At 41.7% G+C, this 57,671-nt stretch carries 48 protein-coding genes and 2 pseudogenes (1 of these 50 running past the window's edge); 24 read left to right on the plus strand and 26 right to left on the minus strand.

The features are described from left to right. Positions 1 to 184: 184 nt before the first annotated feature. Entirely contained in the window at positions 185 to 559 is a 375-nt protein-coding gene (locus ACW689_RS13880) for a hypothetical protein (protein ID WP_476292348.1), read from the minus strand. 416 nt (positions 560 to 975) lie between these two features. Between ACW689_RS13880 and ACW689_RS13885 the strand changes: the two are divergent. Further along, positions 976 to 1,886 (plus strand): annotated as a pseudogene (locus ACW689_RS13885) (IS5 family transposase). Between the two features lie 33 nt (positions 1,887 to 1,919). Here the strand turns inward: ACW689_RS13885 and ACW689_RS13890 are convergent. The 3 genes from ACW689_RS13890 to ACW689_RS13900 form a co-directional block, all read right to left on the minus strand. Next, entirely contained in the window at positions 1,920 to 2,171 is a 252-nt protein-coding gene (locus ACW689_RS13890; RefSeq protein ID WP_476292350.1) for a hypothetical protein, read from the minus strand. A 349-nt stretch (positions 2,172 to 2,520) separates the two neighbouring features. Next, entirely contained in the window at positions 2,521 to 3,747 is a 1,227-nt protein-coding gene (locus ACW689_RS13895) for a threonine/serine exporter family protein (protein WP_476292352.1), read from the minus strand. A 123-nt stretch (positions 3,748 to 3,870) separates the two neighbouring features. After that, positions 3,871 to 5,106 (minus strand): glycosyltransferase, encoded by a 1,236-nt coding sequence (locus ACW689_RS13900; protein ID WP_476292354.1) that lies wholly within the window; start codon positions 5,104 to 5,106, stop codon positions 3,871 to 3,873. Between the two features lie 271 nt (positions 5,107 to 5,377). Between ACW689_RS13900 and ACW689_RS13905 the strand changes: the two genes are divergently transcribed. Next, positions 5,378 to 7,885 carry an alpha/beta hydrolase family protein gene (locus ACW689_RS13905; protein ID WP_476292576.1) on the plus strand — a complete coding sequence of 836 codons (2,508 nt, stop codon included), beginning with the start codon at positions 5,378 to 5,380 and terminating at the stop codon, positions 7,883 to 7,885. Positions 7,886 to 7,952: 67 nt separating this feature from the next. After that, positions 7,953 to 8,597, plus strand: coding sequence for a hypothetical protein (locus ACW689_RS13910; RefSeq protein ID WP_476292356.1), 645 nt, complete (start codon positions 7,953 to 7,955; stop codon positions 8,595 to 8,597). 8 nt (positions 8,598 to 8,605) lie between these two features. On the opposite strand, the gene ACW689_RS13915 is transcribed toward ACW689_RS13910, so the two are convergent. The 5 genes from ACW689_RS13915 to ACW689_RS13935 form a co-directional block, all read right to left on the minus strand. Then, positions 8,606 to 9,454, minus strand: a complete 849-nt coding sequence (locus tag ACW689_RS13915; protein WP_476292358.1) for an EamA family transporter — start codon at positions 9,452 to 9,454, stop codon at positions 8,606 to 8,608. Between the two features lie 193 nt (positions 9,455 to 9,647). After that, complete coding sequence (locus ACW689_RS13920; RefSeq protein ID WP_476292360.1) at positions 9,648 to 10,448, minus strand: Rossmann-like fold-containing protein; 801 nt, start codon at positions 10,446 to 10,448, stop codon at positions 9,648 to 9,650. A 58-nt stretch (positions 10,449 to 10,506) separates the two neighbouring features. Next, complete coding sequence (locus ACW689_RS13925; RefSeq protein WP_476292362.1) at positions 10,507 to 11,598, minus strand: methyl-accepting chemotaxis protein; 1,092 nt, start codon at positions 11,596 to 11,598, stop codon at positions 10,507 to 10,509. 78 nt (positions 11,599 to 11,676) lie between these two features. Then, complete coding sequence (locus tag ACW689_RS13930; RefSeq protein ID WP_476292364.1) at positions 11,677 to 12,498, minus strand: GGDEF domain-containing protein; 822 nt, start codon at positions 12,496 to 12,498, stop codon at positions 11,677 to 11,679. Between the two features lie 49 nt (positions 12,499 to 12,547). Then, positions 12,548 to 12,973, minus strand: a complete 426-nt coding sequence (locus ACW689_RS13935; RefSeq protein WP_476292366.1) for a DUF3429 domain-containing protein — start codon at positions 12,971 to 12,973, stop codon at positions 12,548 to 12,550. A 258-nt stretch (positions 12,974 to 13,231) separates the two neighbouring features. Between ACW689_RS13935 and ahpC the strand changes: the two genes are divergently transcribed. The 6 genes from ahpC to ACW689_RS13965 all read left to right on the plus strand — a co-directional run bounded on the left by ahpC (position 13,232) and on the right by ACW689_RS13965 (position 20,120). Next, positions 13,232 to 13,801 (plus strand): alkyl hydroperoxide reductase subunit C, encoded by a 570-nt coding sequence (gene ahpC / locus ACW689_RS13940; protein WP_476292368.1) that lies wholly within the window; start codon positions 13,232 to 13,234, stop codon positions 13,799 to 13,801. Positions 13,802 to 13,856: 55 nt separating this feature from the next. Further along, positions 13,857 to 15,434: an alkyl hydroperoxide reductase subunit F gene (gene ahpF / locus ACW689_RS13945; RefSeq protein ID WP_476292370.1), complete on the plus strand. Its 1,578-nt coding sequence runs from the start codon at positions 13,857 to 13,859 to the stop codon at positions 15,432 to 15,434. Positions 15,435 to 15,835: 401 nt separating this feature from the next. Next, entirely contained in the window at positions 15,836 to 16,921 is a 1,086-nt protein-coding gene (locus ACW689_RS13950; protein WP_476292372.1) for an SGNH/GDSL hydrolase family protein, read from the plus strand. Between the two features lie 264 nt (positions 16,922 to 17,185). Further along, positions 17,186 to 17,644: a hypothetical protein gene (locus tag ACW689_RS13955; protein ID WP_476292374.1), complete on the plus strand. Its 459-nt coding sequence runs from the start codon at positions 17,186 to 17,188 to the stop codon at positions 17,642 to 17,644. A 1-nt stretch (position 17,645) separates the two neighbouring features. Beyond that, positions 17,646 to 19,436 (plus strand): MAC/perforin domain-containing protein, encoded by a 1,791-nt coding sequence (locus tag ACW689_RS13960; protein ID WP_476292376.1) that lies wholly within the window; start codon positions 17,646 to 17,648, stop codon positions 19,434 to 19,436. Between the two features lie 9 nt (positions 19,437 to 19,445). After that, positions 19,446 to 20,120: a hypothetical protein gene (locus ACW689_RS13965; RefSeq protein WP_476292378.1), complete on the plus strand. Its 675-nt coding sequence runs from the start codon at positions 19,446 to 19,448 to the stop codon at positions 20,118 to 20,120. Between the two features lie 100 nt (positions 20,121 to 20,220). Here the strand turns inward: ACW689_RS13965 and ACW689_RS13970 are convergent, their stop codons facing one another. Together ACW689_RS13970 and ACW689_RS13975 are read right to left on the minus strand one after the other, a co-directional pair. Beyond that, positions 20,221 to 20,679, minus strand: a complete 459-nt coding sequence (locus ACW689_RS13970) for an NfeD family protein (RefSeq protein WP_476292380.1) — start codon at positions 20,677 to 20,679, stop codon at positions 20,221 to 20,223. A 6-nt stretch (positions 20,680 to 20,685) separates the two neighbouring features. Beyond that, positions 20,686 to 21,636, minus strand: coding sequence for an SPFH domain-containing protein (locus ACW689_RS13975; RefSeq protein ID WP_476292382.1), 951 nt, complete (start codon positions 21,634 to 21,636; stop codon positions 20,686 to 20,688). A gap of 349 nt (positions 21,637 to 21,985) precedes the next feature. On the opposite strand from ACW689_RS13975, the gene ACW689_RS13980 reads away from it, so the two are divergent. Further along, on the plus strand, positions 21,986 to 24,049 hold the full coding sequence (locus ACW689_RS13980; RefSeq protein ID WP_476292384.1) for a M13 family metallopeptidase: 2,064 nt from the start codon (positions 21,986 to 21,988) through the stop codon (positions 24,047 to 24,049). A gap of 199 nt (positions 24,050 to 24,248) precedes the next feature. Here ACW689_RS13980 and nudB read toward each other — a convergent pair whose 3' ends face one another. Beyond that, positions 24,249 to 24,686 carry a dihydroneopterin triphosphate diphosphatase gene (gene nudB, locus ACW689_RS13985; RefSeq protein WP_476292386.1) on the minus strand — a complete coding sequence of 146 codons (438 nt, stop codon included), beginning with the start codon at positions 24,684 to 24,686 and terminating at the stop codon, positions 24,249 to 24,251. Between the two features lie 950 nt (positions 24,687 to 25,636). On the opposite strand from nudB, the gene ACW689_RS13990 reads away from it, so the two are divergent. Both ACW689_RS13990 and ACW689_RS13995 read left to right on the plus strand, forming a co-directional pair. Next, positions 25,637 to 26,242: a class I SAM-dependent methyltransferase gene (locus ACW689_RS13990; protein WP_476292387.1), complete on the plus strand. Its 606-nt coding sequence runs from the start codon at positions 25,637 to 25,639 to the stop codon at positions 26,240 to 26,242. 4 nt (positions 26,243 to 26,246) lie between these two features. Then, complete coding sequence (locus ACW689_RS13995) at positions 26,247 to 29,288, plus strand: DEAD/DEAH box helicase family protein (protein ID WP_476292389.1); 3,042 nt, start codon at positions 26,247 to 26,249, stop codon at positions 29,286 to 29,288. Between the two features lie 54 nt (positions 29,289 to 29,342). Here ACW689_RS13995 and dgt read toward each other — a convergent pair whose 3' ends face one another. After that, positions 29,343 to 30,818 carry a dGTPase gene (gene dgt, locus ACW689_RS14000; RefSeq protein WP_476292391.1) on the minus strand — a complete coding sequence of 492 codons (1,476 nt, stop codon included), beginning with the start codon at positions 30,816 to 30,818 and terminating at the stop codon, positions 29,343 to 29,345. 169 nt (positions 30,819 to 30,987) lie between these two features. Here dgt and ACW689_RS14005 point away from each other — a divergent pair, with 169 nt between their 5' ends. After that, a complete protein-coding gene (locus ACW689_RS14005) occupies positions 30,988 to 32,388 on the plus strand; it encodes a hypothetical protein (protein ID WP_476292393.1) in 1,401 nt (466 codons plus the stop codon). 195 nt (positions 32,389 to 32,583) lie between these two features. Continuing rightward, positions 32,584 to 33,564 (plus strand): LNS2 domain-containing protein, encoded by a 981-nt coding sequence (locus ACW689_RS14010; RefSeq protein WP_476292395.1) that lies wholly within the window; start codon positions 32,584 to 32,586, stop codon positions 33,562 to 33,564. Between the two features lie 50 nt (positions 33,565 to 33,614). Here ACW689_RS14010 and ACW689_RS14015 read toward each other — a convergent pair whose 3' ends face one another. Together ACW689_RS14015 and ACW689_RS14020 are read right to left on the minus strand one after the other, a co-directional pair. Further along, positions 33,615 to 35,006: an MATE family efflux transporter gene (locus ACW689_RS14015; RefSeq protein WP_476292397.1), complete on the minus strand. Its 1,392-nt coding sequence runs from the start codon at positions 35,004 to 35,006 to the stop codon at positions 33,615 to 33,617. 44 nt (positions 35,007 to 35,050) lie between these two features. Further along, entirely contained in the window at positions 35,051 to 36,469 is a 1,419-nt protein-coding gene (locus ACW689_RS14020) for an aminotransferase-like domain-containing protein (RefSeq protein ID WP_476292399.1), read from the minus strand. A 98-nt stretch (positions 36,470 to 36,567) separates the two neighbouring features. Here ACW689_RS14020 and ACW689_RS14025 point away from each other — a divergent pair, with 98 nt between their 5' ends. Then, entirely contained in the window at positions 36,568 to 37,941 is a 1,374-nt protein-coding gene (locus ACW689_RS14025; protein WP_476292401.1) for a pyridoxal phosphate-dependent decarboxylase family protein, read from the plus strand. A gap of 74 nt (positions 37,942 to 38,015) precedes the next feature. After that, positions 38,016 to 39,011 (plus strand): hypothetical protein, encoded by a 996-nt coding sequence (locus ACW689_RS14030; RefSeq protein WP_476292403.1) that lies wholly within the window; start codon positions 38,016 to 38,018, stop codon positions 39,009 to 39,011. An 88-nt stretch (positions 39,012 to 39,099) separates the two neighbouring features. Here the strand turns inward: ACW689_RS14030 and ACW689_RS14035 are convergent, their stop codons facing one another. Next, positions 39,100 to 39,408: a hypothetical protein gene (locus tag ACW689_RS14035; protein ID WP_476292405.1), complete on the minus strand. Its 309-nt coding sequence runs from the start codon at positions 39,406 to 39,408 to the stop codon at positions 39,100 to 39,102. 137 nt (positions 39,409 to 39,545) lie between these two features. On the opposite strand from ACW689_RS14035, the gene ACW689_RS14040 reads away from it, so the two are divergent. Continuing rightward, positions 39,546 to 40,406, plus strand: coding sequence for a LysR substrate-binding domain-containing protein (locus tag ACW689_RS14040; protein WP_476292407.1), 861 nt, complete (start codon positions 39,546 to 39,548; stop codon positions 40,404 to 40,406). A 32-nt stretch (positions 40,407 to 40,438) separates the two neighbouring features. On the opposite strand, the gene ACW689_RS14045 is transcribed toward ACW689_RS14040, so the two are convergent. Beyond that, entirely contained in the window at positions 40,439 to 40,906 is a 468-nt protein-coding gene (locus ACW689_RS14045) for a DUF1842 domain-containing protein (RefSeq protein ID WP_476292409.1), read from the minus strand. Positions 40,907 to 41,157: 251 nt separating this feature from the next. Here ACW689_RS14045 and ACW689_RS14050 point away from each other — a divergent pair, with 251 nt between their 5' ends. The 3 genes from ACW689_RS14050 to ACW689_RS14060 are packed head-to-tail and all read left to right on the plus strand — an operon-like array spanning position 41,158 to position 44,457. Continuing rightward, on the plus strand, positions 41,158 to 42,147 hold the full coding sequence (locus ACW689_RS14050) for a WD40 repeat domain-containing protein (protein WP_476292411.1): 990 nt from the start codon (positions 41,158 to 41,160) through the stop codon (positions 42,145 to 42,147). Further along, entirely contained in the window at positions 42,148 to 43,143 is a 996-nt protein-coding gene (locus tag ACW689_RS14055; protein ID WP_476292413.1) for a WD40 repeat domain-containing protein, read from the plus strand. A 60-nt stretch (positions 43,144 to 43,203) separates the two neighbouring features. Further along, on the plus strand, positions 43,204 to 44,457 hold the full coding sequence (locus ACW689_RS14060; RefSeq protein ID WP_476292415.1) for a nuclease-related domain-containing protein: 1,254 nt from the start codon (positions 43,204 to 43,206) through the stop codon (positions 44,455 to 44,457). A gap of 131 nt (positions 44,458 to 44,588) precedes the next feature. Here ACW689_RS14060 and ACW689_RS14065 read toward each other — a convergent pair whose 3' ends face one another. The 4 genes from ACW689_RS14065 to ACW689_RS14080 form a co-directional block, all read right to left on the minus strand. Beyond that, the gene (locus ACW689_RS14065) at positions 44,589 to 45,464 is read right to left on the minus strand and encodes an AraC family transcriptional regulator (RefSeq protein ID WP_476292417.1); all 876 of its coding nucleotides are present in this window, start codon (positions 45,462 to 45,464) and stop codon (positions 44,589 to 44,591) included. Between the two features lie 308 nt (positions 45,465 to 45,772). After that, the gene (locus ACW689_RS14070) at positions 45,773 to 45,997 is read right to left on the minus strand and encodes an Hpt domain-containing protein (protein WP_476292419.1); all 225 of its coding nucleotides are present in this window, start codon (positions 45,995 to 45,997) and stop codon (positions 45,773 to 45,775) included. 112 nt (positions 45,998 to 46,109) lie between these two features. Continuing rightward, a complete protein-coding gene (locus tag ACW689_RS14075; protein ID WP_476292421.1) occupies positions 46,110 to 46,400 on the minus strand; it encodes a response regulator in 291 nt (96 codons plus the stop codon). Then, positions 46,333 to 47,100: an ATP-binding protein gene (locus tag ACW689_RS14080; protein WP_476292579.1), complete on the minus strand. Its 768-nt coding sequence runs from the start codon at positions 47,098 to 47,100 to the stop codon at positions 46,333 to 46,335. Before ACW689_RS14080 ends, ACW689_RS14075 begins: the two co-directional genes overlap by 68 nt. A gap of 62 nt (positions 47,101 to 47,162) precedes the next feature. Between ACW689_RS14080 and ACW689_RS14085 the strand changes: the two genes are divergently transcribed. The 3 genes from ACW689_RS14085 to ACW689_RS14095 all read left to right on the plus strand — a co-directional run bounded on the left by ACW689_RS14085 (position 47,163) and on the right by ACW689_RS14095 (position 51,677). Next, complete coding sequence (locus ACW689_RS14085) at positions 47,163 to 47,645, plus strand: GAF domain-containing protein (protein ID WP_476292423.1); 483 nt, start codon at positions 47,163 to 47,165, stop codon at positions 47,643 to 47,645. 245 nt (positions 47,646 to 47,890) lie between these two features. Beyond that, on the plus strand, positions 47,891 to 48,793 hold the full coding sequence (locus tag ACW689_RS14090) for a cation diffusion facilitator family transporter (protein ID WP_476292425.1): 903 nt from the start codon (positions 47,891 to 47,893) through the stop codon (positions 48,791 to 48,793). Positions 48,794 to 48,887: 94 nt separating this feature from the next. Then, on the plus strand, positions 48,888 to 51,677 hold the full coding sequence (locus ACW689_RS14095; protein WP_476292427.1) for a hybrid sensor histidine kinase/response regulator: 2,790 nt from the start codon (positions 48,888 to 48,890) through the stop codon (positions 51,675 to 51,677). Here the strand turns inward: ACW689_RS14095 and ACW689_RS14100 are convergent. Next, positions 51,678 to 52,190, minus strand: a pseudogene (locus ACW689_RS14100) (integrase core domain-containing protein); the annotation flags it as partial. A 239-nt stretch (positions 52,191 to 52,429) separates the two neighbouring features. Between ACW689_RS14100 and ACW689_RS14105 the strand changes: the two are divergent. Further along, positions 52,430 to 52,624, plus strand: a complete 195-nt coding sequence (locus tag ACW689_RS14105; protein ID WP_476292429.1) for a bacterioferritin-associated ferredoxin — start codon at positions 52,430 to 52,432, stop codon at positions 52,622 to 52,624. A gap of 63 nt (positions 52,625 to 52,687) precedes the next feature. On the opposite strand, the gene bfr (ACW689_RS14110) is transcribed toward ACW689_RS14105, so the two are convergent. The 4 genes from bfr (ACW689_RS14110) to ACW689_RS14125 all read right to left on the minus strand — a co-directional run. Then, positions 52,688 to 53,152: a bacterioferritin gene (gene bfr / locus ACW689_RS14110; protein WP_476292431.1), complete on the minus strand. Its 465-nt coding sequence runs from the start codon at positions 53,150 to 53,152 to the stop codon at positions 52,688 to 52,690. A gap of 8 nt (positions 53,153 to 53,160) precedes the next feature. Next, positions 53,161 to 53,631: a bacterioferritin gene (bfr, locus tag ACW689_RS14115; protein ID WP_476292433.1), complete on the minus strand. Its 471-nt coding sequence runs from the start codon at positions 53,629 to 53,631 to the stop codon at positions 53,161 to 53,163. Between the two features lie 191 nt (positions 53,632 to 53,822). Beyond that, positions 53,823 to 56,942: an efflux RND transporter permease subunit gene (locus ACW689_RS14120; protein WP_476292435.1), complete on the minus strand. Its 3,120-nt coding sequence runs from the start codon at positions 56,940 to 56,942 to the stop codon at positions 53,823 to 53,825. Positions 56,943 to 56,955: 13 nt separating this feature from the next. After that, on the minus strand, positions 56,956 to 57,671 hold the 3' portion of the coding sequence (locus ACW689_RS14125; RefSeq protein ID WP_476292437.1) for an efflux RND transporter periplasmic adaptor subunit. Its footprint extends 427 nt past the window's final position; 716 of the gene's 1,143 nt are visible here — the last part of the coding sequence; the start codon falls outside the window, past its right edge — the gene reads right to left on this strand; it ends in the stop codon at positions 56,956 to 56,958.

The raw sequence follows: 57,671 nt of genomic DNA on the forward strand, positions 1-57,671 counted from the left end.
ATCGGCCTTAAATCGATTTATGATAGAATTCGAAGACCGATTAAAAGATGTTATTTAAAACTGGCAGTTACACAGAATCTGTTACAGGGTCCCTTTATGTGAAAAGCACCACTTAACCGACCATGTACTTGGTAAGCATAACGCCTTAACAGCTAAATACTCTTATCGTTTGCTATATTACAAGTTATCTGCCTAATGCTTTAATTTCAACACTATATTTCCACATTTGTACTTCGGACTCTCCGAGCTCAACACTCGCTTCTCCCCCCTCAGCATTAACAGCCATAGACGGCATTGACATGTGATTCTCCCCCTCTTCATAACGACAGATCATACTCCCATCCAATAAAATCCCCCCTTGAGATAGAGGCCAAATCACCCCTGTATACGTACAACCGCCAGTTTGCGATGTTACTTTTTGGCCAAAGGAATGTACTTCAAAAGAAGGAAAGTGTAATTCAGCGCGTTGTTTAACATAAACAGTCACTTCATAATGCTCTGAAGCCAATGCTGACTGCGAAAAGCTAATAAATAAAAAGGTGATTAATGCGGTTCTCATATCAATAAATTCTACTCTTCAAAGACGCCCCAATACTAATGTAGCACAGGTGATAGGCGATTTTTCAACTCATATAATTCAACAAAACGTGGGGCAGCTCTTTACGGCAGTATAACGCACTAATGGCAATGTCATTGCTATGGAACAGCCAACCATACGAATGCCACAGTTTAAGTAATGTGGTAATTAAGGTTACCATGCGCAAGTTATTTCAGTTGTAATAAATTGTGTTCAGCTGGTTATAGATTAACGTGACGTCATTACAAGCGTTTTATAACCATAATAGTTAGAAATTTTCATGAACTCACAAAACTAAGAAATTCAACGCGTCAGCACTATCACGGCGTTGTTTCCTAAATCATGGAACTTCTCAGGCATAGAGTGCTCTGATCATCAAACCCATCAGCTCAACGGTTATGATGAAAAAGAGAATCAGAAATTGGTCACAATACAATCGTGCCTTAATCCAACGCGGTAACATCAATGTCTGGCTAAGCGATAGCGCTATTTTAAAGTGGCAAAACACCGAAAAACACGGTGGGCGTGGCCGCTCCAATTACTATTCAGACTTGGCAATTGAAACTTGTTTAACGATTAGAGCGGTCTTTAATTTGCCGTTACGTGCTGTGGAGAGCTTTGTTAACTCCTTGCTTAATATTATGAATACGACCTTAGGGTCACCTGGCTATAGCTGTTTATGTAAGCGAAGTAAAACCTTGTCAGTGCTGTATCGGCCCTCTACAAGTAAAGGTTTCACGGACATTGTTGTCGATAGTACCGGCTTGAAAGTGTACGGTAACGGTGAATGGCACACTCGCAAACACCATGCAAGTAAACGTCGGACATGGCGAAAGCTGCATTTAGCAGTCGATGCAGCAAACCATGATATTGTGAGTGCTGAGCTGTCAATGGTACGAGTATCGGATGGTAAAGCACTCTGTGATTTATTGCGACCGTTACGTAGAAATATAGATAGAGTCACAGGAGATGGAGCTTATGATACTCGCAGTTGTTATAACGAAGTGGCTGCAAAGAAAGCGATTTTACGAGCACCTCCAAGAGAAAATGCACAGTATTGGGGCAAGTGTCACCCGAGGGATCATACGGTGTTTATGACGCGTCAAATAGGCTTAAAGCAATGGAAGTTGATTCTGGCTATCACATTCGTTCACTCGCTGAGACAGCGATGTATCGCTTTAAGCAGCTAATGGGCGACAAGCTGAAGAGTCGAAGTTTTAACAATCAGCACACAGAAACGATGGTTAAAGTGAAGGTGATAAACACCATGAACAGGCTAGGTCTGCCTGCATATCAGCCTCATGGGTGAAAACCTGAGTTTGAGGTTTATCTCCTGATTTGATCAACAAGGCCTGTCTTTATTATCACTTAAGTCCTCAAAAGGTAATACTGCAATTGAGTTAATCGCTACACGGTTGTTACTCTCAGGCTCTTGATAAATTCGGTAGCAAACAACGATAAAAATGATGGTAAGTAACAAGAGCGTACTTTTGATAAAGTAAGGGTTAATATGGTTAGTTTGAAGCTTAAGCTTATTTGAAGGCGCATCTAGTGGCGATGTATTCTCAGTGAACGGTTTTACAACTGCAACCAAACAATAGCCAACATTAGGGATCGTTTTAATATAAGTAGGCTGACGAGCATTATCCCCTAGTGCTTTTCTAATTTATTGCGCATTCAGTTATCTTTATAAAGTCACTTTTGTCCATAAGCCAGTTGGATAAATGTCTGTTATTTTGCTTTGTTTTATAGTGTTAATTTGAAGTTGAACGGCTCTTCATAGCCGCCAATGGACTCGCACAAATAAAAAACGTACACACCATGATGCACCGTATGTACGTTTAAAATAAAAGCCACAGCTGAGAGTTGCAAAGCCATGTCATTTACTCGCGATTAGACATGGTTTTTACTACATACTCCAACGTGCGCCCATTTTATATCTATTACAACGCTTTTTTGGGCGGTAAGGCGACGTTTGCGAAAATCAAGCCTGCCACTAATGACATGAATATAAGAAATGTTTGCTGACCGATATGATCTGCATGAATAATGCTTTGACCTTCAATTAGTGAATTTAGACCAATATAGGTTTTAGACCCCGGAACCAACACAATCAAACCTTGCATAGCCACAATTGATGCAGGTGCGTTGACTATTCGGTTGAATAAGTTACTAAATACACCTACCGCAAAAGCACCTAAAAATGCACCGATTGAATAATCAAAGTAAACGGCCGCACTGATACTGACTGCATAGGCAATAAAGCCAGATGCGATAGACCAACTCGCATGCTTTAATTTCGTTCTGAACATCACGATTAAGCTGGAACACAGTAATAAAATAGCGAGCCATGCTGTCCATTTGGGAAGTGGATCGGGTTGTACAAAGTCTTGTATGCCGAACAAATAAAAGCCTAGGCTTATTCCTAAAAATGCGCCGAAATAAAGTTTAAAGAGTAGCATGAGCGAGTCCATCACTCGTGCTGTGCCAGATACTAAATGTCGTGAAGACAATTCAGCAAATGCTATCGCCAAGGCTAAACCCGGAATAAATACAATAATAGCTGAGAGGATCACCAGTCGAATGTTGATACTTGGGTCTAGATAGCTACTCACTGCACATGCACCTACGGCTGCCACGATAGCGACTAAAGGTTCTAGCATATGTGTAACGCGCTTTGAACGCGTTGACCAAAGCACAAATATGAACACTAAAATTGAAAACATGCCAGACCAAAATACATCATTCCAACTGGTGCCCATCAACATTGCAAATGCAGCGCCTGACATAGAAAAGGCAAATCCAGTCGTAAGTCTATTATATGATGGTTTTTGTGTACTTATCTTGTCTAAATTGGCGTCGGCTTCTTCTATACTCAGTTCGCCTTTCAGTACTCTGTTAACAACATCATCGGTATCGGCAAGAGAACCTAAATCATGGTCGCCGGGGTCAACACGCGCGACATGGGTATACTCTTCCTCATGCCCCTCAGTCCAAATAACAAAAGTTACAGAAGTGGGCGACATAACAAATGAAGATTTTAAGCCTAGATGAGTTGCCACTTCCATCAAGTGGGCTTCTAAGCGGTAAGCGGGTGTACCATATTTGTGCAACATTTTACCAAGTTTAACAATAAACTTGCGCTTTTGGGTAAAGGTGGCTGTGTTCAACGGCTCAAGACCTAAAGTTAAAGAAAACCATGCACATAAAGAAAAAACTTGATGGTTTTAACTCAGTGCAGCGATTGGAATTGCTGCGCATTCTAATCGCTTTCATTGCAAAGTCTAGGCTATTTAAAGATTTTTATTGACATTTTTTGCCTCAATCCACTGCGCCATGTATTGGGTGCTCTTCATGGTGTGATGTTTGAGCATTTGACCCGTAAAATTCTTTTGACGATGTGAGGGGAGGTCGTTTTTTATACTGTTGATTTTTAACAATAAGGTATCTTGTAATTTGTTCTTATCGTAAATACTGTGAAGCAAATTAAGCCCTGCGTGTTGTGACTTTTCATATAAATCTGCGTTGTTATATAGCTCAATAGCCGCATCGGCAAAGCTTTGTGGATCGTTGGCGATTATCCCATGCCAAGGTAAGTCTTGATGCATTCCTTCTGAGCCAATGTCTGTGGTAACACAAGGGGTTTGGGTGATCATGGCTTCCAGCAATTTTCCCTTGATACCCGCGCCAAATCGCAGCGGCGCAAGGCACACACGGCTATGTTGCATAGTCTGTAAAGCGTCTTTGGCCCAGCCTTTTATTAAGAAGCCAGTTTTAGGGTTATGCAGCGCAGTCGCTTTTGGTGGCGGGTAGGAACCATAAATATGCAACTCGGCGTTTGGTAAACGTTTACGGATGAGTGGCCATATCTCTTGCAAGTAAAGTACAGCGTCCCAGTTGGGGGCATGACGAAAGTTGCCAATGGTCATGAAGTGTTGCCTTTGCGCATACGTTGGAGTTTGCTGTGGTGTACGGTCTAAATCGACCATAAAAGGTAAGTGGTGCAATAACGCTTTATCAACCTTGTAAATATCATTCAGTAGTGACATTTCATAGTCAGAAATAATCAGGCTCAGGTCGCAACGTAATATGGCAGCAATTTCTCGTTTTGCTAAGTCACTATGTAAGTCGCTTACTGCGAGTTTGCGTTTGGCTTTGTGCGCATCATGGCGAGCATTTCGTAAGCATTGCAAGTCTTCGGTATCTAAGATTTTAAGCGCATTTGGTGCGAATTTATCAATTCGCCAGCCAAATTGCTCTTCCATCATAAAGCGGTCAAACATGACAATGTCGGGTTGTAATGCTTTAACGTAATCATCAAAACTACTGCAATTTAGTGTAATGACTTTGGTGCTGATCCCGTCAAGGTTAAGATCGACCATATGCTCTGTTTGCTGAGCAGGGCTTGCAAACTCTACTTGCCATTGCTGGGCTCTAAAAAAGCGTAACAAAGACATCATATGGCTGCCCGCTGCAGATGAGTTAGGTTCAGGCCAAACATAGCCAATGACTAATACTTTTTTACTCATAAAGGACTCTAAAATGGTGTTCGATATATTGCGTTAGCACGTCGTGTTGGGCGGCTTTTAAGCTTTCAAAGCGAGCCATTTTACTCTTTTTGCTTGTACTGCACCACTGTGATAAATCGTTTCTAGTCAGTTGAACCTGCACACGATGGTTTGACTTTATAGGTTGCAAAATTTAATTAAACGTGTCGAAAATTATCTCATGTGCTGAATTTATTTATTTTTAAGTATATTATTGGCCGTTAAGTAAATTTATCAGGACGAATAAATAATGATGAGAATCATATTTTTGGTAATAGCTTTTAGCTTGTCGATAGGACACGTTGCTCAAGCTAATTCCAATGTAGGATACCAAACCCCTTCTCCAGAATTAGCTGAACTTGTCGATGCTAAACTCATCCCAACGAGCCTCTTAAGTAACGATGGCAAATGGTTGGCATTATTAGATAGAAAACGCATCATCTCTTTGGATGAGTTAAATCAGCAAGAAAAAGCACTTGCCGGTATCAAGTTTAACCCTAAAAATTTCATGCGCATTTCTCGTCGGGTGTATTTATCACTTGAGTTTAAGCATGTTGATACAGGCTCGGTGATCCGTCCGCAAGGAATACCGAATGATGGCGTTTTTCGTTCAGTAAAATGGTCGGCCAATAGTCGCTACTTAAGTTTTATTTTAGAGCAGCAGCAGAAGGCGACTTTGTGGGTTTACGACGTAAAAGAGCGAAAAGCAAAGCAGCTTACTGAATCAACGCTCAATGGTGTAGTAACACAAACCCCTTATCAATGGCTGCCAGATAGTAGTGCTTTGGTTGTTAACTTTGCGGTGAATCATGGACAGCCTCCGTTACAGCAAAAAGCACAACCACTCATCCCTGTTATTCAGCAAAGTAGTGGCCAAAAAGCACCAGCTAGAACCTATCAGAATCTGCTTAAATCGCCTTTTGACGAATCAGAGTTTAAATTTTATGGACAAGGTCAATTGGCGAAAGTGCCACTCAACTCGCCAATAAAAGCGATAGGTAAACCGTTGTTGGTGAAATCTTTCAGTGTATCACCAGACTCAACTAGCTTAATTGTTGGCATGATTGATGAGCCATTTTCATATCAAGTGCCGTATGAACGCTTCGCCACGGTCTGGCAGGTTTGGGGCATGACAGGGTTTCCTTTGTATGAGCTTGCCAAACAGCCTCTTGCTGACAATATTCCGCAAGGCTTTGATAGCGTTCGCACAGGTCCTCGCGATTTTCAATGGCGTGCGGATCGAGGTGCTACCATTGTATGGGCGCACGCACAAGATGACGGTGATATGAAAAAAGAGGTGCCATATCACGACCATTTGTATGCAATTAGCGCGCCTTTTAAACGTGAACCAGAGCTTTTTGCCAAAGTGGAACGTCGTTTTGCAAGTATTGCTTGGGCTGATGATGAAGTGGCGATGTTAACCGAGTGGCGTTTTAGTGATAGGAGCGTACGCACCTCAGTGATAGTGCCTCGTGACCCACAAGCAAAACGTTTGGTGTTTTCAGAGCGCAGTTACAATGATGCCTATAAAAACCCTGGTCGCTTTATCTACACATACAGTGACTTAGGCTCAAAAATTTTGAAACTGGTTGGTGGTCGTTACCTATTTTTAACGGGTGAGGGTGCATCAGCGCAGGGTAATCAGCCATTTTTAGACCGCTATGATGTTAAAACCAATAGCACTGCGCGTATATGGCAATCACAAGCGCCTTACTATGAGCGCGTTAAAGAAGTGCTCGATGATGAAGGAATGCGATTTATAACCGTAAGAGAATCAACAAGTGAGCAACCAAACTACTTTATTCGTGATCTTAACTTTGACACTTTAACCCAGCTGACGCGTTTTGCTCACCCTTATCCGCAATTCAATGGTGTGAAGAAAGAGCAATTGAAGTACACCCGTGATGATGGGGTTGAGTTGACTGGTAATTTATACTTGCCCGCTGGATATGACCCAACGCAAGGACCAATTCCAGTCCTAATGTGGGCTTATCCGTTAGAATACAAAGATAAAAGTGTTGCTTCTCAGGTACGAGAATCTCCATATGAGTTTCCGTACTATGGTTATTGGGGACCTATGCCATACCTAGCTAAGGGGATCGCGATTTTTGATGACCCGAAAATGCCAATTGTCGGTGAGGGTGATAAGTTACCGAACGACAGCTTTAGAAAGCAGCTGGTGGCAAGTGCTAAAGCTGCGGTGGATACCTTATTGGCCAAAGGGGTGGCAGATCCAAACAAAATCGCGATAGCCGGGCATTCATATGGTGCATTTATGGTGGCGAATTTGCTTGCGCATTCAGATCTATTTGTCACGGGCATTGCACGAAGTGGCGCTTACAATCGTAGCTTAACCCCCTTTGGTTTTCAGGGTGAAGAGCGAGACTTTTGGGAAGCACAAAGTGTTTACGCTAATATGTCACCGTTCTTCCATGCAGACAAAATCAACGAGCCAATGTTGATGATCCATGGTCAAAAAGATCCAAACTCTGGCACTTTCCCTATGCAATCAGAGCGTATGTATGCAGCGCTTAAAGGTCTTGGCAAGCAAGCGCGACTTGTTATGTTGCCAAATGAAGGGCATGGTTACAGAGCAAGAGAAAGCATTTTGCACGTGTTATGGGAGCAAGAGCAATGGCTAGAGACTTACCTATTTCCAGAAAAACAGCAAGTAGAACCTAGTGAAGAACCTGTCATTCATGATGCGGATCCTTTGATCAAGCAAGATCAAACGGTTGCTCAAGGTGAACAAGTTCGCTAGGTACTCAGTACCTGTGTAACAAAAAAGCTGCATAGCAAACGTTGTGCAGCTTTTAATGGAGATACTGATGGAGCAGATAAAAAGTCGTATTTTTGCTTTTAAGCTTGTAGAGCAAGCTTTATATGTCACTGATAAAAGAAACAAACACGCCTATCCACCGGTTCATTTGTCGCATCGCTTAGATTGTGCATGCGTACATCCGAGCACACCCATACTTTTTACTATATCGTACAGTCAGTTCGAAATAGACATTTGGGATTTGATAACCTCGCAGCATAGAGGCTCAATCTCCTTGCGAGCAAAACCTTCACAATTTTTGATGAGCCATAGCGGGCGGTTTGCTGTGGTTGTCGCTTCTTCTGACAGCGAAGATGCCATCGTAAGCTTAATGAATCTAGAAAGCTCAATGTCGTTGGATAAATCGCAAAATGCGGTAGAAGTGCCCTTTGATTTTGAAGAGCCAGCTTATCCTAAAGTGTATTTTTCAAATGATGAGCGGTATTTGTACTTAATTTGGGATGATACGGTGGATGGAGAAACGATCAGTGCAAAATATCAGATATCGACCGAGGCTACGCTGAGCGTCAGCAAGCCAAATATCGGCGCTTTAGCGCAGCCTGATTGTGACTGCCACCCACACTACTACCCAGAACATCTGGAGAGTTTTTTAGATAGGCTTGCCATACTAGAATATGGGCAATATTTTGAATAATACGTGGCTTATTTGCCATTTGAGAACGAACTGCCAACAGATGCGACGATAACCATAAGAATAGCGAGCCATTGCCAAACGCTCAGTAATTCGCCGAGAATGAGTAAACCCGCCAACGCCGCAATTGCGGGCTCTAGGCTCATCATGATACTAAAGCCTTGCGCGGGCATGTTACGTAAAGCAACCATTTCTAGGCTATAGGGGAGTGCGCTCGAAAGCACCCCAATCATCATGCCCAGTGGAATAAGCTCCCAACTCAGTAGTGCTGAGCCTTGTGATACCACACCAATTGGCACAACGGCGATTGCCGCAATGGTCATGCCCAGTGCGACAGTCGTGCCGCCCGAGCCTTGTGAGCCTGTTTTTTTACCAAATAAAATGTAGCCAGCCCAGCATGCGCCAGCCACTAAGGCCAAAACTACGCCTATAGGGTCAAGTCCATCAGTGCTGCTCATATCTGGTAGTAACAATATAATGCCTAGTAGTGCGAACAGCACCCAAAGGTAATCTCGTTTTCGCTTTGATGAGAACAAGGCAACAGCAAGCGGGCCTGTAAATTCAAGTGCAACGCCTATCCCCAAAGGGATCCGCTCAATCGCATAGTAAAACGTGATGTTCATGCAGCCAAGGCAAAGGCCATAAATTAAAATTGGTTTTTTATTAGCGGGAATGTACTTCCATGGTTGGAAAACGAGGCAGAGAATTAAAGCTGAAAAGCCTAATCGATAAGCGGTTGTACCCTCAGGTCCGACATGAGGGAAGAGTTGTTTAGCGATAGAGGCTCCAGACTGAATTGTGACCATCGCAATTAATAAACACACTACAGCGAGTAAAAACTCTCTATTAGCTAACTTCATTTATGCCTATTCTCTATGACTGCTATCGTACAAAAGGGCGCCAGTCTAAAGGGCTGGGCAAGAATACTCAAGCTGTTTGTATACAATATTCGACGATTTTACTATTCGCTCGCTCGTTGCTTACAACTGATCACTTTAATGCATCTTTTCTATTACGCTTGTCGTTTATTTAGAGATACAACACACAACTTGATTATGATGTGTGTTGTTCACAAGATGACAAATAACTTAACCACGCTTGTTGATGTTTTTCCATAGCACGGTGCTTTTTGGAGTTAAGATGCGATTGCTGATCGACTTCACTGTGAAATGGTCCTGCGCGACAGAAACTACAGTACTCATCGTTAAGATATTTAGGAATATATAATTGACTTGCTAAATCTGGCAACGTCTTAGCACCAAACACAAAGGTGGTACCGCTAGTATCTTTAACGTGTTTGTCTCTATCCACATTTCTGATCTGATAACCTGGAAATTGTGTGATATTAAAGTCATGCAATCCTAAAAATTGCATATTGGAACCTAAACACAGCGAACTTTCTAAATCCCATTCACAATAGGGCTTTACGTCTTTAGAGGTGATGTAACAAAGCATTGGTCCATTTGGGTCAAGCGCATAGCGGTAGGCATTATCAAGAAACAAACGTAAAAGCCTGCGATTCAAGGTATTCACTGATAAAGTAGATTGCTTAAATTCAGCATGGCTTGAAAATGCAGGGATAAGCGGAAATTGAAAAATAGCCAGATCGTATTGTTGCCCATTCAAGCGTTGCCAGCTGGTTTGCCCAGTGACATCGAATGCGGGTAAGTAATCCATTTGGCTATTCTTAATGAGATCAAGTGCATGATGCTGGTATTTGTCACGAATGGTTTGCTCATCATCATAGGTGCTAGCGGTTAACTTGCTTACTTGGTTAGATGTTTGCAATGCATGTGAAAAACTTAGATCACCGTCGCCTACGGTTAATACTCGCCATGTTTTTTCGAAAATCATACTAAACTACAGAAGTTAAAACAGCGGCGAGTGTATCATTTTTATTGTCAAAAAGCTGCTAGCGGCCTTTTAGCGCAAGTTCATCAAGCAGGTGCATAACCCGTTCGCTGGCTTGCTCCATCTTGCCTAGCTGCGCGATGGCTGCTTTTTTATCTCCTTGGGCGCTGAGTTTCATCGCTTGTACGCCTGCGCTATGTACTTCTTTATGTGGTGCATCAATGGATTTAAAAGCGCTTAAATCACCATACTTTTTCGCACCTTCACCGCCAAGCCACTGACCGAGTCGGCAACTCGTGTGGTCTGAAAAACTATCAATAGATTGACGATCAATGCCAATTAAATGATTATAAACCGCCCCTTTCCAAACAACATGATCCAACTTAACGGTTTGTAAGAAAGTTTGTGTCGTTGCACCCAAAATCGTCTGCTTCATAGAGCTACAATTACTCACAATATCTTTATATTCACCATTGAGGTTGCCAATACTGTGCGACAGCTGTTCGTTCGATTTTTGGATCACTTCAACAGCACTGACCGTTTGTTGCGTTGTATCGATGATTTTTTTAACTAAGTCGGATACTTCATTGGCAGACTCATTGGTATTATTGGCTAGTGCACGCACCTCATCGGCTACAACACTAAACCCACGTCCAGCTTCGCCGGCTCTGGCTGCTTCAATTGCCGCATTTAAGGCAAGCAGGTTAGTTTGATCTGAAATTTTAGAAATGGTGGTAACGAAGGTGTTTATGTTATCTGCCATTTGTGAAAGCCCAGAAATATTGCTCGTCATACTACCCATATTTTTAGATAGGCTTGCCATACCACCAAGAATATCATTCAGTGAACTTTCGGAAATCTCAAAGGACTTATTAATATGTGAGATTGACTGACTTTGATGCTCAATTTCTGTAAAGCTATTAGCCACACTCTCTCGTATGCCATAAATTTGCGCCAAACCGCTTAGCGCACACTGGAGTAATTGGTTGTCGGTATTGTCGTTGAGTTGCTTTTGATATTGGCTTAGCTCATCTTTTAGTTCGTTATTTTGAACCTGAAGAGCTTCATTGTCTGCTTGGCTTTTTGCTAATGCTTGTTGCAAGCTAGCGAGTTCCTGCTCCACTTGTTTGTTTTTGAATAATTGGCTAAACACTGTCTTTCCTTACTAACATTTTGTTAAAGAATAACAACGAAACGTATTACATGCTAGGTACGTTCCAGTAAGTATGTATTATTTATTGCTGCGAGATTTGTCTCGATACATCTTTGCGTCGGCTTGTTGCAAGATTTTATCAGGCTCAAGACGCTTGTTAGTTTTCGCTGCACCTATACTAACGCCGACTTGATATTGCTGTAACTGAGTAGACAAATTGGTACGTAGCGTGTCTCTATCTTCAAGTTCTAAGTTTGTAAAAGCAACAAACTCATCACCTCCAATGCGAAATACCGCCTCGCTTTCCAACTCATTCGTTAACTTTTTGGTAAAGTTACAGAGGATTTCATCACCGATATGGTGACCATACTCGTCGTTGGCATGTTTAAAATTATCTAAATCAAAATAGTAGAGCCACGTATATCGGTCACTCAAAGTATCAAACTCGTTGAAACAGGCTTTTCGATTGCCTATGCCCGTCAATGCATCGTGAAAGGCTTCATAACGTAAACGTTGCTCTAACTGCTCACGGCTAGCAATTTCTAAGTTTAATCGCGTTATCGTGTCTTTTTTTGATGCCAGCAAAACAAGCATGCCGTAGCACACCAAGATAAAACCAATGCTTTTTAATGATGTGTCGAGGATCAAAATAGGGATAATGTCATAAGCGATGAAGTCGTCTATCGCGTCCAGTAGCAACCCTGTACAGTAAAAAAACCAGCCGTAAATAAGTAATCTGCTATTTAATTGAGGCGCGGCAAGTATCACAACGGTGGTTGACAAACAAAACCAAACCACCTCTTCAATCGCATCCAAGAGCACTTTGTCTTGCGAAAAAGTCCAAACTAAAAATATCAGGCCTACAGACCAAATTAAACCAATGGCTATTTTTTGTTTCATGTCCGTGCCAGTGCAGCAAAAAGCGAATTATTTATACAGGTATAGCAGTTTAAACACGACTCAGCTCAACACTTTGAGCAATCATAAATAAATGACAAACGAACACCACAGAAGTGAGAATGTAACGCATCTTGTGATAGTCCTTATGGTGTTCTTGCCAAGGGGCCATACCTCTTTCAAATACCAGCACAAGAATAAAGCTAATCGACAAGTACATAAGAGCACTTGTAGAAGACGTAAATGTGAGTAGTGGGTAGGGGATCACAACCAGTACAGACATGATTGCATGCGTGTATGATTGCTCTCCTGCTCGCCAAAGAGAGCCTGCCATAAAGCCTAAAATACCCATGCTGTAAAAGATAAATGCATCAACAGTTGCTTGCGACGAGCCGAGTAATAACGAAAAGAACACACAGGCTAAAAAGGGCAAGACACCGTAATAGCCAAGCTGTATATGATTAAAATATGGATGCATATTGTCCTCTGAATAGGCAAGTTATAGTTCGTTGCTAGCGAGTATAACGCAGCACACGCGTTACTTATAATTTCTATGTAATTCACAGCCGAGATGATCACTTTTGAGCTGAAAAAAACGGTAATCGTAAAAACGGATTGAAACAATCTAAACAATCAATTTTATTTGTTTTTCATTTCGCCTTATCTTAGTAACCAAGCAAAGCGAACAAGCATAAACAGTTCGCAATCGATATAACGTTAACTAAGAGAGAAAAATATGACTACTTCATTGATCAACACAAAAATCCAACCATTCAATGCAACGGCATACCACAATGGCGACTTCGTTCAAGTGAGTGAGCAAGACTTGCTAGGTAAATGGTCAATTGTGTTCTTCTACCCAGCTGACTTTACTTTTGTTTGTCCAACTGAGCTTGGTGACTTAGCTGACCATTATGCGAAGCTCCAAGAAATGGGTGTAGAAGTGTACTCGGTATCTACAGATACGCACTTTACGCATAAAGCTTGGCACGATGCATCTGACACAATCAAGAAAATCCAATTTCCAATGATTGGTGACCCAACAGGCAAAATCACGCGTAACTTTGGTGTGATGATTGAGGAAGAAGGTTTAGCACTTCGCGGTACATTTGTAATTAACCCAGAGGGCGAAATCAAAGTGGTAGAAACGCACGACTTAGGCATTGGTCGCAGTGCAACAGAGCTTCTTCGTAAGGTGCAAGCGGCTCAATACATCGCAAACCACGATGGTGAAGTGTGCCCAGCATCTTGGCAGCCGGGTGAAGAAACGCTAGCGCCTTCATTAGACCTAGTAGGCAAAATCTAAATTTGTCGGGGTGGATTGCCACCCCAGCCTTTTATTGCTGTGAGGATGACCAATTATGTTAGAGCAAAATATTAAAAACCAATTAAAAAGCCATTTTAGCGCCCTTAAAGAGCCTGTAGAGCTGGTCATTGCACTGGATGACAGCAATAAGGCGAAAGAATTAGAGACACTCAGCAAAGAGCTTGCCTCGTTAAGTGATCTCATTTCTGTTTCAAATAATAGCGAAGAGCAAGTTCGTAAACCGAGTATGTCGGTGCGTTCAAAACAGCGCTTAACCGAAATAACTTTTGCTGGTGTACCAATGGGCCACGAGTTTACTTCGCTCGTTTTAGCTATTTTACAATCAGGTGGACACCCACCTAAAGCCAATGAAGATGAAATTGAACAAATCAAATCGCTCAATGAGCCACTGAACTTTGAAATGTATATTTCATTGAGCTGTCAAACCTGCCCGCAGGTCGTTCAGGCACTTAATTTGATGGCGGGCCTGAACCCACTCATTAAAACAACCATGATTGACGGCGCGCTGTTTCAAGATGAAGTAAACGAGCGCAATGTGTTAGCGGTGCCTACTGTGTTCCTAAATGGAGAGTTGTTTTCACAAGGTGCAGTAACACTGACAGATATTTTGAGCAAAGTGGATAGCAACACAGGGCAAAAGCAAGCCGAGAAACTCAACGAGAAAGACGTATTTGACGTACTTGTTGTTGGTGGTGGCCCTGCTGGTAGCGCAGCGGCTATTTATGCAGCGCGCAAAGGGTTAAATACGGGCGTTGTAGCTGATAGGTTTGGTGGTCAGGTGGCCGATACGATGAGTATCGAAAACTTTATTTCGGTTAAAGAAACCGAGGGCCCTAAACTCGTTGCTCAATTAGAAGAGCATGTTAAACAATACAATGTTGATGTGATGGCGAGTCAACGTGCAGTTAAAGTTAACCGTGATGAAGACTTAAACATTACGCTGGAAAACGGTGCTGTGCTCAGAGCAAAGTCAATTGTGCTTGCAACCGGAGCACGCTGGAGAAACATGAATGTTCCAGGGGAGGCTGAGTATAAAGGAAGAGGCGTAGCATACTGCCCACACTGTGACGGCCCGTTGTTTAAAGGTAAACCAGTGGCAGTGATTGGCGGTGGTAACTCGGGTATTGAGGCAGCTATTGACCTTGCTAATATTGTTCAGCACGTCACGGTTTTAGAATTTGCTGACACTTTGCGTGCTGATGAGGTATTGATCAAAAAAGCCCAAAGTTTGCCAAATGTCACTATCATCAAAAATGCGCAAACCACCCAAGTATTGGGTGATGGTAACAAAGTGACTGGGCTGAGTTACACCGATAGAGTGACGGGTGAACAGCATGACCTAAGCCTAGCCGGCATTTTTGTACAAATTGGTTTGGTGCCAAACACGGAATTTTTGAAAGATTCGGAGATTTCACTGACCCAATTTGGTGAAATAACCATTGATGCCAAAGGGGCAACCTCAATGGCCGGTGTGTATGCCGCAGGTGATGCAACTACAACACCATTTAAACAAATTATTATCGCCATGGGATCGGGCGCGACAGCTAGTTTAGGTGCGTTTGATTACCTTATTCGCCATAGCGAACGCAGTGAAAGCAATCAAGCTGCATAAGAATTCATTGCATATCAGTTGGTTAGGTTTCTGATATAAACGCAATGTCAAGCCGTTTTAGACTCTCTAAAGCGGCTTTTTTGTTGCTCTAAAAGCGGCTTTTAACGCAGCTGTCGTGAACTTAAATTGACTGAACAGGCTAAATCGGCTTACAAATTTGTCGCATGTAACAGCAAAACATGCGCTAGTACAATAGCAGTTATCAACAGCTCTTTCTTTGCAATTTAAAATTAAAAGCTTATATAACATAGCACTAACATTTTCTTGGTCCGTTAGTTTATCCTTGCAGAAGGCGCGAATACACAAGGTGTAATATAGAAAGAGTGCACTATGAATAAATCTCGATTGCTCAATTTTTAGGTTAATACTATGTTGTATTTTTCACTAAAGGGAACAACAACATGAATAAGGTTAATTTAATTTCTATGTTGATTTGCGGTGGTGCACTTATCGCAAACGACGCCTATGCACGCTCAGTACCTGCCACTAACCATGCTATTGTTTACGAGGGCCGAATTGCCAAAGACTACAGTACAGGTGTTGTTAATTTTAATTGGCCGGGGAGTCACTTTAAAACTCAACTGAAAGGCACTCGCTTAGACGCCACGCTCATTGGTTGGGGCAACCAATTTGATGTGCTAGTGAACGGTAAGCTGCACAAAAAGATTGTGACGGATTACAGTGGACAAGCAAAAACATACCCGCTGTTCAGTCAAGCAAGCTCAGAGTCTGTAGAAATTGAGGTTGTAAAACGCACGGAAGACCCCGCTAATTTTAGCCAGCTACTGAGTTTCGAGGTAGATGGTCAGCTAGAAGGTGTGTGGGACGTTCAAAAACACGTTTTATTTATTGGTGATTCAATTAGTGCAGGTTTTGGTAGCGAGTCTTCTAAACGTGAATGCACATGGCCGGAAGTGGTGGAAACAAGCAATGCACGTTTAGCTTTTCCCTATGTGAGTGCGCAGCAACTTGACGCAAGCTTTACGCAACTTTCTTTTTCTGGCCTTGGATTGATACGTAATTGGAACGGCAACCAAACACATCATGATTTAACATATTACTATGACAAAGCTGGTGCGGTTCATGGTGACACTCGAGAATTCGAGGACAAATTTCCCAGTTTATTAGTTATAGAAGTGGGTACAAATGATTTTAGTACCGATCCACAGGCTCATGAACCATGGAAAGATATTCGAGAAGTTAAAGATGCATGGGTAAAGAGAATGGTTGAGTTTGTACAAACGTTGCGCGCTCGCTATCCTGAGCAGCCAATTGTATTTATGCCAAGGCCTGCATACCCTTATGACTTTATCATTTCAGCGACTAATGAAGCGATTGAGCTGTTGAATGAAAAAGGTCTGAGTGACTTGTACGCACATACATTTTACTCACAGCTCAGTGGTTGCATATGGCATCCAACAGAGCAAGAGCATAAGCAAATTGCAGATCAGCTGACTCACTTTATTCGCGCTAAGCAAATATTGTAGCGGTGAGCTTTATGGGAAGTCATGAGCAGAGTACTTCCCAAACAATGCGCTTCACATTCTATATCTACTCAAAGGCAAATCCCTTTTTAACGGGCACATTTGACATTAACAAACGCATTATCAACATTGATAAACCTGTATTTTATATGCAACGTTGATGGGAACTAGTTCTTTTTAGTGTAACACCGTGTAATTTACAGCAATGACTCTATTTGTAGAATAAGCATTACTTTTAATAAGTTATAGAATTCTGAGGAGTTAATCATGGCTAACGAGCTTAAATGGGATTACAAAATCATAGATAAACACTGGCAAGATGATGCTTTGAAAGAAGCCAGAGATTATATAAATACAAACTACAAAAATATGTTCAATGTGAAGGTTGCATCTAGCGATAACTCTCCAGGTCATGCCCGTGCGATTATTTTTTGGCAAAAATTAGAGCAACAAGACCAAGTAAGCGGTGTTTTAGAAGTATCTACGCCACCCGCATCGGTAAAATGGGATTATGATTACTTTAAAGGGTCGGATTTCAGTAGCATGGCTGAAAAAGCCTGCAACTTTTTAACAGGCCTAACCCCATATCAACAATATTATGCCAGTGTGGCCTTTTCAAACGCGGCTAATAATGACGCTTTTATGTCAGTGTGGTATCCCAAATCGACGACTCAGGTTTTAAGCGAAGAGTTCTTCCAAAGTGAATCTACAGAGGGTGAAAAATAACATGGCACAAATGAATTTGATCGTTAACTTTGAACACGATAAGAGCAAAAGTGCAATTTTTCAATTTGAAGATACGGTGACTCTGGACAAGGTTCGCACTGAAGCTGCATTGGCAAGCAAAGACTACTTTGTTGTGGGTGAACTAAAAATTGCAACAAAATCAGAGTCAAAAATCGTACTTAACTCTCTGGATTTGACTAATAACACGTTGCATGTATCCAATGAGAGTTTTGTTAAAGAGGACGTGCAAGATGTCGTGGTGAGCAAAAGTGGTGCTGATCCAATCATAATGCATATGAATGTATTGGATGCGCTCTCTAGTTTGAAAGCACAACTACTTGATAAAAACTATATGACAGAAGCTGATAGTTTTGAGTACAAAGGCGCATCATTAAGTGACGCGTCTCTTCAAAACCCAATTAAAAACTATTTAGTAGAGGGTAAGATCGAAGTCTGGCGCGCGATTAATACCCAAAAGGTTAAAGTTGTCAAAGGCGAAAAATCAAAAACATTCAGCTTCGACGTCAATAAGCCATTGGTTGAATTTAAAAAATTGCTAGTTGAAGATGGATTTATCTCTGACAGTGACCGCTTTACACATGATGGAAGTACTTTAAATGAAAGCTCGATGAACGATCCCGTCAAAATGTTCCTTGAGTCAGGAAGTATTAAAATCAAGCATGAAGAATCGAAGTGGAAGTGGGACACAAAAGATCCTGCACTTGTTAGTCCTGCCGAGGTAGACCTAAAAACCAAATTAGAATATCAAAAAACGCAGTTAGATGCGCCATTTCCTGCAGAAGGTAAGGTCGTCACCGATGGCGAAAAGGATCACTTTGATAAGTTGTCACCTGAGCAGCAGCAGCACTTAATTATGCGAAACAACCTCTTTAGCGGTTACGTCGTTAACGGCTTTGGAGAAGAGCCTTCATCATTCCCACTATTTCTAGTGGATCAAGAAGACGTTTTTTACAAGCTTCCCACAGTCAGCGTGCGTGTTGATAAACACGCTTCATTTAATCGCATTGAGCATGAGCGAATGAAGTCGGGAAGTAAAAAAAGTTCAGGAGGCTTGAACCTAGGCTTTTTTGCAATTAAGAATGAAACGGAAGAATCAAGTAAAGAGCAAGAAATATCGAAAAGCGAAGTGCTTTTAACTTATGTTGGTTACAAGATCCCTAAAATTGTTATTGAATTTGACCCACGTTCCCTTGTTTTAAGAAAGTCTTTTATACGTGAATTCATGGAGATTCAATACTTTGGCGACTTTGATGATAATGTAAGTGAAAACAAATTACATCGCGCACGAGTAGCGGCATTTGATTCAGTAAACCAAATACTCGATAAATATGGGCATATTATATATACCAAATTTACTTTAGGCGGTGCTTTATATTCAACGTCAGAAAAAGAAAAGTCAGATGAACAAAGTTACTCTGAGGAACTGACAAAACATGAAATTGGGTTTAGTTCTAAGGTGCAATATAACAACATGACGGCACAAGGCGATTTTTCAACCGGCAATGCCTCTGGTGAAAGTAGTCTGGATAAGAATTTACAAGAGTACATGAATTTAGCCATAAACTGTATTGGTGGAAATGAAAATACTTACACAGAGTCAAACACTTGGATCGCTTCGTTAGGTCCATATATGAGTTGGCGTGTGATAGACAAAGATAAAGCGGTTCCGACATTATCGCTATTACCAGAAACGTTGAAACAAAAAGTGAGAGCGCTGTTTGCCGAAATGAAGGACAACACAGACGAATTACCTTTTCGAGTTAAAATATAGGGGATAGCTATGTCACTCAGGACAGTTGATGACTTTGAATATTTTTTCAAGCAGAATACCTATGTAGGTGTAACTACAAATGTAGATGTAACTACAAAAGATAAATCTGCACAGACTAACACGGTTACTTTGCACTATGAGAATGGTAAATATTACATCTTATGTAATGAGAATGACCTGATTCAGTTTAATGTGATGGTAGACAACCGATATGCAGGATTTGGCTACTCAATTGATACTACCCCGTTAGAAACAGATGAAAATTTTAAGCCACTGATTATTCAATATCAAAAGTATGCGGTGGGTAAGGCCAAAGAGCGCAAAAAGGGCAGCTGCAGAGTGTTTCAAAACTCCAACAAATACATTGGCGTAACGGATGTATTAAATCTGCATGCAACAGACCAAAAAGGGCGTGGTAAAGTACGAGTCACGGTGTGGGATGTAATGTCTTGCGACTCAATTTTTGATACAGAGGAGCCAGCTAAGTCGCTAGCGCGTTCTTTGCCTATTGAAGACGAGGACGCCGGTGCTATCTATGAGTCGGATGAAGGCGATGAGACATTTACAAGCAAATTTATTCACAATGTGAAAGAAGACCGTAGACTAGAAAATATACGTACCATTGAGTTTGAGATTAGGATCAAAGAACCAGCAGGTGACGCCAAATTGGAACCGACATCATAAGTAAAGTGAGAACTTAGCTCATTTTTCTCATCGGATATGCTAACACATTGCGCATATGGCAATGTGTTAGCGCATTTTTATAGAGGAGTATGATAGGTGCTTATCCTCTAACCGCCTCAACCCACATTACTCCAACCTCTTTTTTGACTACTTGCACTTTCGTGCCTTTAGCCAAAGGTTGTTGGCTTTTTAACTGCCAGTTGATGCCTGAGTAGGTATGAAAAAGTTGATTTTGTGCGTCTAAGTCGTCTTCGAGTGTAAATTCTATATCAGCAAAATCAGTATGTACGGTGTCTTGCTTTGCCGATTCTTGCAGGCGAACAAGGGGTTTCCACAGCACTAGCGCAAACCCCAAAGTCAGTACGCCATTTACCCATAAAGCGGTTAGCCAGTCATGCGGTATCAAATTTGCGTACATCATGGCACCTGAAAAGATAAAAGACAGGCCTAAAAACAGCAGCACAAAAGTAGAAAAACCAAGCACCAAAATTTCAATGATCAGCGCAACAATACCGATCACTATCAATGACTGAGGCAAGTTATCTAATATAAACGCCATAGAATTTTACCCTTGTTGTTTATTAATGGAATTAATAATAGACATACTCTGAGCGACTAACGCACTGGCATCGGTGCCATTGTCGGGCAAAATAACCACAGACGATTCTTTGGCAATGGCTTGTTTTGCGGCAATGGCTTTTGTTGCCAAATCGAGTTGAATCGCTTTTTGGCCTTCTTGCGTATCGGCGGCTTCACCCACTTTTCTGAGTGCTTCGGCCTGTGCTTCTGCAACGGCTAAAATGGCTTTAGCTTCACCTTCGGCTCTTAAAATTTGCTCTGCTTTTTCAGCTTCGGCCGAAAGTACCTGCGCTTGCTTTTTACCTTCAGCAACGTTGATAGCTGATTGCCTATCACCTTCAGATTCCAGAATTTGCGCACGTTTGACTCGTTCAGCTTTCATTTGTGCTTCCATCGCTTCCATCACTGAATTGGGAGGCACAATGTCTTTAATTTCGTAGCGAAGTACTTGAATTCCCCAAGGATCAGAAGCCGCGTTAATAGCACTAACAATATTGGTATTAAGTAAATCCCGTTCCTCAAAAGTTTTATCTAACTCCATCTTGCCAAGCTCACTACGCATCGTGGTTTGAGCAAGCTGCGTGACTGCAAAAATGTAGTCATCTACGCCATATGTGGCTTTATAGGGGTCAAGTACACGGAAGTACAAAACGCCATCAACAATCAAAGAAATGTTGTCTTTGGTAATGGCAGACTGAGAGGGCACATCGATCGCTTGCTCCTTCAGGCTTCTATCGGCAGCGACTCTGTCAATAAAAGGCACAATAAAGTTAAGACCAGCCTCTTTAGTTGATTGGTATTTGCCAAATCGCTCTACCATCCATGCGCGGTTTTGTGGCACAAATTTGATGCTGCTTTTGAGTACCACAATAACCAAAATGAAGAGCACAACTTCAACGTTAAAAAGTAGTTCGAGTATTTGCGTAACGGGGTCCATAGTGTTCCTTAGCTGATAAGTTGGTCCTGTTTTGAGCGTAGCACTAAGGGAACAAATAGACTAGGGCGTGTTACCTTTGCGTATGGTTTTTTAAAACATAACAACGAATATTATGCTCTAAATAAGTACCATTGAAGGAATTGTATTTTTACTGGTAGGTTTGCTAGAAAACGAAGAGAAAAGTGTAACTGAATATGTCGAAAATGTATGTAAGCTATTGATATTATGTGTTTTCATATTGGTTTTAGATGCTTTGTTTACATACGTTCATATTTGTACCTTGTATGTGCACGTCGCTTGGCGATAATGACAATCACATTTCTAATAAGCGACATATTTGAGAAAAATAATGAAAAAGACAACTCTTGTATTGGCCGTATCCGCGGCATTGGCAGTATTAGGTGGTTGCTCTCAACAAGCGACTAAAGTGGAACAAACAACAGCGGTTGTGGAGCAAAATCTACACTCAGGGATTGATAAAGCAAACTTTGATCTAAGTGTAAGACCTCAAGACGACTTTTACCGCCACGTAAATGGCACTTGGTTAAAGAACACCGAAATCCCAAGTGACAAAACATTCTGGGGCAGCTTCTTTACATTAAGAGAAGAGTCTGATCATGCTGTTAAAGAGATCATTCAACAAACACAGAAACAAGCGCAAACCGCAAAAGCGGGTTCAAGCGAGCAAAAAGTGGGTGACTTGTACAGCAGCTTTATGAACGAAGAGCAGATTAACGCGCTGGGTTTTGAACCAATTAAGCCATTACTAGATAAAATTTCTGCTGCAAAAAACTATGATCAGTTAAGTGCAGTGATCGGTATGCTATCTGTTTACGATGTGACTCTGCCTTTAGGACTTGGTGTTGAAGCAGACGCGAAAAACGCGACACAAAATACGGTTTATTTAAGCCAAAGTGGCGTTGGCTTACCCGATAGAGATTACTATCTTAAAGATGACGAAAAATCAAAAGCGCTCCGTGATGCTTATGTCAATATGATTGCTGCAGAGCTTAAATTAATTGGTGAAGAGGCGCCTGAGCAAGCAGCACAAACTATCTTGGAAGTTGAAACTAAGCTAGCAGAAGTGATGTGGACCCGCACCAAGTCACGTGAGACAAGTTTAATTTATAATCCTCACACACCAGCCGAGCTAACTGAAAAGTTAGGCAAATTTAACTGGGCAAAGTTTTCTAAATCTTTAGGTTTACCTGCTACAGATAAAATTGTTGTGGGTCAAAAAAGTTATGTTGAAGACTTTGGTAAATTGTTTGGCACAATTTCAGTTGAGCAGTGGCAGGCATACCTGAAGTTCCATACGGTGAATCAGTTTGCTGAGTACTTAAGTGATGATTTTGCACAAGCTAATTTTGAGTTCTACGGTAAAGTGCTAAGTGGAGTAGCTGAGCAAAAGCCAAGATGGCAGCGTGGTGTGTCATTAACCAATGGCATCCTAGGTGAAGAAATTGGCAAGTTATATGTTGCAAAACACTTCTCACCACGTGCAAAAGAGCGCATGGAGCAGCTGGTTCAGAACTTGATCAAAGCATACAGCATCAGCATTGATGAGCTTGAGTGGATGTCGGATGAAACCAAGCAAGCAGCGCAAGAAAAGCTTGCCAAGTTCCGCTACAAAATTGGTTATCCGAACGAGTGGCGTGAATATGACTTCAAAGTTAAAGCAGACGACTTAGTGGGCAACATTATGCGTGCTGATGAGTTTGAAACAAAACGTGCACTTGCTGAAATCGGCCAACCGGTCAATAAAGAAAAGTGGGGAATGACACCACAAACGGTGAATGCTTACTATCACCCACTTAGAAATGAAATTGTGTTCCCTGCCGCAATTTTGCAGCCGCCATTTTTTGATATGAATGCGGATGATGCTGTGAACTATGGCGGTATTGGTGCAGTTATTGGTCACGAAATTGGCCATGGTTTTGATGATCAAGGTGCGCAGTTTGATGGCGATGGCAACATTCATAACTGGTGGCATGAAAAAGACTTAGAGCAATTTAAAGCGCGCGGCGATAGCTTAGTTGCACAATTTGATAACTACAAGCTATACGACGACGCAAGCGTAAATGGTCGTCTAACACTTGGTGAAAATATTGGTGACCTAGGTGGCTTAACCGTTGCTTATAAAGCATACCAGCTGTCACTTGAAGACAAGCAACGCCAAAACCTTGATGGATATACACCGGAGCAACGTTTCTTCATAGGGTTTGCACAAATCTGGCGTGCAAAAATTCGTGAACAAATGCAGCGCCAGTTACTTGTGATAGATAACCATTCACCAGGTGAGTTTAGAGCAAATGGTTCATTGACTAACTTTGCACCATTCTATGAAGCGTTTGCGCTTAAAGAAGGTGACAAGCTGTTCAAACCTGAAGAAAAACGCATAAAAATTTGGTAGTTAGTGCTTTTCTAAACTACCCGTATTGATGTTTAAAAGGGCCTTTATCACATGATAAAGGCCCTTTTTTATAGCAATTTGTTTAAGGTGAGTGAGCCGTCATCCTAACGCAGGTCAGGATCTTCTAAACCACCCGCATTAATGCTTAAAAAGACCTTTTCAATTTGCCACCGTCAAAACACCCAGTTTGCTAGCGCCTCTAAAGTTGGAGGTTCGCGATTTCTTGCTGGTTACTTGGTGACCAAGCTTTTTCTAAGGCGGCTTCTTTATCTAGCCATTGAAAGTCGGTGTGCTCATTGGGGTCTAGCTCAACAACAACATCATTGGGTACGCAAATGCTGAATACATGCTCGGTATTAATAATGGAGCCCGGCTCATAACGGTGACGCCAACACGGCCTTATTTCGTAATGATTAGTCGTTTGATGGTCATGAATTGCAATTCCCAGTGCTTTAGCGTCTATGCCGGTTTCTTCTTTTAGCTCGCGGTAAGCCGTTTCTAAAGGAAGCTCATTTCGCTCTACGCCTCCAGTTACCGATTGCCAAAAGTTAGGATCGTCGGCACGACGGATCAGCAAAAATTCATTGTTGTGATTATAAATCACCACTAAAACGGAAAAAGGCTTTCTCAAATGCACGTGAGCATGTCTCCATACAAAAACAGCGTTATGTTATCACTGCTTATACGTGAGTAAAGTTAATTTAGGGTCAAAAAAAAGCAGGCCCACATAAAGTGGGCCTGCTGAATAACAACACCTAAACAGTGTGCTTTAAGGAAGATAAAACACCGCCAACCTCCTTGTTGGCATCAGCGATAATCAACTTTTAAAGGAGATTAAGCTTTTAATGCGAAGCCAAAGATACCGTAATGTATACCTTATGTAAACACTTAATTTAACATTTCTTTAAACTTGTGAATGAAAATGGAAACTAAGTAATAACAGAAATCCATATTTCCTCCACATTTGCCACTAACAATAAAATTTGCAATCACGGTTATGTGCATAACTGTTGCAAATCCAGTTGCTCATGGAAGAGCTTTACAACCTGTGTTGAACAAGATTGTACAAGTAACAAGCAATCCCTCCAGTATGCTAGCTACTCTTTTATCTACTGTGTAAGCCTCATTTGTTTTCATTTTCAAATTGTAATTCACTGTAAACGATGCGGTGCATCTGACATGTTACGTTAATCAGTTTTCATCCTAATTTTAACCTTTCTCTATCTCGTTAAACTTACCTTTCATGTAAACATATAGTGAATAACTTTTGCTTTTTTGACTCAAATCACTATTAAATACGTAAAGCTTCGTGTTAACTTAGGTCTGTTGTAACCCGCCTGTATAGTCACTTCGTCTTCACAGCAGTTGCAGTACCCCAGATAAGTTGGTTAAGGAAGTAACAAGAATGAAAGGAAGTTTATGCGTTTAAAAGGTGCTCTTGGTGTTTCATTAAAGTTACCATGTGATATGAATATATTTATGGTTTCATTAAACTCCAATGGTCAATTTATTTGCTGACTGAAAAACATCTCAGTTTTTCATTTACTGAATCTTACGTTTTGAAACCCATACATTTTTAGGTAATTGATGTCCAACATTACACTCGAATATTACGCTGAGCATGCCCAAGAGTTTGCAAGCGCTACTTTAAACGTTGATATGCAGCCACTTTATAGTGAGTTTTTACCAGCATTAGTCCAATTAAGTGATAAAAAGCACATTCATATCTTCGATGCTGGCTGTGGTAGTGGCCGTGACGCTTTGGCGTTCAAAAAGCTTGGATACACCGTGAGTGCAATGGATGCGTGTGAGAAATTGGTTGAAATTGCGTCTAAAAATTTAGGCCAAACCGTGCAGCATGCACATTTCGAAGACATCAATGCAATTGCACAATTTGATGGTATTTGGGCATGTGCAAGCCTATTACACGTGGCCAAAAACGACTTAGTAGATTGCTTTGAAAGGCTAGAGAAAGCCTTAAAACCACACGGTGTGATGTATGTGTCATTTAAATATGGTGTCGAAGAGCGAGAACACAATGGCCGGCGGTTTACCGACTTAAATGAAAAAGGTCTTTCCTCGATAGTTGAAAGCTTGCCTCATCTGAAGGTATTGAAAACATGGGTCACTGAAGATCAACGACCTAATCGAGAAAACGAGCTTTGGCTAAACGCATTACTTAGGAAGGACTAGTTTTGTGAGCCGTATAGATCAAGGAAGCGCTTTGCAGCTTAGCAATCAACAACAGCTTTATCGAGGTGGGGCCGACCCGCTGTTACCAGCGCTACTACATGCAATTAATCATGCGGATACAATTAATATCACAGTGTCGTTTATTCAACGCTCAGGACTTAATCTGCTGAAAAGTGCACTCAATGAAGCGCTTGAAGCAAATAACCAAGTCAGAATACTTACTTCGGATTACTTGCACATTACTTGCCCAAATGCCCTTAGAGATTTAATGCTGTTAAAAGAAGAAGGCGCAGATGTGCGCATTTTTGAAACTCAGGGCAAAGACAGTTTCCATATGAAGTCTTACATCTTTATCAAAGGCGCTTTGGATAAAGGCAGACCATTTGAGGGGAGTGCATTTGTTGGCTCAAACAACATGAGCAAATCTGCCCTAACAACTGGCTTAGAGTGGTGTTTTCGACATGATTTTTATGGTCTCAAATCAGACTCTGATGCGTTTCATCAATTTGACCTGGCTTTTTCAACGCTTTTTGAGCATTCGCAAGTTAAAGAGTTAAGCCATTGCTGGATTGACCAATATATAAAGCGTCGTAAAAAACCAACGTTTGTTGCGGTCGGGAGTGGATTTGTAGATGAGCAAGTTGAGCAACCAAAGCCTCGCGAGGACCAAGCTATAGCGCTCAAAAAGCTAAATGAAACTAGACAACAAGGGTATCAACGTGGCCTCGTTGTGCTCGCCACCGGTATGGGTAAAACTTGGCTAGCAGCATTTGACGTGAAGCAGCTTGCCGCTAAGCGAGTTCTGTTTGTGGCACATAGAGAAGAAATTTTACAACAAGCGCTAAACACCTTTACGGCCTTATTAGATGGCAAAGTAGGGTTCTATAAGGGCGATAAAAAAGAAGTAGAGGCAGATTTCTTATTTGCTTCAATTCAAACAATAGGCAAATTAACTCACTTACAACGATTTCGTGCAACTCACTTCGACTACATAGTTGTTGATGAGTTTCATCACGCCAGCAGTGGTATATATCAAAATTTACTCAACTACTTTAACCCCAAATTCTTATTAGGGTTAACAGCAACGCCAGAACGGACTGATCAAGCCGACATATTGAGCTTATGTGATAACAATTTGGTTTATGAGCGCAATTTAGTCCACGGCATTGATTCGAAAACATTGGTGCCTTTTAACTACTTTGGCATTTGGGATGAAGAAGTTGACTACAAAGCAATCCCTTGGCGCAATGGTAAGTTTGACGAAACTAAGCTTGAAAATAAATTGGTGACTGTGCGCAGAGCAAAGCATGCATACGAGCAGTGGCAACAACATGCTCAAACTCGAACGCTTGCGTTTTGCATGTCGATTAAGCACGCTGAATTTATGGCGCAATATTTTAATGAAAAAGGCGTTGTGTCTCTCGCTGTTTATGGTGGCTCCAAGATACGTCGTAATGATGCGTTAACACAATTACAGCAAGGACAGGTGAAGGTTTTGTTTTGTGTTGACCTGTTTAATGAGGGTACCGATTTACCCAGTATAGATACGGTTATGATGCTAAGACCTAGTCAATCTAAAGTGCTCTTTTTACAGCAGCTTGGGCGAGGGTTAAGAGTCTATGAAGGCAAGTCACATTTAGTTGTATTGGACTTTATTGGTAATCATCACAGCTTCTTAAACAAGCCGATGGCCTTACTGGGAGTGAGCAGCGCAAAAGGCGTGGTACGTAAGCTCAAAGCGCCCGTTCTCCCACAGGGCTGTAATGTTACCTACGATCTGCAAAGCGCCCAACTTTGGAATGAACTCGCTAAGAAGTTAAGAACGAGCGCTTTAGAAGACTATGAAGCACTCGCTAAATTAATGGGGCACGGCCCCACAGCGTGTGAGTTCTATCACTACTACGGTAGTTTAGATAAACCAAAGCAGCAACACGGTAGTTGGTTTGAGATGATAGCTGAGCTACAAAAGCGCAACAGCCCTAGCTTAGACAAACATCATCGCTCTATAAATTCAGCGTGGCTTTCCTCATATAAAGATTTTCTGCTTGAAGCGGTTGAATTAACACGCATGGCTAAGTGTTTTAAGATGATTTTACTCAAGGCTTTTATTGAGTTGGACGGCTTAAACAAATCGCTTACCTGCGGCCAGTTAGCACAAGCGTCATACACTTTACTCCAGCGCAATCCCAAACTTTGGCAAAGTGATATAGATCCTAAACGACGGTTTCAATCGGGCGATGATGCAAAGTGGTTTAGCTTTTGGCTTGATAACCCACTTGGTGCATACCTTCAGCTGAAAAGAAAAGGGCAAAAGACCAAGCCTTGGTTTAAGTCCTCTTCAGGACATGGCACGCCATCTATAAACTCTCTATTTGAAGCAAACTTCTCAGTAAAACAACGGGATATTGAGTTACTTAAAAGCTGCATACAAGAACTCGTGGATTACCGTTTGGCTAAATATAAGCCTAAAGTTATACAAGCTAACACGGACAAATCCAATCAGCCTTTGGCTCCTGCTTCTCAATCGAATATCGCGTTATTTGGTCAAGCACCACACGCCACTTGCAGTGAAAACAATACTGAAAATAATCACAACGATGTCGATGCGATCATGCTGCCGTACTTTCCAAATCTAAAAATAGCCTGTGGACACTTTAAAAATGCGGATATAAGTGACGTAGAGTACCGACCAGCCCCTGAAGGAAGTGGCAAAGTAGACCCCACTAAACACTTTTTGGCTCATGCCAGCGGCAATTCCATGAATGGTGGTAAGCACCCAATTCTAGATGGTGATCTGCTGCTTCTAGAGCGCATTACTTCAGGTAATGCAGGCTCGATTACTAACACAACGATTGCTATAGAACGGTTTGACGAAACAGGCGATGAGCAATTTTTATTACGTGATGTAAAAAAAGAGATTAATGAGCAAGGCGAAGCAACCTATTTGCTGGTAGCAAGAAATCCAGAGTACGCAGTAATGGAAGCCAGAGATGAGTTTGTGACGTTTGCGCGGTTGAAAGTGGTTTTAGACAAATTAGGAGATTAATCAAAGTGAACTATGTAGTGGCACAGTAAATTTTGTGAACATTATAAACTAATCTCAATCCACCACCATCAGTGCTCTATACGTATCATACGCAAATTGGTCGGTCATGCCGCTGACGAAGTCTTGCAGTAGTCGGCAGCGGTAGTAAAACTCAAAAATGGGGTTTTGCGTTTGTTCGTGAGTGAGTTTTTCAATAGCTTGCTGATATACGGCAATAAATTGGCCTGAAACACGGTTAAGTAGGCGTACTTCAACGGGGTATTTATTGCTCTTATCTATGACGCTGGCGAACTGTTCGGCGCTTAAATCAAGTAGGTGTTGGTATTCGCTTAAAATCCCTGAGGTGATTTTGTAGCCTTGTAGTTCTAGTTGCTCCACTTCTTTGTGATTAAATACGTACTTGAATGCCACGTTTTTAAGGGCTTGAGTAATGGCGAATTGGTAGCTTTTATCTTCAAGCAAAGCGTGGTTAAAGCTGCCTTCGTAAATGGCTTCTAGATTGTTTACAAATCGTTGTGTGGCGTGCTCTACCAGCGGGTGAACTAAGCTTACTCTAAGCCAAATAAAAAACTCATTATTAAAGTTGGCGAGGTTCTTTTTGGCTTGTTTCTTGGCATCAACGCACTTTTGCCCTACAAAGTCTTGATAGGCTTGCTCGCTATCTGGCAGCTTGGTTAGCTCTGCTTGATATTCGTGGTCAAATACTTCAATGATTTTATCGACACTGATAAAACCTTTCTCTACCGCGTCTTCTATATCGGCTAAGCAGTAGGATATATCATCAGCGGCTTCCATAATGTAAGAAGCAGGATGTCGATTGCCTAACTCGATTTGTAACTCATCGCACATGTGTTGTACGAACGATTGCTCACTAAAGTAGTAACCTACTTTTTTCTGCAGGTAGCTTTTGGGGTCTTCGTCATGTGGGCGGATATGGGTGCCACAACGGGTGTATTTTAAAATACTGGCAGTTTGGCTGTAAGTCAGGTTTAAACTCAGCAAGGTATTAACAATACGAATAGCTTGGGCGTTGCCTTCAAAGTGGCATAGGTCCCAAATAAGTTGGTGATCAAAGCTAGTATGCTGTTGCGCTAGTGCTTCAATTGCTTTTTCACCATAGGTACGGTGCTGTTTGAAGTAACGACGAAACCAATCGTTAATTGCAGACTCACCAAAATGACCAAAAGCAGGGTTGCCGATATCGTGCATCAAGCACGCCATTTCGACTAAGGTTTCAAGCTCCGATGCAAGATCGTCATAAAGCGTTGGTGCTTTGTTGGCTTGTTTGAGTGTTTTAATGATCTTTTGGGCGATAAAGCGGCCATTTTGTTGCACTTCCAAAGAATGAGTGAGCCTTGAGCGAACAGCGGCGTTTCTTTCCAGCGGAAACACTTGTGTTTTTTGTTGCAGCCTTCGAAGGGCTGCACTGTTAATAATGCGGCCTCTATCACTTTCAAAGCTCATTTTTGTATTCGCGTTAGCGCGTTGTCCGTAATGTCTTTTGCCGTTTATTTTAATTTTAAAATCCATTGGCTTGCTTATTTTATGGCCTTTGGGTCATTGTATGGGCAAACTATGCGCTTGTAAATTTTATGTGATGTTTTGAGTTTTTTTTGGCTGTGTAACGTCCTGTAATTTACCAAGAGTCAACAAGCGCTCTATATTAAGATGGTGAGTATACGTTACAAAGGAAATAATCATGTTACCGTCATCATTAAACGCTAAGCCACTTGTTGGTTTATGCGCTTTATCCATCGCAGCATTGTCGTTTACATCTGTGGCTAATGCTTATAGCAACGAAGAATGTAATGCTGAAGCAAGCTGGTTTGCATCTCCAGTGCCTAACCCAAAAGAAGGGCCAAATAGTCCATTTGCTTTTAAAAATGGTGAAGACACCTCAAGCAATTGTGATTTTCATCAGTGGTCGTGGAATAAATTTTTGTACCTAACGCAAGAAGCTAAAGCGCCTGGCAATTTGTTTATGTTCGGGCCTGGTTTTTGGCAAGTCGACAATGCATTAAAACCCTACTTTGAGCCGTGGAACGACCTACTAAACCCAACTGGATTAAAGCCAGCACAGACTTTGATTTTAGAGGACTTTAACCAAGCAGGCTTTGGCGACCCCATCATTTACAGCAAGTATGGTGGTTTGCCTGTGCATTTCTCAATTCACGTAAATGACACGTTTATGAAATCAGCCATTGAACACCCTGTTGCCTCAAAAAATGCTGAGTTTGCGGTGGGGTCGGTTGAAATGAAAGTCGCTTGGATTGATGTTAAAGAGTTACAAGAAGTGTATAAAGGCGTTGACCTATCAACACAATTTTACATCCGAGACGCAATCTACAAAACCGACAACAAATATAGCGAGCCGAGCCAAGTTGCTATGATAGGCATGCACGTCGTTGGGGTGGTTGAGAATCACCCAGAGTTTATTTGGGCGACTTTTGAACATAAACTCACTGCGCCAGATTACTATGAATCAGGTGATGAGTTTGTAAAAAGTACAGCTTATTTAGAGCAAGACAAAGTGGTGAGCAACAGCCATCAATATTTGCTTTATCGCGGCGGTACTGAAGTTCAAGATGCACATTTAAGTTACCCAGCAGATGAAAAAGTCACTAATTCGTTCCGTTTGTATCAGTATGGTGTACCAAACGGCTATCCGTATACAAATAGTCAAGACCCTTCTTTAGGAGCTCCAGTTAAGCAACAGAAACGCGATGTGACTAACTTTAATAACATTGCACGATTAAATGGTGAGGTAAATGCAAAGCTAGAAAAGTCAAACCCTGTATGGAGTAACTACTTTTATGCGGGATCTGTTTGGCTGAGCACGCAAGGTTACAATTTTGGTAACGGTATTAGTGGGGATATTGTTGGTAAGAATGCTAACGGCTCGCTTCGTGGTTCACTGGCTGTTGCCAACATGGCCATGGAAACTTATACCCAAACGTTTAGCAATACTACGGGTACAAACCCGCAAATTAAACCTGAGAATTGTTTTGCGTGTCATAATATTAGCGCTGGTGACTCTACCATGCAAGTCAGTCATATCTATAACAACTACTTGCAGTGGATTAAATCAAAGAAAAAGTAAGTTTTCTCCCTGAGCTTTGGTGGCACTGGTCTAAGTCAGTGTCACTTTGTTTCGCACTTTTCATTACATTACTCATCACTTTTTGTTATCCAGCATATGACACTAATATGAAATACTGGTTTTCCATTTTTTGTTAATAAAAGTTTAATTTTTTATCTATAGTGTATTTACTCCAAAAAATACAAAGGATTAAAAATGAAAACGTCGTGCTTAAAAACATCCCTTGCTACTTTAGCAATACTCTCTACATTTAACGCTTCTGCGTTACCTAAATGTGCTGATCCAACATGGATGGAAATCAATTATCCAAAGCCTCAACTGCCAGATTCTGGGTATCGTAATGGATTAAACCGTTTTATCACTTGGTTACCCAGTTTTCATATGATCCATGATGTAGTGGTGGCGACAGGGCAAACCGCACAGCTGACCGCTAAATTCGATTATGGTGCTATTGCGCACAAAGACTTAGAGCACGAAACGGTGCGTTTTTATATTCGTGGCGAGCAGGATACACAGTGGCAATTTTTATCGCAGCAAGTAACTAACAGTGATGGAAAGGCGTTTGTTACTCTGCCTGCTTTACCAGCAGGTCAGTATCGAGTGTATGCTGGGGTACCCGCGGATGGCTCTGGCACAGAAGGGTTTGTAACTGTTGTGGACCCAAACACACCAGCCGTTTTATTTGATATTGACGGTACGCTCACGGTATCCGATGCCGAAGCTATTGGAGACTACACAGGTATTGACCGTGCCGATGCGCGAGATGGCGCTTATAGCTTGGTTCGCCGATATATGGATTTGGGTTATCAGCCTATTTATTTAACGGCACGGGTGTATTGGTATGCGAAGGGCACACGCAGTTGGCTAGATTGGATGGGATTACCAGAAGGGGTGTTAAGAACCTCACTCAGTAATGAAACCAGTATACACAGAACAGCACAATACAAAATTGAGGAAATAAATAGCTTTAAAGCGCAAGGTCTTAACATTGTGAGAGCTTATGGCAATGCTAAAACCGATGCAGAAGCCTTTATAAAAGCTGGGCTAGGTGCCCAGAACAGCTTCACCATTGGCAGTGATGCAGGGCACTACGGTACCACCGCCATTTTAAGTGATGGTTATTTTGATCACATTAGCCAATATGTTGATAATTTTGACTCGGCCCAGTGTGAGTGATCAGGCTGTTTGCGAGAACAAAGTCAGCCGTTTGGGCTGACTTTAATGCACTAAGCAAGGTTTACTTCATGTTCATTTGTTGGCTGTGGTTTATGTTTTATCGCCTTGCTATAAATTCGCTGCTTGAGTGTTAAGTGAAGCAGTATCAGTACCACAACGCACTGAAGTAAAGACGAAGCAACAGAAATACTCCACATGGTAGTTACCGTAAGCGCTTGCTGGCTCATAAAAAAGGCTAATAGTAAGCAAAAGCTGCCAACTCTTAACGCTGTGCCAAGCAATGCGGGCAATGTATTACCAAACGCTTGAAACATCGCCGCGGCTGAAAACACGATACCAGCAGGCACAAAATTAAAGCCAATATAGCTTAAAAATGTGGTCGCAGAGTTTAGTACCTCAGCATCATTGGTAAAAGCAATAAAGAATAGCTCTGGCAATAAAATACAAGGAAGCGAAATTAAAAACATCAGCACGACGGTAATGTACATGGTTATCTTGTAAGTTTGGTGTACGCGCTTTATTTTACCTGCAGCGTAATTTTGTCCAGCTATTGCAGGTGCTGCAAATGCAATGGCCATCACAGGTAAAAAGGCGGCTTGCATAATTCGGCTACCGAGCCCGAATCCTGCTTGCTCGGCAGAGTTAAACTGGCTTAAGGCCCAGAAAATCACAGCCATGTATAAAAACGTGAGCATAAACTCACTGCCAGCCGGTACGCCAATTTTAAGGATTTGTTTTAATACATCCCAATTTCCTTTGAAATATGACGCGGTTATTTTCAAAGTATGTTCGCTCTTACGTAGATAATTCAGCGTTAATAACAACGCAAATACGGCTGATATAGAACTGGCTAACGCAGCACCAGCCACACCCATTTTCGGCAGTATGCTGACTCCAGTGATCAACAAAGGGGAAAGTAAGGTATTGAGTAAAATAGCAAATACCTGAATGGTCATAAACGGTTTTACCAGCCCAGCGCCGCGCATAGAGGCCGCTATTGTGGTGAGCACAAATTGCAATGCTAATGATGGTAAAAACCAGTAAAAATAACTCAAACCTGCTTGGTAGGTTGCCTCGTCGGCAGAGACAGCTGCAAAGTAATGATGACCAAGCAAGTAGCCAAATATAAAGCAGGCAATGGTGGAGATTAAGCCATAAAATACCGAGTGCGTGTAAATCTTGTTCGCTTGCGCAGTGTCTTTGCGACCAATGGCATGCGAAACGAGTGTTGCGCAGCCAACATTAAATACTTGGGTTAAGGCCATCACAAAGAAAAATAAATTACCAGCCGCGCTTACACCTGCCAGCGCTGTTTCTCCCAGAGCACCAACAAAATAGAGGTCGACAAGAAAGTAAAGTGTTTGTATTAACAAGCCAACGGCAATGGGGACTGCCATGGTAATAATTAATTTGTGAATAGGTCCTTTTGTGAGGTCTTGCATTTGATCCCTTATATCGTTACTTCGAGTTAGCAGTGTACCCTTAATTATCCATTTTGGGCATGATTGATATTGCTATTTTTTAACAGCCTCACGGTATTGACCAGCAAATCGAGCTGTGTGATTACGCTGGCGGATGGAAGCAGACCTATATTGAGACGGATACATGAATGATATAACGCCGTTGAGGTAAACAGTTTGCCGTTCAGTAGATAAACCCCTTGCTTATCAAGAGATTCGCATAGTTCTTGGGTGTTGGGAAGGGCCAAGTCTAGCCACAATACCAAGCCGCCTTGGGGTTGAAAAATAACGCAGTCTTTAGGCAAATGTTGCTCTAAATAACGGAGATAAAAATTGACGTTATCTTTCAATAGACGGTTAGTTTTAGTGAGCTGGTGTTGGTAATAACCACGTTGAATATATAAAGCGAGTGCTAATTGAATAGGCTGGTTCACACCTAAGGTGCGGACTTTACGCTGTTTTAGATATTTCTCGTAAAATCGCCCAGGGGCACACCAACCTAGACGAAGGCCCGCTGCAAGTGTTTTGGAAACACTCGCACACCAGAGCACCCAGCCGTCTTTATCAAAATGCTTAATGGGCAGGGGGATGGTGCTTTTATGACTAAGCTCTCGAAAAACATCATCCTCAATAATCGGTGTTTGATACTGCTTTGCCAGTGCCGCTATAGTGCGTTTTTGCGCCAAACTGAGGCTGTGACCTGTCGGGTTTTGATGGTTTGCAGTTAAGATGCATGCGGCTATGGGGTGCTCATGTAGCGCACTTTCAAGTTGAACGAGATCTAAGCCTGCCTGCGTACTGGGAACTTCAATGATTTTACGATTGAGCGTGCGCAGCATGTCCAAAAGCCCCAAATAACAAGGCGAGCTGACTAAAATAATATCACCGGGTTTACTCACTACTTCCAAAGCTAAGCACACAGCATCTAAACAACCATTACTGATCACGAGTTCTTCGTCACTCACTGTAAATCCTTGTTTTAAAAAGTGAGTAGACAGTGCTGAACGTAACCTCGGTTCTCCTTGTATGTCGGCATAACCAAAGATCAAAGATGAGTCTTTAACGGCTTGTTGCCAACATTTTTGAATTCGCACTCGGTCAATAAGTTGGTTGTCTAGCTCTGCTGTTGCCAGTGATTGTCTGGGGATTACAGAGTGATTTTGCGTGTTATTTATATGCGCTGGCAGGGCTTTAAAATATGGGAAGGTATGCGAGTGCGCTTTGAGCGTAGGTTGAGTAATAAAATATCCGCGTTTGGGTTCTGCAATTGCATAGCCTTGTTGTTCTAAATATCGATAACAGTTTAAGGCTGTGGTCATACTAACTTGTTGCAGCTGGGTAAACTTTCTAAGAGAAGGGAGCGGATCGCCAACTTGGTAAGTGTCATTGTGGATAGACTCAATGATTGAATTGGCCAGTTGTTTGTAGGTGGATAGTTTACTCATCTGTTATCTATAAAAATCAAATTTTTGTATCTGTTACCTTTTTTGCATAAGCATACACTAGTTGCCACAGTTGTTGATAAAAACATTTGCGAGGGTGTATGAAATTTGAAACTGATAATCATCATGAGTTTATTGAACCGCTGCGTCACTACGTTGAGAGGTTTAGACATAGCCTAAACGAGAGACCTGTGACATGTGCGCAGGCAAATCTCCCAAACTTTACGTTACCCAGTTCAGGTCATGCGCTCGATACCATACATTCATTTATTGATGAGCATTTGCTACCGGGGATCTCCGCGAGTAATGGGCCGAGGTATTGGGGCTTTGTGACTGGTGGGGCTAATCCTATTGCGACATACGCAGATTGGTTGGTCACGGTATTTAATCAAAATGTGAGCAAGGGTGGGGATTCAATTGCATCGAGTATAGAGCGTCAGGCAATTGGCTGGCTAAATGCGTTATTTTACTTGCCTGAGCAGTTTAGTGGTTTATTTACAACAGGGGCGACATCGGCAAATTTGTTGGGCGCTTTAGTTGCGAGGCAGTTTGCAGGTTTGCAGCAGGGGGTTGATATTGCCAAGCAAGGTATGCAAGGACTAGATGTGCAAGTTTTTAGTGCCTGTCCTCATGCTAGTATGATCAAAAGCTTAGGGCTTGCTGGTATTGGGCAAAACAACTGGCAACAAATTGAACGTATAGAACAGAGCGAAGCGATGGACGTAGAGGCGTTGGCAAGCGCGCTGTCAGCAAGTAGCGCAAAAAGCAAAATTGTGATTGCCAGTGCAGCAACGGTGACGGGTACAGATTATGATGATTTACTTGCTATTGCCTTACTTTGCGAGCAGCACCAAGCTTGGCTTCATGTGGATGCTGCGTTTGGTATTTTTGAAAGGTTGCTGAATGGTCGCGACGGCAAAACCAAAGGTTTGGAACATGCAGATAGTATTACGCTAGATTGTCACAAGTGGCTCAATGTACCTTATGATTGCGGCGTATTTTTAACGCGCCATCAGCCACTACTCAAGCAAACTTGTCATGTTGCTGCACCTTATTTAGAACAAAGTGGTGAGGATGACGACTTTATGTCGCTGGGAATTGAAAACTCAAGGCGATTTCGGGCCCTACCCGTTTGGTTTACATTGATGTTTTATGGCAAAGAAGGGGTTTCGCAGGCCATCCGAAGTAATGTCTCTCATGCACAGATGTTGGCGCGTTGGATTGATTCAAGCCCATTTTATGAACTTGTGAAGCCTTGTGATTTAAATGTTGTGCTGTTCAAACCAAACACGTCTCATCCCATTTGCAACGTCCGTGATTGCCGGCAGGTCATCAACCAAAGTTTGCAAGTATTTGTGACACCGGGGTTTTGGCACGGAGAAGAAATTATACGGGCCGCTTTTAGCAATTGGTCGACGACCCGTAACGATGTGGAGCGTGCGATCAGTGTTTTGGCACAGCTTTGCACCGAGTAAGGCGGATCACGCATCGCTTTGTGCCTATTTTATGCTAAGTTAGTTTAACGGCTATCAAGGAATGGGTGAATGACTTGTCAAAGAGAAATGCACAGCGGTGGTTTGTCATAATCGCACTGATTTTACTGGCTTTGCTTAGTTGGCAATTGACAAATGGTGGGCCAGACAATGGACTTATTTTTGAACCACAGGCGATTGAACATATTGAACCCGTTGCACTTGTTGCGAGTCAAGAATCAGGTTCAAATAATACGCGGCAGCTACCACAGTCACTTGCGAAGCAGTGTGATATGGACGCATTTTTCAATCAACAACAAGTGCTTGCTGAGCAAAGGTTGAACCGACTAAGGGGAGACTTTGTGCGTAGTGAGCGAGTACTCAATGGTTGGCTTAATGTAAAAATGTATCACGTGGGAATTCGTGAGAAGACCTTAAATCACTTTTTTGAACAGCTTCACTCAGTCAGTGCCATCTACGCGCTACTGATTGAGTCCAATACGATTAAGCAAACCTATTTTAACTTAGTGGTATTGCCAAACAGGGCATCATACGAAAACTATTCATCGCGATATGGATTTGACCCACGAAATAGCAGAGGTGTGTATTTCCATGGTAGTAATTCCGCGTTTGTAGAGCATCAAAATGATGAACAGCTTGTGACGACTGCCGTGCATGAAGCAGTGCACGCGATGAATTTAAGATTGCTTGGTGTTACACCTCGCTGGTTAAACGAAGGATTGGCACAGGTTCTGTCTCGAGCTAAATATTTAAGCGATGAAATTCCGTTGGTTGAACTGGATAAAATTAAGCATGTCGCACAGGCATACGATATTTATGCTTTACTCGATTCTGAATCACAGTGGGGGAGTGTTGATACGGGGGATTTGTACTTTAGTGGTAAGACATGGGTTCATTTTTTATTGAGTAACCTCTCGGGTACTCATGCATTACGGCAGGTATTAAAACACGAGCAAAGTGCGCCTTGTACACTGCTTAGTAGCGACGAAGTGTATGAATTAATACAAAATGCGTACTCCGCATTTGAACAAGACTTTTATGACTGGTATTAAAAGTCACATATGGCATAAGAATTTCTTAATTAAAATTGGCCTGTGCGAGTTTATGCTTTTGCAAAGGCCAATTAACTGGGGATACATGTTAAAGTTTGGCGAGCAGTCGTTTTGCGACTGAGCGAGTCAAACAGGCTGCCATTGGCTCTTTGTTAAATTTCTTACTAGTCACAAATTGACGTTGTCCTTCGTGATGCTTGCCGTCTTTAGTGACTATGACCCGACATTCTACGGAGCGCCCGTTATCACTATATTTAAGTTCAACACGATCCGCTTTTAAGATCACATGTTTGTATGGGTAGCCTTCAGTGGTATTGATGCGTTCCTCGTTTAATGATTTAGCGAAGACATGCGTTGAAGCTGCGAGTAATAAAAGTAAGGTAATTAGCGTTTTCATGGTTCTATCTCATTTGTCTGTTGGTGTGTGATAAGTATCGGTATTAGCGCGCATGCAGACAAACGATAAAAAATTTTCTATAGTTAAGTTTTTCTTAACTGTAGTTTGGGATGAATTTACCTTCACTGAAAAGCTTAATGTACTTTAGATACGCTGCTAACCTCGGCAGTTTTAAGCAAGCTGCTGAACAGCTATTTGTAACACAAGCTGCAATAAGCCAGCAGATCCGAGCGTTAGAAGAGCACTTAGAGTGCCAGCTATTTGAACGGCAAACTCGTCAAGTGACTTTAACGAGCCAAGGGGAACAACTGTTGCCTTACTTAAATCAGGCATTTGCCAAGATTGAGGATGGTGTACAAAAGTTGGCTAAAGATCCTTACCCAAATACACTGAATTTGTCGGTGCTGCCTTCGTTTGCCGCCTGTTGGCTGCTGCCAAGGATCAATGAGTTTCAAAAAGCACACCCTGAAATAAAGTTGCGTATTGATCCTAGCGATTCGCATGCAAATTTTGAAGCCGATGAAACGGATTTAGGGGTGCGGTTTGGTCAGGGTGCATATGCGCAATTACACAGCGAGTTACTGGGAGATGACCAGATGTTGCTGGTATACAAACCTGGCCTGCTTTACCCCACGCAACCACTTGGTTCCCAGTTGCTGGCAAACAATTTAATCATGGACATCTGTCCTGATGCGGAGCGAGCGTGGCAAGTTATACTTGAAGAACATAATGTTAACAATGAACAGGTGCCTCATTTCTTGGAGATAGATAACGCTGCGCTGGTGGTGCAAGCCGTGTTAGCAGGTCAGGGAATTGGCATGGTAAGGCGGCGTTTGGTTGAGCAACAGCTGTCGTTAGGTCAACTGCAGATATGGCCTGATTTTGAACTGCAATGCGACTATCAATATTTCTTGGTAGGGCCTCAAAAGCACTTTTCTTGGCCAAAAGTGCAGGTATTTAAACGTTGGTTAGAAGGTCAATTTGAGCAGCCATATTAATAGCACATTAATATGGCTGTAGTCAGTTTTGCTTATGAGCAAGTCAGTGAATGGAGCGTATCTACTTTTTCCATTAAGGTTCTGTTGTCTAGTTGGGCTTGAACTACAGCGAGTGTGTGCCAGCCGGTCTCGGTTTTATAATCAAGCACGCCTTCCCCTTGCAACCAATCAGGGCCTAGCAAAATGCGTAGTTTAATGTTTTTGTATTCTTTTGATACGCCATTGAACAACACTTTTGAAGCACAATAGCCGTCTGCAACAAGTAGGATTGAGCGTTTAGATTGTTGAGTTACGAGGTGCCAATCACCTTTTATAGATGAATCGATATTTTGCTGTGGGCCGTTGTTTATATTGATTTGGCCTAAGCCAGTTAGCTCGTTGTTCTGTGTATCTATAAATAGCTGTAAGGTTAAAGCGGCGTAATTTTCACTCGCTTCTTTTGACGCGATAAGATAAGTGACAGGAAATAGTCCAGCGTTTTCTTCATTGAGAGCAGTCATGGTGCGTTCCTTTGTTATCGTTTTAGACCATACTTTTCGCTGGAAGAGTTCCAGTAAAAAGTGGTGTGGTTAAAATTTATACAGCTTGTTTTTTGTTGTAAATTACACGCAATTACACTTTGCACAATTTAGCTTTGGATAATGATATTATGCAGGTCATTAAATTTGGCATTATGATTGCTGAACTAGCGTATGTGGTAGAGTTAACTGTGCATAGTGTAGTCGCTGTGATGAAGTAAGTGGGGCGTAAAATGCGTAGGCTAGTAAGTTTTACAATATTGTTTTTATTGCTTTTGTCAGGATGTGGACAAGAGGTAAAGTTACTCAATGAGGTGGTGCATCAGTTTGGTTCTGAACAACTCATTATTGGTCAAATTTCTGACGATGGCAGGCTAGCCCTAACAGTGGATAGCTCAGAGCAGGTGACATTGTGGAGAACAGCCTCAAAGCAGCTTGAGTATCGTATTCCTCAAAAAGAGCTCATAAAACCCGTCCGCCATGCATTGCTTTCAGACGATAACTCCCTTTTATTGGTGGCCAACTACGATACGCTCGGTGTTTGGTCAGTTGCTGGTAAAGCGTTTATTCATAAAGTGCAATTTTCGGGTGTTGATCCGATGGCAACGATCAGTCGTATCGCGATTTCTGCAAATAACGATCGTGCACTGGTTGCTATGAATGATGGCTCCGTCAATATGGCTGATTTAAATACGCGCTTAAATAACCGTTTTAAGCCGCATTCAAGGCCTATTGATTTTTTAGCCTTTGATAATCAAGGGGCGCTTTTTTTAACCGGTGCACAAGATGGTAAAGTCGCGCTATGGCGATTTGGATCGCCCAAGGCAGTGTTTGAGCAGGAATTTGCGCATCGTATAACGAGCCTAACCACAGATCGTAGCTTTTCGCGTTTTTTTGTATCAGATGGACTTAATGCACAGCATATTAAGACACTTGTAAGCGGAACAGAAATTATCAAATTGAATTACACGGCGAGGTTTAAAGTATTTAGGAAATCTTTGTTTGTACCGACTCAACCCCTGTTAGCAACGTCGTCGTCAAAATCACATTTATCTCTATGGCATACTGAAACAGGAGATGAACTCGGCACTTGGACAATTAGTACGATACGAGATGGCGCGACTATTTTAGCAATGCATGCGACAACGACAGGCACTTTATACACGCTGAATAGTGATGGCATGTTGCAAAGCTGGGACTTAAACGCACTGAAGGCTTTATAAATGTTTGCTAAGTTGAAATTTCTACTACTTTCCAGTGTTGTAAGCTTGTTACTCGGCTGTAGTGAGCCGAGCCAAATTACTGCGCATAGCTTGCATCAATTTAGTGATGCGCTTGTACTAACAGGACAAATTTCAAAAGACGCAAACTATGTGATGTTGGTTGTGGAAGGGCCTAACCTAGCTATTTGGCGCACCCAAGATAAACAAGTGGCTTTTAGTTTGAGTGAATCTCAGCTACCAAAGAACATTCGCGCCGTAAAACTTGATGTGGAGCAAAAGCTATTACTTGTTGCAGGTGACAACATACTGCAGTTTTGGCGATTATCAGATGGTGTTTTGATAGATACAATCAAAGCCGATGGCGCAGATGTATTAGCACGGGTGTCATCGCTATCATTGGCAAAGAAAGGGCAAATGATAGGAATAGGTTTCACGGATGGTTCAATTTCTCTATATAGCCGTACAACAGGAAAAATTAAACAATTTATGCCTCATACGAGTAACGTTATTGCGATTGAATTTTTTGCAAACAATGAGCGTGTGATCAGTGCTTCGCATGATGGTTCTGTTAAAGGATGGCATACGCATACTGGGGATGTACATTTCGAAAAAGTGTATAGCTCGCGTGTTAGCACGCTAGCTGTGTCTGAAGCGCTTAATCAAGCTTTTGTGTCTGACGGTTTAAAAACGCAGCAGATCCTCGGTGCGGATAATGGAGAAGTGTTAGCACAGCTGGACTATGTTGCACGATTCAAGTGGTTTCGAAAAGCGCTGTTTATTCCATCGCAGCCTTTTATCGTGACTTCTTCAACAAAATCAGAATTAAGCTTGTGGAACCGAATATCGGGAAAAGAGCAACGGACCTGGCACATTGATGCGCACAGCCTTGGGACGATGCTGCTAGATATGGTAATTGTTGACGGGCAACTCCATACGCTCAGTAGTGAAGGCATATTAGAAACATGGCAGTTAGACTCAATACTTCCGAATACCTAAAATAGTTCAATAAATTAAAAACTTAGAATGACTTATAATTTGACTGTTAGCCAGAACCTTATGCGATTAGAAAAATACCTACTTAGTGTGTTTGCGTTGACGTTGTTGCTCACTGCACAAAGTGTCATTGCGTATGGCAGCATAAACGAAAAGCATTGCTTGCGATTTGATAATGAAGCTCAGGAAATAAAACGAAAGCTCAATGGAAAAACACGAGATACAAGCGCGCTAAATCGTTTACAACGCTTAGAAGAGCGGTTGAGAGTATTTTGTAGTGACTATGGTTATGGTCAGTTACAAACAGACACTCAAATAAAAGAAGTCGTGAATAAACCCATTTTACAAGTCGCAGCAGCCGAACTTAAACCCGCGCAAGTCAGCTATCAAAACGATGCAAAGCAAAAAGCGTGGCTCAACTTTTACCAGCCCTCAGCACGTTGCATGAAAGCGCATAAAAGTGTTCAAGATAGGGTATTTTGTGATGGGGAACAATCACAAAAGAAAGAGGCTTTTGAGCAGCAATGGCAGCCGGAAGAGGTTGAGCAAATTAGCACTGTAAAAACTGATAGTGTGAAAACACAATCTGCACCAGCAATGAGTGCGGCTCAACCTACTCAAAGCCGTGCTATTGAAGCAAAGTTCAATGACACAACACTTAATCAGCAACAAAGCGCCTTAACACCATTGTGGGTGTATATTGGTCACTATGTGTGGTTCATCCTGCTCGTTGGTGGGGTGATCGTAGTCCTTATCACATTTTGGCCATTTATTATGGCCGTGTATAAGCGGGTGTTTGGCTCATTTGTTTTGCATCGCTATCTAACCCAAGCACTTTCAAATAGTAGATACTTTATTGCTGGGAAGATGTGGTTTGATACGACACAAGGCCGATTGTCGGTAGATAACCTCATCATTTCAAAATATGGTGTGTTTGTTATACAACGTCAGCGTGAAAGCGGTACGATTTGGGTAGATCAACACTCAGATACATGGACGCATCGAGTGGATAACGAACGTTATTATTTCGGCAACCCCATTGAAAGTTTGCAAGCCAAAGTGGATTTAGTAAAAGAATTACTGGATTTACAAAGTCACATATACGGCTTGATTGTCTTTCCAGAAGACAGCGTATTTAAAACGAATGTACCGTATGAAGTATGTGAATATCATTTGTTGCCAAAAAGAATAATGAGAGAGAGCACAACATGCTTTGATAATGTGCAGTTATCTGAGATTAAGGCGTTAGTCGCTCAGTATCAAAGTGACACGTCATTTTGGCAAAAGTTTAAATTTACGACAGCACAGCGTACCTAGTGGTTCTAATGATAGCTCAATAAACGGCTAGTAATGTACAACTCTAGACTACCGTTACCGGTAATCTAAAGTTGTCATCAAGCATTGCTTAATTAGCCTCAATTTTGAAATTCGCTTATCCAAAGTTGAGGCTATTTAATCAAGCAGTTAATTCTAGTTAATAGCTCAGCTGGCGGCGTTTCTCGCACGTCATTTAAATACTCTTCAAAAGGTGGAAAGTCAGCAAGTTCAACGTTACTATTTGGTAACCACTGACCAAATAACCAATCATATGGTTTTTCTAATTCGGTGTAGTCCCCTTTGAATAGCAAACTCACCATTTTGCCCCTTGGCAAAGTAAGTCGTTGCAACTGAGGGTCGGGCAGCTCGATATGCTCATTTGCAATACTCATGCAAGCCATCGCTCTTAGCTCCTCAGTTTTCACGGTTTTAGGATCGTCGTAATAAATACCAAATGATCGAGTTTGTTCATTGATAAGCCCTGCACTACCGCCAAGCATGTATAGTTTTTCAAAAGCTTGCCCTATTTGCATGTAGTCACCTTGGTGAGGGAGGCCAATGAGGGTCAATTCATCATTTTCAATTTGTTCTACGTTGTACATGTGATTATATTCCTTAGATTGAGTAGGATAAAACACAGACTTCTCAAGCTCTATTGCAGTGCGTGTTTGGCGGTACGTATTCGGGGTTTCGCCATAATGCTTGGTAAAAGCTCGGTTAAATGCTTCAACGCTTGCATATTTAACTTTTTCTGCAATTTCGGCTTGGCTTAGTTGGCTGTGTAGTAGTAATGTCGCAGCTTTGAACAAACGCATTCTTCTAACGGTCACGTTTATTGTTTCGTTGGTAAATTCCCTATAAATGCGATGAAAGTGGTAGGCAGACATATGTGCAAGATCAGCCAATGTGTTCACATCTAGATCCATGTCCATGTTTTCATAGACATAGTCAATCACTCGTAGTAATCGTTGTCTGTAGCTGTGCTCGGTTTGGCTTTTGTGTGCCATCGTGATGTCCTCATTTATTCGTTACTATTAACTACAGTGTCATGCGCTGCGCACATAGAGCACTGTGTGTTATAGCGCATTTGGGGTAATGCAAGCCTTTGATTTGAAATAAAGTCATACTTCAAAGATCAACACATCCAATAGGGTTATGTTACACGCGAAGCAACTAAACGAGTAAGATTGTACGTTTATTTGCTGTGCCGACGAAAGAAAGATTAACGCAACCTCAATTGATAATGTTTGCTAAGTTTGACGAGGCGAGGGTAGGTATACACTGCGCGAGTGCTTTAAAGCGCGTATTACATTGTTTAAGTCTGGCAAGCTCTAAATACGCTTTTTACTTCGTCACTGAGCAACCGAATATAGACTTTACACTCAGATTTATTTGATTTAAGTGCGTAGTTTTCAAGTTGTTGAAGGCAATGAGCGCATCTGTCGGCACCGATTGCTTTGGCTGATGTTTTCAAAAAGTGCGCTTCACCTTTTAATTTGTCAAAAGCATCCTGCTGATAGAACAGAGCAATTTTTTGCAAACAATCTTTGGCCTATACAAGAAACTGTCGACGGAAATACGCGATGTCTTCCTTATCATCCCCCAGCAGTTCAAAGATAGTTTGTTCATTTAAAATGAGTAGCTGTTCGTGATCAGTTGTGTTCATACCATTTCCCGATTGTATTTTTAAACTTTTCTAGCTTGACGGGTTTGCTAATAAAGTCTGTCATCCCAATAGACAAACAACGCTCTTGACCGCCCTTCATTGCGGCGCCAGTAACAGCAATAATAGGAATTTGAGGTTTATTTTTCTTCGCTTCATCAGAGCGGATCTGCTTAGTGAGTTCAAACCCATCCATACCAGGCATGTGGCAATCAGTCAGAACAAGCGCATAGTCGCCTTTTTGCCATTTTTTGAAGCCTTCCGTCGGATGCGAGATCACATTGATATCCTAATCGAGACAACTGTTTTATCATTAACTTCTGGTTGAACGGGCTATCTTCAACAAGAAGCAGAGGCGCTTGTTCTTCAGGATCTCGTAAGTCACCTAGTAATGATTCTGCACTATCTAAATCGATTGAAAAGTCACTTTCTTGTAATACAGGCTCTTGGTGAAGAGGTTGACGCTTTAATCTTGATATACATTTGTGCAAGGAATAAAAAGTCAATGTGTTTATATCTAACACGCAAGTTTCTGAAAGTCGCTCTTTGAGTTTATTCAGTACATTACCTTGAGAAAAGGTCAGTAGGCGTACCGTATTATTGAGTTGACTTATTGGCAGAGATGATATGTCTTGCTCTTGGGTTATGAGTGCAATATTCAGTTCGTCAGGGCTACATTTTGACAAATTGGAAAGTGACTCTGTCTCAATTGTTTCAATGAAAAATGATAGTTTATTGGCTAACCATTTGAGTTTGTTTTGGCTATCGGTATTGTAGAATAGCTTTGCTTTAGGGAAGATTGAATGCTTGGTTTGTGTTTTAAAGTTCCAAATTGGCACACTAACAACAAATTCGCTGCCTACATCAGGCTCGCTATTAACGATAATTTCGCCGCCCATGAGCTCAACTAGCCTGCCGCATATTGCCAGCCCCATTCCGGTACCTCCAAGATTTTTTGAGGTTTTTTTGCACCTTAGTATTACGCGTTAGCTTTAATAAACTAATATAGAACAAGGTTTGTAAATTGCTATGTTATGACACTATGAAAAAACCAGGTTTACCTGATAATGAGCACTTTCGTATACAAACATTAAATCAGTTAGGCATATTGGACAGCGATCCTGATCCCCAGTTAGATGCATTGACTGAATTTGTGGCCCATGTTTTTTGCGTACCAGTTGCACTGATCAGCTTGGTTGATAGTGATCGCCAATGGTTTAAATCAAAGGTTGGTCTTGATGCATGTGAAACGTCAAGAGACATTTCATTTTGTGGGCATGCAATATTGGGGGAGGATGTTTTTGTTGTAACTAATGCATTGAGCGATCCAAGATTTAAAGATAACCCTTTAGTCGTTGGTCCTCCGAATATTCGTTTTTATGCTGGCGCGCCACTTGTGCACCCCAATGGATCTGTACTCGGTACGCTGTGCTTAATTGATATTGAGCCTCGAGAATTTAGTCCTGATGATGAGAGAATGCTTAAAGATGTTGCAAATAAAGTCATGAGAGAATTTTGTCAGTGAGTGAAGTCCAGTAAACATAATAATGTAACCTCAGCTGCATATAACTAAATTCGCCCAATGACAATATTGAAGGGAGGCAGCGTTTTTATTTTGAGCGATCAAAAGCCTTATCCGCCCCTTGAGTTAATTTAGAAGAATTAAAAACGAATTTTTGATGCGCTCAACCTCAAAAATCGCTACAATTGTGATTGTATATCATTACCATTTGTAGTTTCTCCTCCGATATTAAGGTTTTCCATCACTAGATGACTGACATTACAACGCATCGTGCTTCTCGTCGCAGGCTACTTATAGCCCTCGCAATTACATGTTCTTTTATGGTCATACAGTTAGTAGGAGCATATTATGCTAATTCACTGGCGGTTTTGGCCGATGCTGGGCACTTATTTGTTCATAACAGTTCTTTGTTTATTGCAGTAATAGCGTCTAGCGTTGCTGTTCATTTAGCCAAGTCTTTTAGTGATGGCTACAAGAAAGCTGAATACATGGGGGGGTTGATCAATGGCATCCTATATTTAGCAATTTCTGTGCTCATTATCGTTGAAGGAACACAGAGAATGCTTGATCATCACGAAGGTCATCATTTAGCAGTTAATTCATACTTAATGTCGGTCATTGCAGCGATAGGTTTTTTGTTTCATGGGCTATCTACCTGGGTGTTATACAAGGGACGAAAAGACAGCATCAATGTTTACGCCGTTTTTTTACATTCCTTTTTTGATTTGCTCTCCACGGTATCGACTTTCATTGCTGGAGTGCTTATTTATGCAACAGGTTGGGAAGTTATTGATATTATTTCAAGCCTGCTTATATCCGCGTTTGTATTATTTACTGGTATAAAAGTGGTAAAAAGCTGCGTAAATGGGCTGTTTTTCGCCAATAATAAGCTGCCAAAAGTACATGAGGTTGAAGCGGCGATACTTGCAACTGAACATGTTGAAAGCGTTCACAATATCACTGCGAGCCAAGTTGATGGCGAACTTGTCATTGGGGCTCATATAGTGCTCAAACATCATTGTACAAAAGAGCTACATGATGCCGCGTGTCGCGCTCAAGTCGAAAATTTATTAAATCAAAGGTTTAATGCGAAGCAGAGTGTTTTACAAATTGAAAGTCACGAATGCCCAGAACACCATGAATATGTATAAAGTACCTTTTTTGGTTGCAATAATGTTTACTTAATAGTTGGCAAATGATAATTATTCTTTTACCTTTAATAGGGTGAAAATGTAGGAACTTCTAGTGCCAAATTATCAATCCAAACTTATACCTTTTGTCGTAACACTCGTATTAGGGGCATTGGGTGGCGCTTCGAATTTATTACCACTGTTTTTTTTAGATTCCTCAGAATTTTTATTCGGTCAGCTTTTTGTTTTGCTATGTTTAGTGCTATTTGGCTGGCAGTACGCATTCTTGGCTGTCGGGATTGGCGCATGTTTCATTTTTTATCGGTGGGGTCATTGTTGGCCGTCCGTTGTTTACGGACTAGAAATAATTTGGCTGCAGCTGTTTTGTGTACAAAAAGGGCGCCCATTTTTTATTCGAGGTCTGGGTTTTTGGTTCGCTATTGGGGTCCCAATTTTATTTATCTTTGGCCACTACCTACTTAACCTACCTAATTTAGTCATTGCTACAGCACTTGCAAAATATTTTATCAATGCAGCGCTCTATTTAGCTGTGGTTGATTTACTCAGCTTTTTTTTGGTTCGCCACCTTTGGCGAGCGCGTCCACTCAACGCTATTTTGAACTATACGGTCAGTTTACTGGTGGTTTTAGTCGTTTTGGTGACGTCGATTGTACTGACTAATAATAGTTTTAGGCGTATTGAAGCTGAAGTCGTAGAGCACCTTGAAAGCGCCACAGGTTCGATAGGTGCGCGAATAAACGATACTTTAAAAGGGTATCAAAGAGCGGTTGTGGGGGCGGCGAAAAGTATTGAGTTTGGTGTTGATAAATCGTATACGCTTAAATCAATGGTCCAGCTACAGCCTGATCTAAAAACTGCCATTTTTGCTAATGAGCAAGGTCTTGCCAAAGTCTTTTATCCTAAGGTATTTAATAATAAGCAAATGGATGAAACAGTGTCGGTACTTGATAGAGAGTATTTTATTCAGGCACCTTTTTATCCGGACGGTTATATATCGCCAATTTTTCAAGGCCGCGGATTTGGTAACGATTTAATCGTCGCGCTGTCGGCTCCTGTCTTTGTCAACCAACAGTTTAAAGGAGTGGTGGAAGCGTCGGTGTTTATGGACTCTTTTGCGAGATACAAGCCGAAAATTATCTCAAACCAAGGTGATCTCATCGTTTTAGACTCCACTAATCAGGTTGTCTTCAGTTCGTTAACATCTGGTTTTTCTGCACTTGATAAGGTTCCTCAGGGAGTGCTTGAAGGTTGGTTTGATATGAGTTTGAATACTTATACAACAGATCAAGGTCGCGTTTACTATCGCTTTGGTTACAAAGTAGAGGGGTTAAATTGGACTGTCGTCACCTTGTTAGAAGCGCATCATGTTCGATTGGCGGCTGCATCGGCTTGGCTTAAGTCGTTGGTTTTAGCGATTGTTATTATTATTCTCAGTAGTGTATTTGTAGGCCAGCTATCACGCTTTCTTGTTAAACCCATATCTGCCTTGAGTGAAGATATTAGCCGATTTGAACCTAGTGAGGGATTAAAAGATTCAGTAAGTGATCAGGCAAGCTATCTAGAAGTGATCACATTGCAACAACATTTCAACCAATTAGCATTTAAATTGACCATGAACTTCTCGAAGTTGAAGATGGCGAATAGTGAAAATGAAGAATTGAATAAGAAGCTCACAAATTTTAATAAAGAATTGGAGCAACAGGTTAACGAAAAAACAGAAGAATTACTTGAAGCTGTGGTAGCTGCAAATAATGCGAGTAAGGCGAAGAGTCGCTTTTTAGCGAACATGAGCCATGAGATCCGAACACCCATGAATGGCATTATTGGCCTCACGGGTATGCTGATAGACCGATGTGATCATCAAGATGAAACTTTTAAGCATCTAGAGATAGTGCATTCCTCAGCGCGAAATTTGCTAACAATTCTGAATGACATACTCGATTATTCGAAAATAGAAGCGGGCGCACTAAAGTTAGACCTACATGCTACAGAACCATATAAAATGTTCGACAGTATTGCTGCGTTATTTCAGCAAGCAGGTCTTAAGGGGCAAGTGAAATTTGATTACGCGTTATCACCTAATTTACCAACATGCCTTTACATCGATTCACTTCGATTGACTCAGGTTGTTAATAACTTATTGAATAATGCAGGGAAGTTCACCGATAAAGGCAATATCAGGTTGGCGGTGCAGTATGAAAATGAAGTTTTAATTGTGGAAGTGTTAGACTCAGGGATCGGTATATCAGCTAAGCAGTTAAAAGTGCTGTTTAATGAGTTTACGCAAGTGGACGTTTCGACGACAAGACGATACGGAGGTACAGGACTTGGGTTGACCATTTCTAAAAGGTTGGTGGAATTAATGGAGGGGCAATTAAGCGTCGAAAGTGCTGAAGGTAAAGGAAGCACTTTTACTATTCGAGTACCAGCCCAAAAAGCCAAAATGTCAGTGAAAGAAAGCGATGAACTCATCATTCCTGACTTAAGTAATCTAGAAGTGTTACTTGTTGAAGATAATATGGTTAACCAAATTGTCGCCGAGAAGTTGCTACAAGATACTCAGTGTAAGTTACATAAAGTATTCGATGGTGTCGAAGCATTGACGCTTTTAGAGTCTCAAAAAGTTGACCTTATTTTAATGGACTGCCAAATGCCAAATATGGATGGTTATGAGTGTACAGCGCATATTCGGCGTGATTCTAACAAATACGGCAACCCCTACATAATTGCGATTACAGCCAACGCTTACAGTGAAGATCGGATCAAATGTATTCAAGTTGGCATGGATGATTTTGTCGCTAAACCAATTGATAAAACGTTGCTATTCAAGGCGCTAAATCGTTTCTTAGATGTGGGTCTCGAAACCTCGGCTGACAAGCCATAACTAGGCTCTCATTTTCGAAACTAGAATCTCATACGGCGTTTTTCCTTTCAAGCCACCATGCGGCCTATGGTAGTTGTAAAACGCCTCCCACTCAGCCAATTTGGCCTCTAAATCAACGTCTCCTTTATAGTTTAATAACTGATAAAACTCTCGTTTATCGGTTAGGTGAGAACGTTCAACTTTACCATTGAGGTTAGGACTAGCAGGCTTGATATACACATGCTGCATTCCCAGATCTTCGCAGTGCCAATGAAACTTAGATTGGAATTCATGGCCATTATCTGTGCGTATCATTTTAATGCGGAAGGGAAACTTACCAACAACGTAATCAATAAAGTCGATAGCACATGCTTGGTTGTGTTTTTCGTAGACTTTTAATGCTCTTATACGTGTAGCATCGTCGATAGCCGTATATTGGAATCTACGAACCTTCCTGCCCGATTTATCTTTGAAGGTAAGAAACTTAACATCAACTTGAACATGGTGTCCCGGGACTTGTTTCTCGTATCGCTTTACCGACTTAACTTGCCGTGTTCTCAAGTTCTGGGGAAGTGGACAAAATTACTTACACTCTGATACAAGAGGGGGATTGTTCTTTACTACTTTTTTGCTGCAGTCATACAGCAAAGATCAATACGCCCTCGTGATAAGCAAATAAAAATTATTATCATTTTTATGTTTTGTAGTTGATAACTATTTTTGTTTAGATTAAACTTCATTCCAGTTAATGTTATTGAGATTGGTTTTCATTCATGTATATCTGTATTTGTCACGGCGTGACTGATAAAAAGATAGTCCAGGCAATTGATGACGGCGCAACGAGTATGCGAGAGTTAAGCAAAGAACTTGGAGTAGGTACGCAGTGTGGAAAATGTACAAACTGTACGAAAAAAATCTTAAACGAAAAGCTGATTGAGATTGTTGATATTACTGATCAAGTTGCTTAATTAACACCTATTCATAAAAAAGGGCCTTGAGGCCCTTTTTTAGTATCTAGACTTCTGTATATCTTACATTTGTGATTGAAGATAGTTCTCGATACCCATTGTTTTGATAAGGCTTTGTTGAGTTTCTAGCCAGTCAATTTGTTCTTCTTGTTCATTGAGAATATTATCAAGTGCTTCGCGTGAAATATAATCGCGTTTTTCTTCAGCCAATTTGATTGCTGATTTCAGATCATCAAGTGCCAGTTGCTCAAATTGCATATTAGCCGCTATCATCTCTTCGCTATTTTCTCCAATACGCAAGCGACCTAAGCTTTGTAGATTAGGAAGACCTTCTAAGAAAAGAATGCGCTCAATCAAGCGATCCGCATTTTTCATCTTTTGAATTGACGTTTTATAATCAGCTTTATCGAGCTTAGTAAAACCAAAATCTTTAAACATTCGAGCGTGTAAAAAGTATTGATTAATACCTACAAGCTCGTTTGCCAATACCGCATTCAATGCAGCAATTACGTCCTTATCACCTTTCATATCAACTCCTAACCAAGCTGTGACTGAATGTAGTTTTGTGTACCAATCTTATCCATAAGGCCAAGCTGTTGCTCTAACCAGTAAACGTGGTCTTCTTCCGTATCAAACAGTAATTTTTCTAATGTTTCACGTGATTGGTAATCTTGTTCTTGCTCACAAATTGCGATTGCTTCCTTTACGCTTTCAACTACTTCGAGTTCCAGCGTTAAGTCGTTTTGCATCATTGAACGGACATCGTGGCCAATCAGTAAGCCTCTGCGTTTTGTCATATTAGGTACGCCTTCAAGGAATAGAATGCGCTTAATTAACCAGTCAGCATGGGTCGTTTCTTCTTCCATCTCATGATTTAAGCGTTCATATAGCTTATTTAGGCCCCAATCATCATACATACGTGAATGAATAAAATACTGATCGATAGCTGCTAGTTCGTTTGCTAGAAGTGCGTTAAACGCATCAATGACTTTTTGTTTGCCTTTCATGGTGACTGCCCAATATAAAATATTTGTCGCCAGTTTATATTATCGGGCTAGCGTGTCAATAAAAAATCTATAAAAATCATATGTTTAAAAATTGATTATGATTCGCATTTGAGTTCATTTTTCTATCAATATGTGTGTTTGCTTAAAAGCCCGATAGTGCAGTTAACTATTGGGCATTTATTTGGTGCGTACTACGAAGCTTGCTTTTTCTTTGAGAAGAATGGATATAGCGTCGGCAGTACAAAAAGAGTGAGTATTGTGGATGTAAGTAATCCACCTACGATGACGGTAGCCAGTGGTTTTTGTATTTCGGCTCCAACTCCGGTTGACAGTAGCATTGGTACTAGCCCAAGCGCCGATGTTAAAGCCGTCATTAACACAGGTCTTAAACGCGATGTTGCGCCATTAATGGCGGCACTGTGTAAGCTCTGTCCACGCTTGATACGCTGATTGATACTTTCGACCATGACGACACCGTTTAGCACCGCAACACCGAATAGTGTAATGAATCCGACAGAGCTTGGCACCGATAAGTATTGATCAAAGAAGTACAAAGAAAACACGCCACCAATGATAGCTAGTGGTACATTAATGAGTATTAGTAGAGCTTGACCAATTGACGAAAAGGCAAAGTAAAGTAGCAGCGCAATCAATAACAAAGATACAGGAATGACAATACTTAAGCGCTTTTGCGCTCTTTGTTGGCTCTCAAATTGCCCGCCAATTTGCACAGAGTAACCTGTTGGTATCGAGATCTTATTGGCAATCTCAGTCTGGATTTGTGCAACAACGCTGCCCATATCTCGTCCTTGTACATTGGCTTGAATAACTACGGTGCGTTGCACGTCATCGCGTCGTACTTGTGGAGGCCCTGCTTGTAAGGAGATATTGGCAATATCACTTAACCTCACCCAAGCACCATTTGGCGCGATTATCCTTAGGTCTCTGATTGTTTGTGCATTGTTGCGAAATTTTTGCTGCAAACGCACATAGATATCATACCTTTCATTGCCATTGATTATTTGCCCTGCCTTTTGGCCTCCAATATTGTTTTTTACCACATCCATGATATCACCTACAGAGAGCCCGTAGCGTGACAGTTGGCGGCGGTTTGGAGTGATAATCAATTGCGCTTCACCTGATATTTGCTCCAATGCGACATCACGGGCACCGGGTATTGTTTTAACTAAAGACTCAATTTGTTGGCCTGTTGTTGATAGCTGCTCAAGATCAGGCCCTTGCAGTTTAATTGCCAGTTGTGCTTTAACGCCAGACAGCAATTCATCAACTCTAGTTGCAATTGGTTGGGAAAAGTTGAGTAAAAGACCTGGAAAATCTTCGAGCTTTTGTGTCATAAGATCTTGCAACTCATATCGGCTAGTTGCACTTGTCCACTGATTAACTGGCTTGAGGCCGATATAAATTTCAATGTTATTGACGGGTTCTGGATCGCCGCCAATTTCCGCCCGACCTATGCGACTTAACGCATAGGTGACTTCTGGAAATGTTAATAATTTTTTCTCCAGTATAGGTGCTACGTCTAAAGCCGTTTCCAAGCTAGCAGAGGGGGCTAAGGTTACGCGTAAATTGAGTGTGCCTTCTTCCAGCTCTGGTACGAACTCAGTACCAATATGGGGCAAAGTAAACAGCGCTGCCATGAATAACGAGATTAATGAAGCAACAACGATTAAGACATTTGACATCGCTTTGCGAACAAGCTTTTTATAAAACGTTTCCAGTAGGTTCAATACGCGATTTTCTCGCACCTTCATTCTAAATTGAAACGCGTAACACGCTAGAGCGGGTACAACGATGATGGCAACGATAATGGCACTGAGCACTGCCAAAATAATACTGATAGCCATGGGTTGAAACAGTTTTGCTTCTACACCTTCAAAACTGAATAAAGGTGTAAAGACAATTAGGATGATCAGTGTGGCAAAAAACACAGGCCGTGCAACTTCCTTTGCAGCCTCTTTGATTGCCGAGCGCTTACGGATCATCTCGTTATTTTTAAGGTGATTAAACATGTTTTCGACCATCACCACTGAGCCGTCCACGAGCATGCCAATAGCAACGGCAATACCGCCTAATGACATTAAATTTGCAGATACCCCTAAGCCAGCCATTGTCATGAGAGCGAGAGTGATAGAAATTGGTATTGAGATGAGCACCAACAGTGTCGCGCGCAAATTCAGCAAAAACAGCGCGAGGATTAAGATAATCAGTATGAATGCTATGAATAGCGCATTGATAACGGTTGATATTGCTTGATCAACTAAATTAGCTTGGTCGTAAAATGGCACAAAGCGAACCCCTTTAGGCAGGGCTGAGTTGATTAGTTCGGCTCGTTGCATAATGCTATCTATGGTTGATTTTGTATTGGCACCCATACGTTTTAGCACGATACCTGAGACAACTTCCCCGAGGTATTCAGGTTCGCCTTTGTCATTACGACGTGTCATCGTTACCGCGCCTTGGCGTATTTCACTGCCTAATTCAACGTTTGCAACGTCAGATACTGTTATCACCGCACCATTGATGGTTTTAACCGGTACTTGTGCAAGTTCTTCAAGACCTTTTTGAGCATGGCTATACCAGCCCACACCTCGCACTACCATTTGCTCTTTACCGCGGCGCATATACCAACCGCCCACGTTTTCATTATTACGTTCAAGCGCGTCAACCACGTCTTGCTGAGTAAGCTCATAAGCGAGTAATTGGGTCGGGTCGATATTAATTTGGTATTGCTTAACGTCGCCGCCAAACGACAGTACATCGGTAACGCCATCTATGGGCATCAAGAGTAGCTTTACAACCCAATCGTTTAAGCTCCTGAGGGTCATTGTATCAAATTGTGTTTTTTCGTCTGCGACGAGTAAATACTGGTATATTTGCCCTAAACCAGAGGTGTTGGGCCCAATTTGCGGGGTTCCGAGCCCTTCGGGAATAAGCTCTTTGGCACTTTGTAAACGTTCGAAAACTAATTGTCTGGCGAAATATATATCGACTCCTTCCTTAAATACGATGGTAATACCTGACAACCCGGTTTTTGATATAGAGCGAACTTGTGCTACATCGGGTAGGGCGTACATTACAGCTTCAATCGGGTAAGTAATGAGCTTTTCGACTTCCTCCGCTGCAAGCCCTGGGGCTTGCGTGTTGACACTGACCTGCACATTTGTCACATCCGGAAATGCATCTAAGTTAAGCTTGGGTAGCACAAATACACTGCTAGACATAAGTAGAACTAGCAATAATAGAACGATTAAGCGGTTATCGACTGACCAATCGATTAAGCGATTAAACATAAGACATCCTCGCTTAATGGTTATGTGGATCAAAGCTGCCTTTGGCAAGCTGTGATGAAATGAAAAAAGCGCCTTGAGTCACTACTTCAGCACCTTCTTTGAGGCCTGATATTTCGACATAATCGCCAAAATCTCTACCTCTGGATACTTCAACAGGCCTAAAACTGCTTTGCTCTTTGATAAAAACCTGCCAGTCGCCATCTTGACTTCGAGTCAGCGCAGTTTCTGGAACCGCCAAAATAGGATTGGTCGTAGGTTGACTAAAGTACACACTGACAAACATGCCTGCGTGTAGCTTGTCTGTTGGGTTATTCACTTGTAACCGAATGATGCGTGTGCGCGTTATTGGGTCAATAGTATGGGAGGCTTGGACCACTTTGGCGGGATATTGATTACCTGCAAACTGTATGTTTGCGGAGGTTTGCTCTGTAATAGTTAGGTTTTCATCTGCAGCAAGGCGAGCTTCAACCCATAAATTTGCTTCGTTAGCCAGTTGTAATAATGTTTGGCCTATGGCTATTTGCTGTCCTTGTGCAAAATCATCTTTGAGCACAATGCCATCAATTTTTGCAAACAGGGTGTACTGTCCGAGTTTGGCATTTATCGGTGTGTTTAATTGCTCAATTGCAGTTTGTTCAAGTCCCAAGGCTTTCAGTTTACCAAGACTGGCGAGATATTGTGCATGTGCGAGCACTTGTTCGCTTTCACTAACCGTTCGGTTGTCCATAT

Source organism: Pseudoalteromonas sp. ABE4_541 (genome assembly GCF_056312285.1).

What these genes read in the sequence shown, in the direction of transcription:
- ACW689_RS13920 (WP_476292360.1), bottom strand. Translation starts at nt 10,448, where the DNA reads ATGATTTTCGAAAAAACATGGCGAGTATTAACCGTAGGCGACGGTGAT.
- ACW689_RS13905 (WP_476292576.1), top strand. Translation starts at nt 5,378, where the DNA reads ATGAGAATCATATTTTTGGTAATAGCTTTTAGCTTGTCGATAGGACAC.
- ACW689_RS13915 (WP_476292358.1), bottom strand. Translation starts at nt 9,454, where the DNA reads ATGAAGTTAGCTAATAGAGAGTTTTTACTCGCTGTAGTGTGTTTATTA.
- ACW689_RS14085 (WP_476292423.1), top strand. Translation starts at nt 47,163, where the DNA reads ATGAAAAAACCAGGTTTACCTGATAATGAGCACTTTCGTATACAAACA.
- ACW689_RS13965 (WP_476292378.1), top strand. Translation starts at nt 19,446, where the DNA reads ATGTCACTCAGGACAGTTGATGACTTTGAATATTTTTTCAAGCAGAAT.
- ACW689_RS13980 (WP_476292384.1), top strand. Translation starts at nt 21,986, where the DNA reads ATGAAAAAGACAACTCTTGTATTGGCCGTATCCGCGGCATTGGCAGTA.
- ACW689_RS14040 (WP_476292407.1), top strand. Translation starts at nt 39,546, where the DNA reads ATGTACTTTAGATACGCTGCTAACCTCGGCAGTTTTAAGCAAGCTGCT.
- ACW689_RS14035 (WP_476292405.1), bottom strand. Translation starts at nt 39,408, where the DNA reads ATGAAAACGCTAATTACCTTACTTTTATTACTCGCAGCTTCAACGCAT.
- ACW689_RS14015 (WP_476292397.1), bottom strand. Translation starts at nt 35,006, where the DNA reads ATGCAAGACCTCACAAAAGGACCTATTCACAAATTAATTATTACCATG.
- ACW689_RS14020 (WP_476292399.1), bottom strand. Translation starts at nt 36,469, where the DNA reads ATGAGTAAACTATCCACCTACAAACAACTGGCCAATTCAATCATTGAG.
- ACW689_RS13970 (WP_476292380.1), bottom strand. Translation starts at nt 20,679, where the DNA reads ATGGCGTTTATATTAGATAACTTGCCTCAGTCATTGATAGTGATCGGT.
- ACW689_RS13930 (WP_476292364.1), bottom strand. Translation starts at nt 12,498, where the DNA reads ATGAAACAAAAAATAGCCATTGGTTTAATTTGGTCTGTAGGCCTGATA.
- ACW689_RS13960 (WP_476292376.1), top strand. Translation starts at nt 17,646, where the DNA reads ATGGCACAAATGAATTTGATCGTTAACTTTGAACACGATAAGAGCAAA.
- ACW689_RS14090 (WP_476292425.1), top strand. Translation starts at nt 47,891, where the DNA reads ATGACTGACATTACAACGCATCGTGCTTCTCGTCGCAGGCTACTTATA.
- ACW689_RS13955 (WP_476292374.1), top strand. Translation starts at nt 17,186, where the DNA reads ATGGCTAACGAGCTTAAATGGGATTACAAAATCATAGATAAACACTGG.
- ACW689_RS13900 (WP_476292354.1), bottom strand. Translation starts at nt 5,106, where the DNA reads ATGAGTAAAAAAGTATTAGTCATTGGCTATGTTTGGCCTGAACCTAAC.
- ACW689_RS13880 (WP_476292348.1), bottom strand. Translation starts at nt 559, where the DNA reads ATGAGAACCGCATTAATCACCTTTTTATTTATTAGCTTTTCGCAGTCA.
- ACW689_RS14025 (WP_476292401.1), top strand. Translation starts at nt 36,568, where the DNA reads ATGAAATTTGAAACTGATAATCATCATGAGTTTATTGAACCGCTGCGT.
- ACW689_RS13910 (WP_476292356.1), top strand. Translation starts at nt 7,953, where the DNA reads ATGGAGCAGATAAAAAGTCGTATTTTTGCTTTTAAGCTTGTAGAGCAA.
- dgt (WP_476292391.1), bottom strand. Translation starts at nt 30,818, where the DNA reads ATGGATTTTAAAATTAAAATAAACGGCAAAAGACATTACGGACAACGC.
- bfr (WP_476292433.1), bottom strand. Translation starts at nt 53,631, where the DNA reads ATGAAAGGCAAACAAAAAGTCATTGATGCGTTTAACGCACTTCTAGCA.
- ACW689_RS14050 (WP_476292411.1), top strand. Translation starts at nt 41,158, where the DNA reads ATGCGTAGGCTAGTAAGTTTTACAATATTGTTTTTATTGCTTTTGTCA.
- ACW689_RS14055 (WP_476292413.1), top strand. Translation starts at nt 42,148, where the DNA reads ATGTTTGCTAAGTTGAAATTTCTACTACTTTCCAGTGTTGTAAGCTTG.
- ahpC (WP_476292368.1), top strand. Translation starts at nt 13,232, where the DNA reads ATGACTACTTCATTGATCAACACAAAAATCCAACCATTCAATGCAACG.
- ACW689_RS13975 (WP_476292382.1), bottom strand. Translation starts at nt 21,636, where the DNA reads ATGGACCCCGTTACGCAAATACTCGAACTACTTTTTAACGTTGAAGTT.
- ACW689_RS14005 (WP_476292393.1), top strand. Translation starts at nt 30,988, where the DNA reads ATGTTACCGTCATCATTAAACGCTAAGCCACTTGTTGGTTTATGCGCT.
- ACW689_RS13950 (WP_476292372.1), top strand. Translation starts at nt 15,836, where the DNA reads ATGAATAAGGTTAATTTAATTTCTATGTTGATTTGCGGTGGTGCACTT.
- ACW689_RS14010 (WP_476292395.1), top strand. Translation starts at nt 32,584, where the DNA reads ATGAAAACGTCGTGCTTAAAAACATCCCTTGCTACTTTAGCAATACTC.
- bfr (WP_476292431.1), bottom strand. Translation starts at nt 53,152, where the DNA reads ATGAAAGGTGATAAGGACGTAATTGCTGCATTGAATGCGGTATTGGCA.
- ACW689_RS14065 (WP_476292417.1), bottom strand. Translation starts at nt 45,464, where the DNA reads ATGGCACACAAAAGCCAAACCGAGCACAGCTACAGACAACGATTACTA.
- ACW689_RS13990 (WP_476292387.1), top strand. Translation starts at nt 25,637, where the DNA reads ATGTCCAACATTACACTCGAATATTACGCTGAGCATGCCCAAGAGTTT.
- ACW689_RS14105 (WP_476292429.1), top strand. Translation starts at nt 52,430, where the DNA reads ATGTATATCTGTATTTGTCACGGCGTGACTGATAAAAAGATAGTCCAG.
- ACW689_RS14045 (WP_476292409.1), bottom strand. Translation starts at nt 40,906, where the DNA reads ATGACTGCTCTCAATGAAGAAAACGCTGGACTATTTCCTGTCACTTAT.
- ACW689_RS13935 (WP_476292366.1), bottom strand. Translation starts at nt 12,973, where the DNA reads ATGCATCCATATTTTAATCATATACAGCTTGGCTATTACGGTGTCTTG.
- ahpF (WP_476292370.1), top strand. Translation starts at nt 13,857, where the DNA reads ATGTTAGAGCAAAATATTAAAAACCAATTAAAAAGCCATTTTAGCGCC.
- ACW689_RS14060 (WP_476292415.1), top strand. Translation starts at nt 43,204, where the DNA reads ATGCGATTAGAAAAATACCTACTTAGTGTGTTTGCGTTGACGTTGTTG.
- ACW689_RS14120 (WP_476292435.1), bottom strand. Translation starts at nt 56,942, where the DNA reads ATGTTTAATCGCTTAATCGATTGGTCAGTCGATAACCGCTTAATCGTT.